A 56030-nucleotide genomic window follows, 5' to 3' on the forward strand; every position below is an offset into this window, starting at 1 on the left:
TTATTCCGGCATAGCTCAGTTGGTAGAGCACCTGACTGTTAATCAGGTTGTCGACGGTTCGAGCCCGCCTGCCGGAGTCGGGTTAACCTGGTTAGCCAGTTAGTATGCCGGCTTAGCTCAGCTGGTAGAGCATCGGTATCGTAAACCGAGGGTCGGGGATTCGAATTCCTCAGCCGGCATCAGAACAGTCGTTAGTCGTTGAGACTAGCGGCTTTTTTTGTGCATCCAGAAAATAACGAGACGGTTTTGGAAGTCGGTCGAATATCCGCAAAGGCAGCTGACAACATGCCATGGATCAAAAGTAGGCAGGACAATAGGATGTCGGCTGAAGGCCTTAAGGAACATACCGCAGTCTAGATACAGTGAGTCATTTGTGCGAGGGTGATGATTACTCGGAAGATAGCAGGATGTTGTGGCTGAGTTAAGCTGGTCAGTTGCAGTGATAGGCCGTATTAAAACTTCTATAATATAGAGCCAAAATGAACAATGATAACGCAGTTGATGACGAATTAAATGGGTGCTAGCCATGATCGTATCGGTATGACACGAATTATGCGATGGTGTAATGGAAACGTTTTCACAAAACACAGATATTGGTATAGCCATTACTAAATAATTGGTATAGATGACTAAAACGCCTATTCTACGGCACAGACAAGATTAAAAATAAAATTGATTTTTATCATTTCTCTATTGTGGTATACCTCTCTAAGTGCTATTCTATATTTAACGAATGAAAAGAAATTGGGAGATGTCATTATGAAGAATGTATTGTTAGTATCTGGCAAAGGAAACTGTGGGCACTTGTTTTTAGGAGAAGCTAAGCGGATTGCGGAAACTCGTAAAGTACCATTGAAGTTCAGTGCTGTTAGCAGCGACGATGTGACGACTGAGTTGGTCGCTGAACAGGATTTGGTTCTGTTAGTCCCACAAGATGGGGAAGCTCTGCACATCAGCTCCGTTGCTCCAGTTGTTGAGATTCCTAACGATATTTATGGCTGGTTGAACGGGGAAGCATTGGTTAAGTTTGCTTGCCGTCAATTGGACCAAAAGGCCGTTGTGGCTTAAGCTAGTTCGGAAGTAGCTGTCAGAATTACTTTCATTCGACTGAATTAAGCATTGACAACCTCTCCCTAAAATTAGATTGTGCGATTCGACTATCTTAAGGTCGAATCGCTTTTTTAATATTATTCATAAAAAAATTAATAATGAGAGTTGCCCCGAAATGAATAAAAAATAAGAAGATTGCATGAGATAGCTAATAATTCCATCATTGTTTTTTCGCGTGATACCGGGGGATGGAGACGCTTTTATGAAGGAAACCGTTGCGTAACAGGACTTCATGCAGTATAATAACTACTATGTTTTATTAGAGAGTTATGAGACATCAGCGCCGTTGAAATTACTACTGGCGACTGCGAAAGATAAAAATATTCATTTTGAGAAAAGCACTGGAGGTATTATAGTTTTGAATAACAAACCAGAATCAACCAGCCAAGATCGGACCTTCTTCGGTCAACCGCGTGGGTTATCGACTCTGTTCTTTACAGAAATGTGGGAACGGTTCAGTTACTACGGCATGCGGGCCATCCTGATCTACTACATGTACTACTCTGTTACAAAGGGTGGTTTAGGATTTAGCCAAGCAACTGCCGCTTCCGTTATGTCCATTTACGGGTCCATGGTTTACTTGTCCTCAGTTCTTGGGGGGTACATGAGTGACCGTGTTTGGGGAAGTCGTAAGACCGTCTTCATTGGTGGTGTCTTGATCATGTTCGGGCACATTGCGTTGTCCGTACCTGCTGGGTCAATGGCCTTGTTCATCTCCATTCTGTTAATCGTCTTGGGGACTGGGCTATTGAAGCCTAACGTTTCTGAAATGGTCGGTGGCCTTTATGATGAAGGTGACACGCGTCGTGATTCCGGATTCACCATCTTCGTGTTCGGGATTAACTTAGGTTCCTTAGTCGCACCATTGATCGTTGGTTGGTTAGGTTTGAAGTACAACTTCCACTTAGGGTTCTCCTTAGCCGCTATCGGGATGTTCTTGGGTCTGGTTCAATACTGGATCGGTGGTAAGAAGTACCTGAGCAAGGACAGTTTATACCCAACTGATCCGCTGGAACCTGGTGACATGAAGAAGCTGACCGTACGTTCAAGCATTGGTTTAGTGGCCTTTGCCTTAGTACTGGTTCTGATGTACCTTCTGGGTTCATTAAACTTAAATAACTTCGTGCTGTTACTTTCCGTAATTGCTATCGCTGCACCAGTTGTTTACTTCGTCATCTTCTTAACGAGTAAAAAGGTCACGCCAACTGAACGGAAGCACGTTTGGGCTTACTTGGGTCTCTTCATTGCCGCAATGATCTTCTGGGCAATTGAAGAACAAGGGTCATCCGTGTTGGCACTGTTCGCTGCTAACCAGACGAACAACCACTTCTTGGGCGTTCATATTTTGCCATCTTGGTACCAAATGTTGAACCCACTGTTCATCTTGATCTACACGCCATTCTTCGCCGCAATGTGGAACCGTTGGGGTAAGAAGCAACCAAGTTCACCTGCTAAGTTCGCAACTGGTATGTTATTCGCCGGGGCATCTTACCTGATCATGGTTATCCCAGTCGTCTTATTTGGGACGAGCGCTAAGGTTAGCCCACTGTGGTTAGTTGGTAGCTGGGCAGTTGTTGAAATTGCCGAATTACTGATTTCACCAATTGGACTGTCCGTAACGACGAAGCTGGCACCAAAGGCCTTCCAATCACAGATGATGAGTATGTGGTTCTTAGCCGATGCTGCTGGTCAAGCTGTCAACGCGCAGATTGTTAAGTTATACACGCCAGAAAACGAAGCGGCCTACTTTATGGGTGTCGCTATCGTGGCTATCGTAGCCGGGTTGATTATGTTTGCCTTGGTCAAGCCAATCAAGAATTTGATGGCTGGTATCAAATAAATCACGTTTTAAGTCGAAAAGTGCTACTCTGGTTAAACGGAGTGGCATTTTTTATTACCCTAAATAAAGGAGAGATTACCGATGGTTAAGGTCGCACTGATCAGCGATTTACATTTTGACGTTAACAAACAGCCTGTGGCGGACGTTTTAGCCCAACAGGCAGCTTATTTACGTCAGCAAAATGTGGGTGTCTATCTGATTGCTGGGGACATCACCAATCATTTTGACGCATCGTTGGCCTATGTGACGGCAATGCAGCACGACTTGGCGCCCGCCAAAGTGCGATTCATTGCTGGCAACCATGACATGCTCCATGACGTGACGTATGCGGCCCTAGAATCGCCGTTAGCGCCGACTTATCTCCATGCGGGGTATTTAGACGTGGCGGGGACGGACTGGCGGATAATCGGCAATAATGGCTGGTATGACTATCAGTTTGCCGATAACCTTAAGGGCCGCAACTTTTTAGCGTGGAAACGGGCATTTTGGATCGATGGCAGCATTAGTCAGCCGTCAAGTGATCAGGAACGCATGGACCATGTGTTGGCGGTGGTCGAAGCGCAATTGCAGGCGGCTCAAATTGCGAAGAAACGGGTTTTATTCATGACCCACTTTGTGCCGCGGCGTGATTATATTCGCTACACGGACGATGATCGTTTCTGGAATATGGCCAATGCAATGATGGGGAGTCCGCGGCTGGGCGACTTGTTGGCTCGTTACCAGGTGGAAATCGTACAGTTTGGGCATGTTCACCGCCATTTTGCACCCCAACAATTTGGGCCGACCTGGTACTATAACCAGACTTTGGGCTACCATAATCGGCGGATCAATGAGTGGCGAGGGACGAATTTTATGGCGGAATGGCGCGAAAGATTAAGAATTATTGACCTAAAATAAAAAAACTGCTAAAAAAGGCTTGACGGTTTATGCAGAATTTTGTATGATAATGAAGTTGATTCGTTACGGCGATTCACATTTTGGTGGGGTAGCGAAGTCTGGCTAAACGCGGCGGACTGTAAATCCGCTCCTTCGGGTTCGGTGGTTCGAATCCACTCCCCACCATTTTTATTATTGGGCTATAGCCAAGTGGTAAGGCAACGGGTTTTGATCCCGTGATGCACTGGTTCGAACCCAGTTAGCCCAACTAAGAACCAGTCACGGTGTGTGACTGGTTTTTTTATGCGCTCAAAAGGAGATTTTAGGGCCATTTGGTCAAAGCTAGTGGTTGGTGCGGACGTTGTGATGGGAACCATAACGTCTTGATGAGCACCGCCCAAGCATCGTTTGGCATGCGGTTATGTATTCGCTACCAAATCGGCGCGGTCAAAAAATTGACAATTCAAGGGAACTTCGCTAAAGTCAACTTAATAATTGCTCCAGACCATTTGTGTATTTGACGTAGAAAGTGGGGTTCTATGAATGGCAACATGCGTGCAACCTGAGGACCTGTTTGCCCTGCGGCCACTGGCACAGCCAGTGAGTGATGGGCAACGGGTGTACTACTTGGAAAGTCAACTAGACCAACAAAAGAATTTGAGCCAGGCCACAATCGATAGCGTGAATCTGGTAGACGGCAGTGATCACCGACAGTGGAGTCCGAGTGATGTCAGTGTTAATGAACTGGCCTTGAGCCCCGACAAACAGCGTTTAGCCTTTACCGGTGTGGTGGGGGACCACGCCCAGCTTTTTCTAGTGCCCTTAGATGGCGGTGCTCCCGAACAGATTACCCGCGGTGATGCGGACGTGACCACGCCCGTTTGGACCACGGATGGTCACTATCTTTACTTTCAAACGACGACTGGGGCCACGAAACCCAGCAAGCAGCCAACCGTGCAAGTGATTGACCGGTTGCAATATCAAGCGAATGGACAGGGGGTGCTGCCAACTGGGCTGACCTACCAGGCGATTCGTTATGAGTGGACGACCCATGATCAAGTTGTCGTGCTGGAACGCGAGCATCCCTTTCATATCACCGATGCCAACCAGCAAGGTCTGGTCTTTGATTGTGACCGGATGCCGGATGACGAACACGATTTCAGCGCCGGCGTCTTTTGGCACCCGTTTGACGGGTCCGTTGAGCGCCTGCTGAATCAGGCCGTTGCCAGTGGCTCGTTTGGCGCTGGTAAACTATCACCGGACGGACAGCGCATCTTGATGTGGGGCCAGGATAATCATATTCCCAATGTTTCTCAGTCCCATGCGTGGGTCGCTGAGATTGCAACGGGGAACCTGGTCGATCTGACCGCCCCACGTGATGTGGAGGTCGGCGACATGCTGGCGATTGACAGTCAGCAACGACTTTCGGGGCAATGGGTCGCCTGGTTGGATAATCAGACCGTTGTGTTACTTGAAAATGAGCATGGCCGGTTAAATCTGATCAGTCAAAATTTGGCAACGGATACCGTGACACCATTATTGACTGGCGACCGTGCCATCTGTGATTTCAGTGTAGTCGATGAACAGACCATCGTCTTTACGGAGTCGACCATGACCAGTGTGAGCCGGTTAAAGGCCCTTGACGTGGTCAGCAGCGACGAACAAGAGTTGGTGAACCCCAATGCGACGTATGAGGCTAAGCACGCCTTGGTGGCCGGTCAGCGCTTCACGTTCAAGGGGGCTGGCGACTGGGACATTGAAGGCTGGTATTTCCCTCCAGTAACGCCAGCGGCTAAGCACCCTGCCGTTCTGTACGTTCATGGGGGACCACAAGTTGACTTTGGTTATGGATTCTATCACGAGCTCCAGTACCTTGCAGGACAAGGCTATGGGGTCATTACAATCAATCCGCGTGGGGGAAACAGTTACGGTCAGGCCTTTGAAGAAGCCGTTATCGGCCACTATGGCGAGGGGGACTTTGAGGACCTGATGCTGGGAACCGATGCCGCACTCAAATTGGACCCAACAATCGATTCAGCGCAACTCTGTGTGACGGGGGGCTCCTACGGTGGTTTTATGACCAACTGGATTGAGACCCATACCTCACGATTCGCCGCCGCGGTGACCCAACGATCGATTTCAAACTGGATCAGCTTCTACGGGACCAGCGATATCGGCTACTTCTTTACACCATGGGAACTGAAACAAGACATGCGCGATATCAGTGCGCTTTGGCATTTCTCACCGCTAGCCTACGTCCAACAGGCAACGACCCCCATTTTGATTTTGCACGGTGAAGAAGACTTGCGTTGCCCAACGACACAGGGTAAGGAATTCTTCGTGGGCTTAAAGGAAGCCGGCGTGGAGACGCAATTGGTCCTGTTCCCTCAGTCGAATCACGAATTGTCACGGTCGGGATTGCCTAACTTACGGATTGAACGGTTGAAGCGGATCAACCAGTGGTTTAAGGCTCATTTACCGGTGAAAAATTAATTGTATGAGATCTGTAAAGATTATATTGTTTACGTAAGCAAGAACATCTGTTCGGCTTGCTATGCTATACTGATTAAACGCAACACTTTAGAGCGATAGTGAAGTTGAACCGATAGGAAAGGAATGTGCAGTCGGCTAGCGAATGATCAAGTATTCGCCGGCTAGCATAGGGTGTTGATTATGAAAATTGGATTTATTGGTGTTGGTGGGATGGCCCAGGCAATTATTGCGGGCTTATTGACGGCAAAAACATTTGCGCCGGCCGATGTGACGGTTCATAGTCATCGGCAAGCGAGTTATCAGCCCTACGCAGCGGCTCACGGTTTAGTCGCTGCGGACAGTAATGTCGCGGTGGCTGAAGCGAGCGACTTGGTTGTCTTAGCCGTGACGCCTAACGTGGCTGCGGATGTTTTACGAGAGACTGCCGATGTCCTGGCAACTGGTGAGAAGACCTTGATCTCAATCGTGGCCGGGCTATCACTAGATGAAATGGCCGGCATTGTGGGTGGAAATGTTCCAATCTTACGGACATTACCCAACGTTAACGTCGAGGTTCAAGCGGGGATGACCGCGGTAGCTGCGAATGATAAGCTAACAGGTGACGAGTTGACCGCAGCACTGCGGGTCTTCAACACGATTGGGTCCACCACGGACTTAGCCGAAGATCAATTTGGTGTCTTCAGTGCGCTAGCTGGGAGTTCACCAGCATACATTGATTTCTTTATTGATAGTCTCAGTCGGGCTGGCGTGAAATATGGGTTAACCAAGGCCCAAGCGACGCAGATTGCGGCCCAAGCAACTTTGGGATCGGCTAAGATGGTTCTTGAGAGCGACAAGATTCCATTTGCCTTGATCGACCAAGTGGCTTCACCAGGTGGGAGTACTGTGGCTGGTTTGCTTGCGATGGAGGAAGCTGGACTCATGACGGCCGTTGTGAAGGGCATCGATGCCACGATTAAACGTGACGCTGGTGAACCTGCATAAAAATGGCCGCGTCAGTTGCCTTTTTGGTCTATACCGATTATAATGAGGGTGTTGACTTAGAAGCTGCATCTTGATGAGGAGGAGACTCATGAGTATTGTCTTAAAGCACGCTAAAATTTACACCGGGGATGAGGTTATCCCTGACGGTTACATCCGATTCGACCGTCAAATTGAAGCGGTAGGCCCCGTGGCTGATTTTCAACCACGACCTGCCGATGAAATTCACGTGGTAACGGGCCGGACCATCGTCCCTGGGTTTATCGATGTTCATAGCCATGGGGGCTACGGATATGATAGTATGGATGGGGATGCTGATCAGATTGATAAGATGGTCAATCTGATGTCACTAGAAGGCATCACGTCAATTTTTCCAACGACGATGACGCAGTCGAATGATGCCATTTCCCATGCGATGCAGGGAATTGCGGTCGCTGCAGAACGGAATCCCTTGATCCAAGGCATTCACTTGGAAGGGCCGTTCATTGCGACAATCTTTAAGGGCGCTCAACCAGAGAAGTATATCAAGGACCCAGATGTTAAGCTGTTGGACCATTGGAACCAACTCTCCGGTAAGCGGGTTAAGTTAATTACGTATGCGCCGGAAGATGACGGCGCCAAGGCCTTTGAAGGCTATTGTTTAGCCAATAACATCGTCCCATCTGTCGGCCACTCCAATGCAACGCGGGAACAGTTGCTAGAAAGTCGGGCAACCCACGTGACGCACCTGTACAATGCGCAACGGGGCTTACGCCACCGCGAACCAGGGGTGACGGGGCACGCGATGCTGGAAGACAACTTGTACTGCGAATTGATTTGTGACGGATTCCACATCGTGCCAGATATGATCAAGTTGGCTTACGAGCAAAAGGGTCCGCACCGACTGGAACTGGTCACAGATTCCATGCGGGCTAAGGGGATGCCTGAAGGCGTCAGCGAACTTGGTGGTCAAAAGGTGATTGTTAAGGATCGGCAAGCACGACTAGAGAGCGGCAATTTGGCCGGTTCCGTGTTACGCTATGACGAGGCCTTTAGAAACGTCATCGACTTTACGGGTTGTGACGTTAACGATGCCGTGCAAATGAGTGCGGTCAACCAAGCTGAAGAATTTGGCTTGACCCAAAAAGGTAAACTGGTTGTGGGTCGCGATGCCGACTTAAACTTGTTGACTCGTGATCTACACGTGGAAACGACCTACAGTGTGGGTCGGAACATGCAGGAATTAGTGAAGTAGAAAATTAGAAGTTATTTTGAGAAGGGACGTTGGGTGCTGTGAGCTCACCGATTTATATTCAAATTCATAATGACATTAAACGCGCAATTGAGGCTGGAAAGTGGGCGGTTGGCGACCGAATTCCGTCCGAACGAGAACTGTCGCGAGATTTTGATGTGAGTCGGATGACGTTGCGGCAAGCCATTCAAACCTTAGTTGACGAAGGGATTCTAGAACGTCAAGTCGGGTCTGGGACTTATGTTGCCAACCAGAAGGTCCAAGAAAAGATGTCTGGGGTTACTAGCTTTACCGAATTGATGTTGAATCAAGGTAAGGTGCCAACCAGTAAGACCATTTCGTATCACGTGATGAGTCCTTCTTTGAGTGAGGCCGAAAAGCTGAAATTGAAGGAAGACGACCAGGTCTTACGAATGGAACGGATTCGTTATGGCGATGATGTGCCGATTTGTTTTGAAGTGGCCACCGTGCCGGAAAGCTTAGTCGATGGGTTGAGCAAGAAGGAAGTTACGAGCTCACTCTACCGGGCATTGGAAGATAAAAAGAAGTTAACGCCAGGCAAGGCCCAACAAACGGTTTCCGCCATGTCTGCTTCCGAACGGATCGCCGAATACTTAAATATTAAGCGGGGCGATGCCATTTTACGGTTGCGGCAGGTGACAGCGTTACAGGATGGGACGCCGTTTGAATACGTCCGGACCCAATACGTTGGGGAACGTTTTGAGTTCTATCTGGAAAAATAGCTAAAAAGTGCCTCACACGTGGAATCAAGGATTCCAGCTGTGGGGCACTTCTTGTAAACGTGGTGATAAAGATGTTTCATATTCGATTTGCACAACCGGGTGATGACTTTGCGGCCGTTGCCCAGCTTTACTTAACAACTTGGCGAGAAACGTATCGGCCATGGTTGCCGGCTACCTGGTTAGCCAAAATGACAACGGCGGCCTGGCATCCTGAACGGAATTGGCGCCAGACACTACTAGCGTTTGAAGGTGAACAACTTGTTGGCGTGTGCGCCTTTGGTCCCGCCCGTGACACAAATTTCACCGGGTGGGGTGAGCTCAGGTCGATCTACCTCTTAGCCAGTGTTCAGCATCAGGGTCTGGGACGTGATTTGGTCACGCAGGCGCGAGCCACGTTACAGCAGACAGGGTTTCACAAAGTCATGCTGTGGGTCTTGGCCGAAAATACGCCGGCTCAGCAGTTTTATCAGCGGCTGGGGTTCCGGGAAACAACGATTCGAAAGACACAGGGAATCATCCACGAGATCGCGTACGTTTGGCCTGCTGACGGACGAGCCGCAGGTAGTGGGGAATAACCGCGATGCGTTTGAGGCGCTTGGGCTCCTTCACAGTCCGGTAGAACCATTCTAAATGGTGGTCTTGCCAAAATTGGGGTGCCCGATCGACGGCGCCAGCGAGGACGTCGAAACTACCGCCGACACCCATCCACAAGCCCTTCGTGACGTGACGATGAGCCCGAATGAATTCTTCTTGTTTGGGAAAGCCCAACGCGGCGAAGACCATGTCTGGTTGGGTCCGTTGGATATCACGGACGACTTCAATGTCGTCTTGGAAGTAGCCGTCATGGAGACCAACGATGTTGAGCCCGGGATACTGCTGCGGGAGCAATGTCCGTAACTGGTCGATCACGGCTGGCTTGGCACCGACGAAATAGGCAGAACGGTGTTGGTCACTTCCCCATTTGAGGAGGGCCTGTAAGGTATCAAATCCTGTGATTCGTTCGGGGAGTGGTTGTTTTAAGATTTTAGCGCCGTCGAGAATACCAATGCCATCGGGCGTGATGAAGTCGGCGTCCTGTAGCAAGGCGTGGTAGTCCTCATGGCTGTGCGCGTACATGACGATCTCGGGGTTAGCGGTGACAACGAATGTTGAGTGGCCTTGTGTGATTCGTTCCTGCAAGACGGTCGTGAATTTGGCCGCCGTTGTCTTAACGAAGGGGATGCCCAGGACCGTAACGGTCGGAAATGTGGATTGCATAGGTGACTCCTTTCGAGATAGTCACGCAGACTAATTAAGCCAGCGCGACTGTGTGAATAATCTATGACGCTCTACGCGTTTCATGCTAAAATAAGTCTATTGGTATCCATTTCACGGTTGATTAAACCAACGATAGCGGCTAGCAATAGCCCCGTTATAAGGACACCAAACGTTTAGTAACTGATTGGAAATACTAACTTTTTTAGAACATATTTGAAAACCAGCTAAGGGAGTAACTCATTATGACTAATTTGTATCCTGATGACAGTTTCACTCTGCACACGGATGCGTACCAGATCAATATGATTCAAACCTATTTTGAAGAAAAAATTGCGGACAAGCACGCCGTATTTGAAGTGTTTTTCCGGGACATGCCGTTTCACAACGGTTATGCCGTTTTTGCTGGCTTGGAGCACATTGTTCATTATATCCAAAATCTTCATTTTTCCCAAACCGATATTGAATATTTACGAGAAGCTGAAGATTATTCGGAAGATTTCTTAGATTACTTAGCCAATTTTAAATTCCGGGGCTCGATTCGTTCCGCGGTTGAAGGGGAACTGGTCTACGCGCACGAACCCCTCTTACAGGTTGAAGGTCCGTTAGCCGACTGTCAACTGGTTGAAACGGCCATTTTAAACATTATTAACTATCAAACGTTGATTGCCACCAAGGCCGCTCGGATTCGCTCCGTTGCCGGGGATGACGCTCTCATGGAATTTGGAACACGGCGGGCACAGGAATTTGATGCCGCTATCTGGGGAACCAGAGCTGCTTACATCGGTGGGTTCGATGCCACCTCGAATGTCCGTGCCGGAAAGGTCTTTGGGATTCCTATCAGTGGGACCCATGCCCATGCGCTGGTTCAGGCCTATGGCGATGATTACCAAGCCTTCAAGGCTTACGCGGAAACTCACCACGATTGTGTGTTCCTAGTTGATACCTACGATACCTTGCGTAGTGGGGTGCCGAATGCCATTAAGGTGGCCAAGGAACTTGGCGATAAGATCAACTTCCAAGGGGTCCGCATCGATTCTGGTGATATGGCCTACCTGTCCAAACGGGTACGGCAAAAGCTGGATGAAGCTGGCTTCCCGAACGCTAAGATTTATGCGTCAAACGACTTGGATGAAAAGACGATTCAAAGTCTGAAGATGCAGGACGCCAAGATCGATGTTTGGGGAATCGGGACTAAGCTGATCACGGCCTTTGACCAACCCGCTTTGGGGGCCGTCTACAAGATGGTCGCCATTGAAAATAATGCGGGTAAGATGCAAGGCACGATTAAGCTGTCGAACAATGCCGAAAAGGTGACGACACCAGGCAAGAAACAAGTTTGGCGGATTACTAAGAAGGCGGATGGCAAGACCGAAGGGGACTACGTGACGTTGATCGATGAAGATCCCCGCAATGAGGAGTCCATCTTCATGTTCCATCCGAGCTATACTTACATCAATAAGACGGTCAATGACTTTAATGCCCGACCAATCTTACAATCTATCTTTGAAGAGGGTCAGCTAGTCTACAAGCTGCCAACTCTCTCCGCCGTACGGGATCGTGCGCGGGGGGCGTTAGCCAATCTGTGGCCAGAATACAAGCGGGACTTGAATCCACAGAAGTATCCGGTCGATCTGTCACAAGATTGCTGGGACCACAAGATGGCCATCATCAAGGATATTCACGCTTACGTGCAAAAGATGCCCGAATAGTCGAGCAAAAATATTAGGGGGCAGGTAACATGCGTGCGATGCAAAAAGAGATTATTGAAGCTTTAAGGGTGCAACCATCCATTGATCCCGCGACTGAAGTTCGGCGCAGCGTCGACTTTCTCAAGGATTATTTAAAGCACTATGACTTTATGAAGACGTTAGTATTAGGGATTTCTGGTGGCCAGGATTCCACGTTGAGTGGGATTCTGTGTGAAAAGGCCGTGACCGAGCTGCGACAGGAGACTGGCGACAGTGAGTACCGGTTCATCGCCGTTCGCTTGCCTTACGGTGAACAGGCCGATGAAGACGATGCTATGATGGCGATTGACTTCATGGGCGCTGACGAGGTCGAACGCGTCAACATTCAACCCGCAACGGATGCCATGATGGCAGCTGTGAGCGCCAACGATGAGACCGTGAGTGATTTCAACAAAGGTAATATCAAGGCTCGTCAGCGCATGATTGCGCAGTACGCCATTGCGGGTGCCCGTAACGGGGCCGTTGTGGGCACTGACCATGCGGCTGAAGCAGTTACTGGTTTCTATACCAAATATGGGGATGGCGCCACGGATATTTGCCCAATTTGGCGGTTAGATAAGCGTCAAGGTGCGGCAATGCTGTCCCTACTGGGTGCGCCAGAACACCTATACAAGAAGGTCCCAACGGCTGATCTAGAAGATGACCGGCCAGCTTTGCCCGATGAGGCGGCCTTAGGTGTCCGTTACGATGACATCGATGACTACTTAGAGGGTAAAACAGTTAGTGATCACGCTGCGGAAGTCATTGAAGGTTGGTACCGTAAGACCGCGCACAAGCGGCACTTACCGGTCAACGTTTACGATACTTTCTGGCGCGAATAAGTTTTGGAGGAAGCAACTATGCAGAAAAATCATGTACGAAAGAATAAAACACAAAAGAATAATATGACCGGTTACATCCAGATTCTCTCTGGCGTCTTACAGGGAACAGAAGAGGGTGCTGGTCAAATGAATGCCGACTTTGAAACGTTACGGCAGGCTATCGACGATGAAAAAGTCAGCGAACTTTCTCAAGTCGACTTACAAAAGATTGCGGACAACTTCCAACGGGGCACGGATGCTTATGAAGCTAATTTAAATAAGCTCGAACAAGCCGATGCACCGGTTCGTGTCCTGGGTAAGCACAAGTCATTAGTGGCTGCTTACCGGACTTACGTCGAAGCTTGTCAATCCATGACCGACAGCATCGATGTTGAACACCAAGCCGTTGACCAAACGGTATTCGATACGGCGGAAAAGACGCAAGAAAACGCAATGGAAAAAGTGACCGCTAACACGCAGCGGATTATGAACAGTCCGATGTAATCGTGATCATCGTTCCAATAAGAAGCTGTGCAACTAGTCCCCATTGGTACTGGTCGCGCAGCTTCTTTTGCCCCTAGATGGGCTGTGAAAAAATCAGACCAGACCTCAGCGTACCGCCAACGGTTGCGGTACCTATCATGGTATAATGCACGTATGAGTTAAACCTAATTGGTTGGTGAGACTGGCTAAACGTGCTGACAAGGTGGGCGTTAGAACCAGTAGTTAAAATCATCGTTTAGTCGGTCATTACGAATCAATCACCAGCAATAAATTTGATAATGGAGGGGTTGCATGGCAACACAGAGCGAAACGAAAATGAGTGACTTAGCACAACCAGTTCATCAAAGCCTAAGCCAGTACCGTGTTCAGCAGATTCAGGCCGTGTTGACCCTGTTGGATGAAGGAAATACGGTGCCATTTATTGCCCGGTATCGTAAGGAACGTACCGGGTCACTAGATGAAGTTGCCATTCGAGATATCGAGGATGAAGCCCATCGCCTAACGAAGCTGAATCAGCGGCGAGCAGAGGTCCTCAAAATCATTCAGGAACAAGGCAAATTGACACCAGCACTCCAGCAAAACTTGGCGCACGCCACGGTGCTACAGCAGGTGGAGGACCTTTACTTACCCTATAAGCAGAAGCGACGGACCAAGGCCACAATTGCCCGGGAAAAGGGTCTGGCACCGCTCGCTAATTGGTTGCTCCATTTTCCAGCGACCGGTTTGACGGCTAAGGCACAGACCTTTGTCGACCCAGCCAAGGAGTTGCCCGATGTGGCGGCTGTTTGGGACGGTGTTCACGAAATTCTTGCCGAAACGTTCAGTGAGCAGGCGGCCTTTCGTGAGTGGATTCGGCATTACACGTGGCAACACGGTGAGCTGACTAGTAAGCTAAAGCGGGGTGCGGCTGATAACGATGAGCAGCAAGTCTATGCGACCTACTATGATTTTCAGCAGGCGTTGAAGCAATTGCCACCTTACCGCGTCTTGGCATTGAACCGTGGTGAACGTGAAAAAATCTTGACCGTTAGCCTGACCGTTGATACGGCATCGATCCTACAATATGGGCATTTTCGACTAGTGGGTCAGCACAAGGGCCCAGCTGTTGCCAAGATTGAAGCCGCCTTTGCCGATGCTTACAAACGATTCCTGGGTCCAGCAATTGAACGAGAATTGCGGCGGCAACTGACGGATAAGGCCAGTGACCACGCCATTCAGGTCTTCGGGAATAACCTGTATCATCTGCTGATGCAGGCACCCTTGAAGGGCAAAGTCGTGATGGGCTTTGATCCCGCCTACCGAACGGGTTGTAAGCTGGCTATTATGGACCCGAATGGTCGTTTCCTGGCCAAGCAGGTCATCTACCCGCACAAGCCAGCCAATGCCCAGAAACGGGCCGCGGCGGCGCCAGAATTTAAACAATTGCTCGAAAAATACCACGTTGAAATGATTGCAATCGGCAACGGGACCGCTAGTCGGGAATCCGAGGAGTTTGTCAGTGATATTTTGAAGACGCTGGATCATCCCGTCTATTACGTACTGGTCAATGAAGCCGGTGCCTCGGTCTATTCGGCCAGTGCGAATGCCCGTGCCGAGTTTGCCGATTTTCACGTTGAAGAACGGTCCGCCGTCAGCATTGGTCGGCGGTTGCAGGACCCTCTCGCTGAGTTGATCAAGATCGACCCCAAAGCCGTGGGTGTCGGGCAATACCAACACGACGTCCCCGAAAAGGCACTGGACGAGCAACTAGACCGCGTTGTTGAGACGGCGGTCAATCAAGTTGGGGTCAATGTGAACACGGCCAGTCCAGAGTTGCTCACACATATTTCTGGTTTGACGGCGACGACCGCTCAGAATATCGTGACCTATCGGAATGAAAATGGGGCGTTCAATAGCCGCAAAGACTTGCAGCAGGTGCCGCGCTTAGGGCCCAAAGCGTATCAACAGGCCGTGGGTTTCTTACGCATCATTGGTGGGACCGAGCCATTGGATAATACGGACATTCATCCGGAAAGTTATCCAGCGGCCCGGCAGCTCTTAAAGACGTTGGATGAGCAGCAGGGCATCGGAACGCCGAAATTACAGCAACAACTCGCTCAACTCAACCAGCAACAGTGGGCGGAACGGCTACAGGTGGGGACCGCAACTTTGGCTGATATTCTGGATGGTCTGAAGAAACCTGGTCGTGACCTACGAGAGACCATGCCAGCGCCGTTATTACGGCAGGATGTCTTGACCATGGCCGACGTGAAGCCGGGGATGGAACTACAAGGAACCGTCCGTAACGTGGTCGACTTCGGGGCCTTTGTGGATATTGGCGTGAAACAGGATGGCCTGGTCCACATTTCGCAATTGGCCGACCATTACGTTAGTGACCCCAGCACGGTCGTGACCATCGGTGATGTCGTGACGGTTTGGGTGCTGAGTGTCGACGAGAATCGGCAACGCATTCAACTGACGATGCGAGCTGACCACCATGACTGATCAAGAGTTGCAGCGGCTCGTTGAAAAAATCTCGCAGGAGAGTTTCGGCGTGCCATTTCGCCACCAAGCTACATTTAACGCGCGACTCCGGACCACGGGTGGCCGGTATCGACTCACGGATCACAATATCGATATCAACCCGAAAATGTTGACGGAACACGATCTGGCAACATTAGTGGGGGTCATTAAACATGAACTGTGTCACTACCACTTACACATGGCGGGCCAGTCCGGTCAGCACAAAACGGCGGCATTTAAAAGGTTACTAAAACGTGTTGGCGGTTTGCGGTATGCGCCGGCACCGGTGAAAGCCAAGTCCCGGGTCCACCAGTGGCAACTCTACGTCTGTACACATTGCCATCAGCAGTATTACCGGGCGCGGCGAATCGACGTTTCTAAAATGGTGTGTGGTCGTTGTCACGGTCGCCTGCAATGGCAGAAGACCGTGATCGCAACGACGCGACCAGCAACGACTAGGAGGTAAATAGGATGGGTAAAACAATCATTCGGGTCCCAGCGACCTCAGCAAACTTGGGACCAGGTATCGATTCGATTGGGGCGGCGTTACATCTATATTTGACCGTGATCATCGAAGAAAAGACGGAAGAATGGCGGGTCAACCACGCTTTAGGCACCGAAATTCCCCGTGATGAGAACAACCTGATGGTGCAAACGGCATTGAAGATCAAGCCGGACTTGAAGCCGCACCAATTGACGGTCATGTCGGATATTCCAGTGTCTCGGGGGCTAGGGAGCTCCACGAGTGCCGTGATCGCCGGTATCAAGATTGCTAACGAATTAGGTGAGCTGAATCTAAGCATTCCAGAGCAGCTAAACTGGGCTGTGAAATTAGGCGGTGAGCTGGACAACGTTGCCCCCGCATTGATGGGGCAGGCAGCCGTCGCCACAGTCGATGGTGACCAAGCGAATGCCATCAAGTTACCTTTGCCCGACCTGCGGGTGCTCGTCTTCATTCCGGGACAGACATTGTTGGCGCAAAAGAGTCGTGAAGCACTGCCCAAGAAGGTTTCATTGGCAACGGCGGTTCATGCCAGCAGCGTGGCCAATGTTTTGGTCGCAGCGTTGATGACTAAGGATTGGGACTTGGCTTCGCAAATGATCGAACGTGATGAATTTCATGAACAAGCGCGGTCACAGCTGGTTCCTGAACTGAATCTGATTCGGGATGCGGCGCATGAGCTAGGTATTACCGGCACCTATTTGAGTGGTGCCGGTCCAACCGTCGTGACGTTTGGAACTTCTGCGCAACTGACCTTATTACGGGCCAAGCTAGCAAATGCTGATTTACCGGGCAGTTTGCGGATTTTGGAGCTTGATCAGGACGGTGCGACTGTCCTTACAGATGCATAAATTTAAATTATTTTGAATTAACTTGCAAAAAATATTGTCAGGTGACGAATCATTTGTTATACTATTTCTTGTGAGTTAATGCGGCCATGGCGGAATTGGCAGACGCGCAAGATTAAGGATCTTGTCCGGGTAATCCGGGTGGAAGTTCGAATCTTCTTGGCCGCATCAGAATTTACCGTAAGCACTGATCAGAATTGTTGATCAGTGCTTTTTCTATTTGCAGAAAATACTGGGGAGCAAGTAGACGTGCTATTCTGATGGAATCATGATAGGTTAACTGTGGTTTTGATTATCGCTTACTATTGATTACTAGCAGCTTTTAGGAATAGTGAAATTAAGGAGATAACAGTATCATGAAAAGTATCGCGGATTATTTGTCTCTGAATTACGTGGTCGCTACGAAATGTCTGTTTGACAAGACGTTGGTCCAAGAATCAAAAAAAGCAAATCGGCCGATGGGCTGACTTGCTTTTTTATGATTGTAAACCTTGAATATAACTTTTAGCTTTGGCACTGTCGAACTTAGCAAAGGTTTTACCTTGAAGCGTATATGCATAAGATTCTGCGACATTTCCAAGTGGGGCATAGAACTTTTTGCTACCAACGTTAACGGTAATTCTGAAACCATCGGCGTCATGGTTAAAATTGTCATGAGTCATAAATACATGGCCCAGAGAGACTTTTAGTTTGTAAAGATAAGTTTTACCTACTCGTGTCTTAGTTGTGCCAAATCCGGCTAATGGCTTGGACAAATAATAGGTATAGTTAGAGGTGCCACGCGTAAATTTCTTGATTTTTACCGACTGAGAAATTTTACTGTAATTTGCATTACTGCCAGACTTGTAGCTAGTCGTGTAGTAATTCAAGTAGTTGTCTGACGTTACAGTAATAAACGGATTATTTGCGCAATCCGTGTCAAAATAAGATTGAAGACCCTTTTCCTGTAAGTCAATCAAATTACGAACACCATTATTTGCAAATGCTGTGTTTTTAGTGTACTTGGTGAGTGGCGTACCATTGGTCGTTGAAATGGCACTTCCTGGGAGCTTGGTACCAAGTCCTTTAAACACTTTACTTTGATTCTTTTTACTTAAGCGTGAATTGTAGACGGTAAATGTTCCCTTTTGAAACACAGTGCCTGAAACAACTGACCCTTTACCAAGTGTCACAGTTTTACTGGCACCATTCGAGGCCTTTACTGCGCTAGTCGTGTAAAACACGTCCGTTGCTGGTGCGTTAGGCAACGTATCGTTCTGACCGTCTAGAGTGAGTGCTGTAAGGTTAGACATGCCAACTTTATCAAACTCTCTGTCCACCTTTTTACTCGTGGTTGTGGGTTTATTATCTGTCTTTTGCGTAGCAGTTAGATATTTTGTAGCGCTTGAACTCAGTGCGGACGCCTTAGTTGTGGTAAATCCAATCCCTGAAATTGCCCCAAGCAGCATGAGACTGGCAATACCTTTACGCTTCAACTTTAACAATCGTGTTACCTCCTAATATGTGTGACTTGCAGTCATTGTAACGTAAACCGCGAAGTATTAATACAGACTTAGTTAATTGGTAAGGGGCAGCATTAGTCACCCATGGTACTTCATTTGTAAAATCACCCGTCTTTCTGAAAATGATTACCACCTAAATTAAACAATCTTGCCAACTAATTTTCGCTTAAATGACAAACAGATAACAATTTCGTCTAGCAATCGTTTTCAGGCAAAATGGGTCTTCAAAAAGCTTTAGGAAGAGAGTAAGATTGTTTCTTAAAGCCGGGACGGTCAACTTTTTTAGCTAAAACTTTTCCAGCAAAATTACTGACTTTTGTCGTCCCAGGTGTTAAAGTAGTTATCTTGTGTCAAATTAATTGGCAAAAATTTTAAAGGAGGTCGGCGCATGAGCGACTTAACCAAGGGTAATTCCCTCAAACTTATTTTCTTCTTCACGATTCCATTATTAATTGGTAATTTATTCCAGCAATTATACAACGTATCCGATACCGTTGTTGTGGGACAAACCCTTGGTGTTAAGGCGCTTGCGTCCGTTGGTGCAACCGGCTCCATAAACTTCCTAATCATTGGTTTTGCCCAAGGGCTAACTGCCGGGTTAGCCATCATCACGGCCACCCGTTTTGGGGCGCGTGATTACCGGGGCGTCCGGCGGTCATTCGCCGCGAGCATTGTCATTGCCATTATCATGACAATTGTCTTGACGGCACTGTCCTTGACCTTCGTTGATCCCATCTTAAAATTAATGCAAACCCCAGCGTCCATTTATCCTAACGCGCGAATCTTCATCCGGACCATTTTTGCCGGGATCTTCGCCTCAATGGCATTTAACCTGTTATCTAACATCATCCGGGCACTCGGCGACTCACGGACACCACTGATTTTCTTGATCATTGGGACCATCGTGAACGTCTTCTTGGAACTGCTCTTCATCCTCGTCTTTCACATGGGAGTTGCCGGTGCCGGTTGGGCAACCGTAATTTCTCAAGTTGTCGCTTCATTACTCTGTGTGATCTACATTGTTCGTTCAATTCCGTTACTTCACATCTCACGGGAAGACTTTAAGATTGACACCAAGGAATTGTGGGCTCATTTCTCAACCGGGATGCCCATGGGCTTTCAGTTGTCGATCATTGCCATTGGGACGATGGTCATGCAGGCCGCTTTGAACTCCTTAGGGACCGATTCCGTGGCCGCATCAACGGCCGCTTCCAAGGTCGATCAACTGTGTTCACTGCCAATGTCATCCTTCGGGGTCACCATGGCCACTTTTGCCGCCCAAAACTTTGGTGCCGGTAAGTACTCCCGAATCTTAGAAGGGGTCAAAAAGACGCTGTGGTTGTCCGGAACGTTTGCCGTTTCCGCTGGCGCACTGGTCATCTTCTTGGGGCGGCCAATCGTCACCCTGATCATTGGGGATGCCGACGAACACGTCATCCAGCTTTCCCAAACGTACTTTAACATTGTCGGGAGCACTTACCTGTTGTTGAGCGTCCTGTTCATCATTCGGAACACCCTCCAAGGGTTAGGCCGGCGAGTGTTGCCAACGTTAGCTGGAGTGGGTGAGTTGACCATGCGGGTCTTCGCGGCACTGTTTATGGTGGGGGCCTTCGGGTATGCCGGAGCCGTTTCCGCTGAACCCTTAGCTTGGTTGGGTTCCTGCGCGATTCTGGTGCCATCATGGTTATCAGCTGTGCGGCAATTGAAGAACTTGCAGCGTTCCGAAGACGTTGCGGCAGGTAAGACGGAAAAAAAAGTGGTGGAATCTGTACCAGTTACGTCCGCAAAACAACCAGTTCCTGCGCAAAATTAGAGTCTTATCGTCAAGCGTGCTAAACTAAGGTGTGGTCAGAAATGACCATGCCTTTTTTCTTTGGGCCGGCACCATAACCTGAATCGAGGAGTGCTTTAAGCGATGACAATTAAAAATTTTATTTTTGATATTGATGGCACGTTATTGGACACGGAAGCCATGTACATTAAGGCGTTACAGGAAGTTTTGCACGAACGGGGGATGAACTGGCCCTATCCAGAATTGGCCAAAACCTTTGGGATTCCCAGCCGTGACGCATTGATTCGGTTAGGCATCAAAGATATTGACGGCGTCTTGGCCGAATGGACGCCCAAGACTGAAGAGAAACCGTATCAGGACACCGTTGCGGTCTACGCCGGGGTCAAGGACGCTCTGGGCAAGTTGCGGGATGCTGGGGCCAATTTGGCGGTCATGACGTCTAAGCGCCAGTTTGAATTTGACCGGGATGTTGTGGGCCACGGCCTCGCACCTTACTTTAGCCAGTCCATTGTTGCTGAGGACATTGCTCATGGGAAGCCAGCACCGGATGGGATTTTACTGGCGATGAAACGGCTAAATGCAACGCCAGAGACGACCGTCTACGTCGGCGATACGGTCTATGACGCGGATGCCTCTAAGGCCGCCCACGTGACCTTTGGGTTTGCTGGTTGGAATGGCAAACGGCCCACGGATTTCACGGCCGATGTCTCGTTCATGACGCCACAAGCGATGTTGACACTGCTAAAAGCGTAATCTGACAGGAAAAATGAGAAGCGTTCCCCCTAAAGTATCCCGGACTGGGGTAGCTGGAAACGCTTTTTTATGCTATATTTAAAGCGGACTAAATTTTACGAAAGGCCGCCATGGAGCGGTCAACGAAGGGGTGGCAGCATGCTTGCCATAATCGTTACAAGTCACGGGGAATTTGCCCGTGGAATTTTACAGAGTGCCGAAATGATATTTGGAAAGGCGCAACGCGTACTCGCCGTTACATTGGCGGCAAACGAGAGCGTCGAAGATCTGGCCAATCACTATCAAGCGGCCATTGAAAGTATGGAACCAATTACAGAATTACTTTTCTTAGTCGACTTGTGGGGCGGCTCACCTTTTAATGCGGCCAGTCGTCTCGTTGCCCAGAACCCAGATAATTATGGATTGGTTGCTGGACTTAATTTGCCGATGCTGATCGAAGCGTTATCGATTCAAAACCAGCCGTTAGCTGATGTGATTCCACATCTGGAACGCACGGCCCGGGGCGGGGTTCGTCACTTGGATTTACGGGCAGATACGGGAGATGATGATTTACTATGACAATGGCAATTCAACTCGCACGCGTGGACAGTCGGTTGCTCCACGGTCAGGTTGCGACGGTTTGGACTAAAAATGTGCGGCCAAACCGGATCTTGGTCGTCTCAGACAGTGTTGCCCAAGATAAGATTCGGAAAATGTTGATTACACAGGCTGCGCCGGCGGAGGCCAAGGCTAATGTGATTACACTAGCGAAAATGGTTCAGATTTATCGCGATGCCCGGTTTGACGGGTTCCGGCCATTAATTTTGACCGAAACGTTACCCGAAATGGCCGAATTAGTCGCCGAGGGCGTTGATCTGAAGGGCGTTGGCGTTAACGTGGGAAACGTCGCTTACACGGTGAAGAAGACCATGTTAACGGACAGTGTGGCTGCCGGCAAGGAAGATATTGCCGCCGCTAAGCAGCTTGAAGCCGCTGGCGTGCACGTCTACACGCAGACGGTGCCTAACGACCGACAACAGTCATTCTTAACATTAGCAAGTAAAAAGGGTTTGTCGTAACACCTCACTCGGTGGTCACCCCCACTCGAGCGGGGTGTTTTTGCGGCGTGTGAGGCGGATAAATCTAGTGATGATTGTAAGCTCACTTACATAACTGACAGAACTAAATTTGCCGCACTGCGGCTGCCAGGGATTCCGCCTGCTGTGGGGACGCTTCAGCCTGGAAGAACACCAGTCTTTTCGCTCGCTTTTAAGTCGCGAAAAACACGCGTCTTAAAAGTCGCCCATGGAGTAGGCTAGCAAAGAATGCCAGCCTACTCCATTATCACGGCCGGCTACATCCCTGTCCTCCTCCGGCTCAGGTTGTGTTCTATCAGAACAACTATTAAAAGGATTGCGGACTCAACATCTTTGGTGCAACTGATAACGATTTTACGCTCATCTTCCTAGTTGACAAAAAGTCGCTGTGTAAGCCGAGAGGTCGTCAGATATGGGCTCAGGCGCGTCGTTCTGCTTAGGTGGTGGCGATTTTCCACCGGCTTAGCAGAAGACCAACCTTGTAGACTCGCGGTTTTCGAGGCTTCAAGTTGTGTCCGCACCGTTCCAGCCCATATCTGGCGGCCGGTAAGGCGAAGGATGGACTGAGTTGCCTAATTTTAACGATAATATCTTTGTTATACTGGGCTTAAACAGTATTTGGATGCTTTCAACCTTTAATAAATAATTCAAAAGAGAGGAGATGGCAACGTGAGCAGTATTTGGGGCGTTTTAATTGTGGCCTTTTTAGCCGGTGTCGAAGGCGTTGTGGATGAATGGGAATTTCATCAGCCCATCGTGGCCTGTACGCTAGTCGGTTTGGCGACCGGTAACTTGGTCAGCGGGATTGCGCTGGGGGCCGCGTTGCAGTTGGTGACGCTAGGCTGGATGAACATTGGCGCGGCTGTGGCGCCTGATCCGGCGTTAGCGGCGGTCGTTGCGGCCTGGTGGGTCAGTGGTCCCGCACATTTACCCGCAGCCGCAGGCGTTATTTTAGCCATTCCCTTGGCATTGGTCGGTCAAGGCCTGACCAGAGGCTTACGTAAACTGATTATTCCACTTGTGGCACAGGCCGACGTGGCCGCGGCTCAGGGAAATTTACATCGCATTACCTGGCTACACTGGAGCAGTGTGGCCCTGCAAGGCTTGCGGGTCATGATTCCCACGGCGCTGTTCATGCTGCTACCGGCAGCTTGGATTCAGCAGGGCTACTACGCTATACCAGAAGTCTTGCGTGGTGGTCTGCGGGTTTCTGCCGGTTTGCTGGTCGTGGTCAGTTTCGCCATCGTCATTAACATGATGGCAACGCGCCAGTTGTGGCCATTCTTCTTCATCGGTTTTGCGTTGGCCACGGACGGTCACCTCAGCCTCGTCGCGCTGGGCATGATCGGTGTAGGATTAGCTATTTTGTACATTAAGCTTCAGTCCAAGGACACGCCGCGCAACGGCGGTTCGGGTCCATCATCGGCTGCTGAGGATGAGTTGGACCGAGAGTTAGATGACTTATAAGAAGGGGGTCAGTGAAGTGGAAAATGAACAAAAATTGCGAACGCTGACCCTGAGTGATCAGTTGCTGGTCTTCAGCCATTCCGGTTTGGAACAGGCGGCCTGGAACTATCCGCGACTACAGAATTTGGGTTTTTGCTACCTGATGGTGCCGGCCATTCGCCGACTCTATCCGGAAAAAGCAGCGCGAATTCAAGCGGCACAACGGCATCTGGAACTTTTTAACACCATGCCATACATGCAGTCCTTAATTACCGGGGTCACCTTGTCCCTAGAGGAAGACCATGCCAACGGTAAAGGGGTCAGTGATAACGACATTCGGGCGCTCAAGGTCAGCATGATGGGGTCACTCGCTGGTGTGGCTGATCCCGTTTGGTGGGGGACATTGCGGCCGATTTTGAGTGCTTTTGCTGCTAGTTTGGCATTGAGTGGCTTTGGCATCGTGGGTCCCTTAGTGTTTTTCATCGGTTGGAATGTGGCGCGGCTAAGCTTTCGCTGGGCCACACAACGCTGGGGATATTTGCAGGGATTAAAGGTCGTGACGTTCCTGAGTAGCGGCGTTCTGCAGAAATTAACGCTTGGCGCTTCCATCGTCGGGATGTTTGTCATGGGTGCCATCGTCCCACGGTGGACGCGGTTTAAATTCGCACCGATCATTGCGTCCAGTCAACATGCTAGCCTATCCTTACAAGCCATGCTTGATCAACTGCTGCCGGGCCTATTACCGCTGGTCTTGACGCTAGTGTGCGTCTGGTTACTGCGGCACCATGTGAAGCCCCTCTGGTTATTACTAGGGGTGTTTATCTTGGGTCTCGGTGGTTATTGGCTGGGGTTACTCCGGTAAGGTGCGGAGAATAATCGTATTTAAAATAGCATCATCAAAAAATGCTACCCAGCAATTCTGCCGGATAGCATTTTTAAATGGTGTTCGTTTTAGCCAAACGTGACCTGGTCGCGGCCATGTTGTTTGGAATAGTAGAGGTTGTCATCGGCCCGCTTGTACACGGCAACCTGACTGTCGTCGGAGCCTAGCATCTGGGTAACGCCGACGGAAATGCTGATGTCGATGTCATTGTCGTTGTGATGGAAGCGGGATTCCCGAACCGTTTTTGCAATACCCGTGATGGCTTCCCGCGCCTCGTCAGCCGTATAGCCCGCAAAGACGATCGTAAATTCTTCGCCACCAGTCCGATAGAGGACTAGGTCTGGGTCGATCTTTTGGAGCTGCTCGGAGATGAGCTGGGCGGCATGGCTCAACACATAGTCGCCAGTCAGATGACCATACGTGTCGTTGACGTGCTTAAAGTGGTCGATGTCAAACAACATAAGTGTCAACGGTTGGTTGTGCGTTCGACTCTTGTCGAAGACATCATTGAGTTCATTTTTAAAGGCAAAGTAGTTCTTGACGTGGGTCAGCTCATCGTAATTAGTCGTGTACGTGAGTTGGGCTAACGTGTTGGCACTAGCCATTAGAGAATCGACGTAGACGTACATGACGGCGAGAATGACCAGACTGGAGAGCAGTTCCCAGAGAATTGTACTGCGCTCGAGATTAAAGCGCATACCAACGATGCCCCATAGGACGGCCGAATAAATAAAAGTACTGATGGTGTATGACGCATAATTTAACCACCGATTCTTTTTGTGGCGCCGGACGACCTTCATGGAATAGAAGAAAGACATGTAGAAGACCGCGAAAATCCACGCCAATCCAATGTCCAGGGTCTGGTTGAGTACCATGAAGAAGAGAATGGCGAGTAGCATTTTCCAGACGTGAATCTCTAGCATCAGAAAGTAACTGACGAAGACGATTGAAAAGATCTGAAAGTTCGTAAACACCCAGCTATTGGTCGTGGCGCCAACTCGTAGCTGGACGACGATTAGAAAAATCACCATATAAATAATCCCGACGTTCGAGCGAATCTTATCGACATCCGGTCGGCGGCCCTGACGTTTGAGCAGAGAGATGATCTGATTCGTGATGAACCAGTAGAGCGTTAAGACGCCGAGAAGAAAAAACAGACTCGTTAAAGTCGGGGTAACAAACCATTGTGACCAAGTCATTGTAATAACGCCATCCTATCTGTTGGGAATATTTTTTGGTGCTGATGAGCCATGAGCAATTTAGTTGTTTTGTTTTAGTAAGTAAAACGTATTAATTAGTTCATTAATTATATATTAACGCTTAAAAAGAAAAGTGGGTACTAAATATTTGGTAAAAATGTGCAAGTTTGAGAATAAACGAATACCGCGGCAACCGGTCACATTACCGGTTGCCGCGGCTTTTGCGGACAAGGGGATGAGATTAACCAAACGTGACCTGATCACGGCCGTGACGTTTGGAATAGTACAGGTTCTGGTCGGCACGCTTATAGATATCGACCTGCCCTTCATCGTTACCCTTCATCTGGGTGACGCCAACTGAAATACTGATGTCGATATCGTTGTCATTGTGATGGAATTCGGCATCCCGCACGTTGTCGGCAATCGCTGCAACGTGCTCACGGGCTTGATCTGCCGTGTAGTTGTTGAAGAGAATCGTGAACTCTTCGCCCCCGGTTCGGTAAAGCACCAGGGCGGGGTCAATCGTCTTGAGCTGGGCGGCAATTAGCTGGGCAACGTGACTCAAGACGTAGTCACCCGTCAAGTGACCATACGTGTCATTGACGTGCTTAAAGTGGTCAATGTCAAATAACATCAGGGTTAACGGTTGGCCCTTAACCTTTGCATGATCAAAGGTACTACTGAATTCATTTTTAAAGGCGAAGTAATTTTTAACGTGGGTCAACTCATCATAATTCGTGGTGTAGGTCAGCTCGGCCAACGTGTTGGCGCCAGACATGAGCGAGTTGACGTAGATGTACATGATGGTCAATAAGAAGTAACTGAAGAGAATTTCCCAAACCAATGTCCACGCGGGGAGATCGAAACGAAAGCCAACTAAGATCCACAATGCCGTGGAAAAGAGCAGTGTGGCGAGGGTGTAATCGATGTAGGCTAGCCAGCCGGCATTGCGATGCTGCCGCACGAGCTTCATCGTGTAAAAGAACCCGAGGTAGATAGCGGCATAGGCCCACGAGAGGGAGAAGAAGATGGTGCCGTTAACGGTCATGAAGATCAGAATACCTAATAACAGTTGCCAGAAACGAATCTCCAGCATCAAAAAGTAACTGACAAAAACCATCGCAAAAATCAAGAAGTTCGAGAAGACCCAACTATTGTGGGTCCCGTGAACGCTGATTTGGACAGCGACCACCATTAGAATCATGTAGATGACCCCGACATTTGCACGAAGCTTTTCAATATTGGGGTGCTTTCCCCGTTTCTTCAGCGCGTGGATGAGCTGATTCGTGACGAACCAGTAGAGCGTTAAAACGCCGAGAAGAAAGAACAGGCTCGTGAAAGCAGGGGTAACAAACCAGTGAGACCAAGTCATTGTTTAACGCCTTCCAATCTAATTACTTATGGGGTGAACTAATATGATGAGACGTCAAACGACGGCGAGACAAAATTGCACTCCGAGTAAGTAAATTATATTAATTAATATCACAATTACATGTTAACTCATAAGATGAGAAAAAGTCATTAAATCTTAGTAAGTTTAGAAAAATAGGGGGTCTGGGACAAAAGTCCCAGACCCGTTGCGCGCTCCGAACGTATACGGCGGAAACGTGCGACAAAAGGCAGTCAACTCCGCTTAACCCCGATAGACGAACAATCCAAAACCGGGATTATTCGTCTATCGACGTTAATGCTCATTGACTAACCGCCTTTTTCCCCACTCTTGCTACTTTACACTAAGCTAGGTTTGCCGTACAAATACCCCTGATGCAACGTAATGCCAAATTGCTTGGCGAGAGCTTGATCATGACTATCTTCGACACCCTCAAGAATGAGCTGTAGACGATACTCATGAGCAATTTTCGCCCAAAATGCCAGACTCGTTGGAATTTTGTCGGCGTCACCGTTCATCCGGAGATTTTGCATGGCGAACTTAATCTGATCGACGAACGGCAAGAGGTGAACAATGTTGTTGTACGTGTTCGATCCCGTGCCGACGTCATCGAGAACTAGGCCAATCCCATACTGGTGCAGGGCGATGCTAAAACCTTTCACCTCTTCAAGAGTAGGCGCTTCGGTGAGCTCAATGGTTAGGGCCGCCGGATTTATCCGCTTCTTTAAGGCGATGATAGTTCCCAAGGTGAGGGGATCGCGTAGCTGTTGATTATTCAAGTTAAAAGCCAAAACTTGGTTGGTGACCGCCGTGTGTAACGAGGCCGCCGTCTGTTCTAGGAGCTTTGCCTGTTCCTCGACCGAAATCTCGGTAAAGTTTTTAGGCAAGACCCAGGTATCATTCTGTTGCTTACGCAGAAGTACTTCGTAGCCAAAAACTTGATGATCATCTTGGTTGATTTGTGGCTGAACAAAGAAACGATACATACCGGTCGACTCCTTAAAAATTTTGTTAATCATCTGATTACCTACTATTTTAGCGCAAAACTTTGAAAGCGCAACGTCATATATCGTTTAATGTGGTCAGCTAGTCAGGCTGCAACTAAATTAGGGTGGAGACTGTTTGAATTGTTCGTCATTTTAACGAACTTACTAAAAGTTAACGATAAGCAATGAGCGCGGACCTGATATTACCAGGCCAGCACTAGTCTTGTCAATCAAAAAATGCATCGTCCGGGAAACCAACGGTGTATTTTGAAGCCGCTTTTGGATAAGAGCCACATGATGGTGACCAGAAATCCAGCTCGCCAACTAGTTTGCAGTGGGACGCGTTCCCAGCAGCTTCTTGAGTTCCAGCTCAACCGTACTGGTTACAGCATTCTCATCGGGGCTTCAACATAGCATAAGTGATCAAAACCAGTGGATAACCAGAATTTGAGCCCGGCATAATTTTTGGTGGCGACCATCAACGTGAAGGTCGCCATCTGAGGATAACGGCTGGCTAGAGCGTCAATAGTGGCTTGGCCCAGGTGTTGCCGCTGAAATTGTTGGCCAATAGATAGATGTAAGATGTACAGATTGGTTGGTGTTTCTTCAAGACCCAGACATGGCCGACTACTTGATTAGCGGCGTGGATGCTGAGGCAGTGTGTCTTTTCAACCGGAATGCCAGGAATCTTAGAGGTGATGTCGTCAAATGAGGACAGGGGATTCCGGCCTTCGATGGTCGCAAAGTACGGCTTGATTTTGGTGTACAGGGCTTGAAGCTGCGACTGTTCTGCAGCGGTCACTTGGGAAAGTAGGGGTGCCATAGTAAGAGATTCTTTCTTATTAACTTGGACATGTCTTGAAGATAGGCGTTTCGCCAGCAGCTGGCAATCAAAAAAGGCACGCCATCAGTCGATAGCGTACCTTCATGAATTAAGGTTAGTAGCCGTAGCCACCATTATTATTGTTATCAGTTGTCCCATTACCATTGTCGGTTGCGCCGGTCGTGGACGTATCAGCATCCGTCGTGAACTTCGTCGTGTCGGTTAAGTCCAGCGTCTTACGAATGTGATTGGAGACTTTCTTGAGTTCGGTCGTGGTTGGCACTTGATAGGAGAGACCGTCGATCATCGCATCTTGTCCCTGAAGCGTTTCGGAACTGATGTGGTGAGAGGCGTCGCCGTACTTGGCCCGGATCTGCATCAGGTCATCAAAGGTCAGGTCGGTCTTTAGGTTACCATTCAATGACTTTAGAATCGTCTGGTAACGGGTGATCGATGACAGACCAGCCGCCTTCACGACCAATTTTTGAAGAACTTGACGTTGCCGTTTTTGCCGGCCGTAATCGCCCTTAGGATCGTCGTAACGCATCCGGGAGTAAGAAAGTGCCTGATTCCCGTTCAAATGGGTCTTAACGCCTTTTTTAACATTGGCTGACTTGTACGTGAACGTTAATGGTGGGACGACATCGACCCCGCCGACCGAGTCGACCATCTTCTCTAGGCCACCCATGTTGATAATGGCGTAGAAGTCGATGGGGATGTCCAACAGATTTTCAACGGTTTTAACCGCTGTGCTGGCACCACCAATCGTGTAGGCCGCGTTGATCTTTTGAATCGACGAGTTCGCACCGGAACCCACGGTCACCCGCGTATCCCGCGGAATACTAGTCAGGTAAGCCGTCTTCTTCTGCGGATTGATGGTGGCAACCATGATGGTATCCGTTCGGCCGACATCGGAACGACCCAACGCACCGGTATCAGTTCCCAAAAGGAGAATTGAGAACGGTTTGTTCTTCTTAAGCACGGAGGAGACGTTTCGGCTCTTCGCAATGTTTGAAGATTGATAAGTAGCGCTAAACGTCTTCTTGGCAGACGTCCAAGCTTGATGGCCGTATGCAAGTCCCCCGGTCAGGAGAATCATGAGGGCGATGATGATCGTCCACATGATGGGCCGGTGGGGGTGAACGGTGGGTGCTTTGTAGTGTGAGTGTTGATCGGCGCGACGATCGAAGACTTGTTCAAAGTCCTCAGGAGACCGTTGCCGTTTACTTCCATTATCTTTTGGCATATTATTCCTCATCCTCGTTAAAATCTTTAACCCATTATAAGCCACGGAGGTGACTATTCTGGGTGACGACCAAGTGACCTTTACCAGATTTTAAATTCCCCTGGAATCCTATCTGTTGATTCAATTTACTAATTAGACCATAAAATTCGGCGTACGTAAACGGACGCCCGGGCGGTTCAGGCCCCAACTAGCGAGAATTATACCAGATTTCCTTAGAAATATTAAGTTGTCAAGTCAACTTAAACGGTGTTAATTCGGTAACTGTAACCGCTTGCTAAAGGGCCTAGCCGCCGTCCTATGCTATAATACGAAGAGTTGCTTAAGAAACTCTAATTTTTTGTTACGATTCGTGGGGAGGGTCGCGGATGGCCATATTTATTCGAAGTGTGTCCGGTGTTTTAATTATCTTAGTTATGATTGCACTGGGCTACGTGTTGTCCCGTCGCGGCTGGTTTGACGACCAAGCGCCAAAGTTAATTGCGCGTTTGGTGACGCAGATTGCCTTACCCGCGTACATGATCGATACGATTACTTCCAAATTTTCGGCGGCAACGCTGAAGCAGACGTTACCAGATCTCCGGTTCCCAGTGGTCTCCATGCTAATTATGTTTGGGTTGTCGATTGTGGCCTTTCACCTTTTCCGGATCAAACCGGGGCACCGTGGTTTATTTGAGTCCATGTTTCTAAATTCCAACACGGTCTTTGTCGGCCTACCCGTCAACGAAGCCTTGTTTGGACCGAAGAGCCTACCATTCGTACTGGTCTATTACATGGCCAACACGACCTTTTTCTGGACGTTAGGGGTTTATCTGATTCAACGTGACGGTCAGGGAACCGCAAAGTTCGACCTGAAAGAGACGTTGAAGAAGATTTTCTCACCGCCGTTGTTGGGGTTTATCGTTGGGGTGCTCCTGGTACTTCTGAATATTCAACTGCCAAGTTGGATCATGAAGGACTTTCAGTATGTCGGCGGGCTGACGATTCCACTGTCGATGATCTTTATTGGGACGGCGATTGCCGGGGCCGGACTGCAAAATGTCCGCTTTAACCGTGACAGTCTGGGAATCCTCTTGGGCCGCTTTATCGTGGCCCCCGTGTTGATGGGGCTACTGGTGATTCCAACGGGGATGCCGTTGATTATGAAACAAGTCTTTATTTTGCAAGCAGCGATGCCCGTAATGACTAACGCACCAGTTGTGGCGAAACTTTACCACGCCGATGCGGATTACGCGGCCATCATGGTAACCGAAACGACCCTCCTAAGTTTAGTGGTGATTCCGATTTTGATGGTCATCGTCCAGCACGTTGCCTAACTATGATCGTTTACTTATAAGGAGGAACATTTTTTCGTTTTGAGAAAAACAATGCTGTATATCGCGTTTTCAACGTTAATGTTTAGTTCTATGGAAATTGCATTAAAGTCCGCTGGTGGGGCGTTTAACCCGATTCAGCTGAACTTGATCCGTTTCTTTATTGGGGGCGTTATCTTGCTCCCAATCGCGCTCCGAGCCTTACATAAGCAAAGCCACCGGTTAACGCGTTCCGATTGGGCGTTGTTCTTCCTGACCGGGTTGGTGTGTGTCATTATCAGTATGACGTTGTATCAACTGGCGATTACCGTCGATGAAGCTTCAACGGTGGCCGTGTTGTTCAGCTGTAACCCCGTCTTTGCACTGATCTTTTCTTACTTCATCTTACACGAACGGTTAGGTCGAGCGAACTTGATCGCCGTTATCGTGTCGATCATTGGGCTGGTGGTCATTGTGAACCCCGCCCACTTAACCAATCCAGTCGGCTTAGTGTTAGCCATTGGGTCTGCCTTGACGTTTGGCCTGTACAGCATCGTGTCGCGGTGGGGGTCTGTGCGTCATCACTTTAACGGGATTGTCATGACCTGCTTTACCTTCTTGGCCGGGTCATTTGAGCTGTTGGTCATCATGTTGTTGACGCACGTGCCAGCCATTGCCGGTGGGATGCGTCAGGTGAGCTGGATGCAACAGTTTGCGGCAATGCCAATTCTGAAAAATGTGAGCCTACAGTACTTCTGGATTCTCTTCTTCATCGGGGTCTGTGTGACCGGTGGTGGGTTTGCCTTTTACTTCTTGGCCATGGAACGTTCCGACGTTTCTACGGCCTCACTGGTGTTCTTCATTAAGCCAGGGTTAGCGCCCATCTTAGCCGCCGTGTTGATTCACGAACGGATTTTGACAACGACCATTATCGGGATCGTTATCATCCTGATTGGGTCGGTCATCACCTTCATGGGGAACCGGGTCAAGGCACGGGAATCTGCATTGGCAGAGGAAGATGCCAGCGACTTTCAAGACGACGATGCACCAGTTTCCGTTGCGGAACAGGCTGCTGCTAAATTAGCGGCCCGCCACACGGAATCGTCATCGACGGATTAAACGAATAAATTAAGCAAGCGTTGTGGACTGAGGCGAAAGCTGTGGTCGATGACGCTTTTTGTTTGGGTAGGCTGGTTTTAACGATGACTGGCGTGCAGCGTTTAGATGGATTACTAATATTCCAACATATTAGGGTGAAACTTGGCGGACGTTGGCAGCAACGAAGATAACAACTATAGCAGTCGATTATATGTTGAGCAGTAAACGTTGCAAGTCTATGTGCAGATAACATTGGAATGGCAATGATCAATCAGAGCCGGAGGCGGCCAGGAATGTAGCCAGCCGTGGAAATAGTGGTAGCTTGCAGCTACCACTATGGGCGACTTTTAAGACGTGTGGTCTTCACGGCTTAAAAGCGAGCGAGAGGACCGTTTCTCAGTCCGAAGCGTCCCCACAGCAGGCGGAATCCCTGGCAGCCGCAGTGCGGTATGCTGATACCACAGTAATAATCTAGTGAAAGAGCACACAAATTTCAAGGCCGCACACAAAACGTATGGTATCATTGTGGGTGAGAATTGATGAGAGAAAGGGAGCATGGTCAATGGCAACGCTGGTCATTTTACGGCACGGAGAGAGTGTCGCCAACCGGGATAATATTTTTACAGGGTGGAGTGATGTTCCCCTGACGGCCAAGGGTCGTGAGCAGGCGGTCGCCGCTGGAAAGTTGGTCGCAGAGACTGGAATTCAGTTTGCAGCGCTTCACACGTCGATGCTGCAGCGGGCCATCGTAACGTCAGACATTGTTTTGGAGGCCATCGATCAGCTATACATTCCGGAGTACAAGTCTTGGCGGCTAAACGAGCGGCATTACGGTGCCCTGCGCGGGAAAAATAAAGCAGCGGTCCAAGCGGAAGTGGGCGAGCGCCAAGTCAAAATTTGGCGACGGAGCTTTGAGACCGTGCCGCCGTTATTGGACCACGTGACGCAGGACCGCCGTTATGATCAATTTGGCCCACACGTTGAGCCCCGCGGGGAGAGCCTAGAAATGGCGTACCACCGGTTGATGCCTTACTGGGAAGACCAGGTTGCCCCCCGATTATTGAATGGGGATAACCAGTTAATTGTTGCTCACGGGAGCACGTTGCGGGCACTGATCAAGTACCTCGACCAGGTCGCGGATGCCGATATCAGTCAGGTTGAGGTGGCAAATGGTGAGCCGATTCAGTATGATTTCGATGATCGGTTGAACGTGTTAAAGAAGACAGTCCTGTAAGGGACAAAACGTCATCTATTTTCGGACTAAATGAGTTGATAACTGGTCATAATGGCTAAAGAATTCGAAATTTCACGCACCAGAGGTTAACAAAATAATAAGATATTTAGGTCGGTTAGGACAATTGGGGATAAAAGATTGTTTTTAACCGGCCTTTTTGTATAATCAGGGTAAAGCTAGTGGGAAACACTATGGGGGAGCGAGAAAATTGAATACTAGAAATTTGGGGCACTGGGCCGTGCTATTGGCCGTCATCTTGGGGATTGGCGGTGTGGTCTATGGCATGCATTCAATCGATTCTAAGGATGAGCAAGAGGTTACCAAGGCCAATAAAGCCAACGCCAAGCAAACGAAACAAGAGATTGCTTATGATGCATTAAAGAGTCGGCAACAACGGACACATCTGAAAACTAGTTTTGATAAGAAACAAGTGACGGTAGCACCACAATTTACGGCGAAGTTAACCCAGGAATTAAAAGCGAAGAAGTTCTCCGGATCGGCCTTGGTCGTTAAGAACGATCACGTGGTCTATCAACGGTCGTTTGGGAAGGCTAACGCCAAGAAGAAGCGTGCCAACAAGGTCACGTCACAGTTCTTGATCAACTCGTTACAGAAGTCATTGACTGGGATGCTGGTCATGCAGGCCGTTCAAGAGGGAAAATTACAGCTGACGGACCGGCTGAGTCAATATTATCCTAGCATTCGGCACAGCGGCCGGATCACATTACGGCAGATGTTGAACATGGAGGCTGGGCTGACCGGTGAGATGGCGCCGACAACCACGTTAAATGAAGCTGGGGTTTATAAGTATGCCGAGCAAACGGCAAAGATCAATCCGAAACGCATCAACACATTTGACTATCAACCCATTAGCTATGTCCTGTTAGCGGGCATCTTACATCAGGTGACGCACGAGTCGTATTACAAGCTGTTTTATCAACACTTAGTGACGCCGCTGAACTTGAATCATACGAGTTTTGCCCAACTGAGGTCACAGACCAAGGGGATGACGGTCGGCTATAGTGGCACGACGCCAGGCGATTTTTCAACGCCGAAGTTGCCGTCGATGCGTGACATGGAAGCCCAAATTGCGACCGGAAATGTCACGATGAGTACTGGCGATATGTTCCGTGCTGAACGGGCCATCATTCAGGGCAAGTTACTCACGTCGAAGGCCGGGGCCAACGTCTTACATGAGGCCACCAACAAGAACGCCTACTATGCTGGCGGGATGTACCATCTCGATCGCATCGGTTATTACGGCCACGGGGTCGGCGATTTCTACGAGGGCACCTTCGTCATGAGCCGTGATGGCAAGACCGGCGTTGTCTTCCTATCGAACAACTTCTACAAGAAGTCGATGTGGCCGGATTGGTCGACGGAAGATTTAGCCATTTCCACATTTAAACACGTTTTAGCAGCACCAAAATTAAATTAGATAAAGTGGCGGTTAGGGATGTGATGGCTCTGACCGCTTTTTTGCGCCAACGTTTGATCAAACGTTCCTAAGAAAAATGACTAAACAGCATGAAAATTACGCCAGTTTTCTGAAACCTATACAAAAAATGAGAAAATTGGGGTACAATGAGAGAATAGTTAGGAGAGTGACGTCATTGAGTAAAGAAATCACGGCGGATCAAACCGCCCGTTATCAACAAGCATTAGCTACTGACCCCACCGCGAAGGTCTTAGAACGCGCCGTCAGCCATCAAGGAATCTTAGCAACCTCTGCCGATTACGCTTCTGAAACCGACATGACTCCCGTCTTCTCCATTGATTTGGACACCGGGAAAGTTGCGAACCAAAAACAAAGTGGTCGTTGCTGGATGTTTGCCGCATTGAACACGATGCGTCATCACTTAGCAGACCTCTTTAATTTAAGTGACTTTGAATTGTCTCAAAACTATACTAACTTCTGGGACAAATTTGAAAAAGCCAACTACTTCTACGAAAACGTGCTGGCCACCGCTGACCAACCAACGTCTAGCCGGAAGGTTGCCTTCTTAATGGCCACCCCGCAACAAGACGGTGGTCAATGGGACATGTTGTGTGCCATCATCCAGAAGTACGGGATCGTTCCTAAGTCCGTTATGCCTGAAACTTACAACAGCTCAAAGTCTAGCGAACTGAACAGTACGTTGAACTTGAAGCTACGTAAGGACGCCGTTACTTTACGGAAATTGGTTGCGGACAAGGCTAGTGATGCTGATATCGCGGCTGCCAAGGACAAGATGCTCGGCGAAGTTTACCGCTTACTGAGCTTCTCATTAGGCCAACCCGTCAGTGAATTTGACTTTGAATACCGCGACGATGACAAGAACTACCACATCGACAAGGGCTTAACGCCAAAGTCATTCTTCGACAAGTACGTCGACTGGGACTTGACCGACTACGTTTCCATCATCAACGCGCCAACTGCTGACAAGCCATACAACCACACCTACACGGTCGAAATGCTGGGTAACGTGGTCAACGGCCGTCAAGTGAAGCACTTGAACGTCACAATGGCCGACTTCAAGCAATTAGCCATCAAGCAATTACAAGCTGGCCAATCCGTTTGGTTCGGTTGTGATGTTGGTCAATCCTCAGAACGGCAAAAGGGGATCATGGACACCAAGTTCTATGACAAGGATGCCCTCTTCAACATCGACTTCTCCACGACCAAGGCAGAACGCCTGGACTACGGGGAAAGTATGATGACCCACGCCATGGTCTTGACCGGTGTCGATTTAGTCGACGGTCAACCTACCAAGTGGAAAGTTGAAAACTCTTGGGGTGAAAAGGTCGGCACGAAGGGTTACTTCGTGATGAGCGACGCTTGGATGGACGAATACTGCTACCAAGTTGTTGTGAACAAGCAATTTTTGCCTGACGACTTAAAGCAGATCCAAGAAACCGAAGAACCAACTGTTTTGGCCCCTTGGGATCCAATGGGTGCCTTAGCTTAATAACGACAAAAATCTTACTGACTGCGTAAAAGCGGTCGGTAAGATTTTTTTGTTTGGGATGAATTTGGAGATAGCAAATGGCCTGGGATAAAAGTCTCTGGCCCTTTTTGTGTTCCAAACGTATATGGTCGAAACGGGCGACAAAAGGCAATCAACGCCGCTTAATCCCGATAGACAAACAATCCAAAATCAGGATTAGTCGTCTATCGACGTTAAGGCTCATTGACTAATTGCATTTTGTCCGACGCTCAGTTTATTTGAATTTCTTGGCCTGTTCACTCCACGCCTCCAGCTGCGTAAAGACGAGTTCGATGTCGGCGGCAGGGGTGTCACCGAGAACCTGGTCCCAGAGCCCCTGTTTGACCTGCCGAATCGTCTTGCAGGCGGCCATTCCCTTGGGGGTGATACTGATCCAGGTATTGCGATGGTCAGCGTCGTCGGGGGTCCTTGTCGTGTAGCCGGCGTTCTCGAGCCGAGTCATTTCGCGACTCACCAGGCCTTTGTTGATGGCGAGTTCGGTCGTGATCTGTTTGGCCGTCACCCGGTCATGGTCGCTGATGAAGAGGAGAAAGTTAGCATTACTAGCATTGATTTCTGGGAGAGTCAGTTGATGATTCATAGCCGTCTGAAAGCGACGGTGCAGGGCGCCAATGAATTTTCCGATTTTTACGATGTCCAAGGCAACGGCCTCCTTTTAGGGTTTAGTATAGCATACCATATGGTTGACAAATAAACTAAAATCGACTATTCTGTAATAGTTGCTTTAGCAACTATATGGAGGATTTTAAATGAATTTAAAACAACGGTTACTTTTTAGTTTATTAATGTGTACTGGGATGGCCACTAGTATGAGTTGGTTGGGGATGGCCAAGAATCTCGGCCTCACGAGTACGATGTGGCGGTTATTCCTGGTGTCAGTTCTGCCGACAATTGCCTTCGCTTTTGTCCTTAACTTTGTGGTCGTTGGTAATCTAGCAAACTTATTGATTAAATTGCGGACGCGGCGGATGGCCGATGAAGCGGCGATTCGCTTAAAGGCTAATGCCATTCGGGGTTGGACGATGCTGCTGACGATGTGCTTTACCATGAGCACCCGGGCATTGTTGATGAACGGAACGCTCTTCCACATGACGGTGAGTCAGTTCGTGCTCAGCTTCTTTGGCACGTTGACCATGGCTTACTTTATCCGGGAAATTTTTGTGATGCCGGTGGTCCGCAACCTTGTCTTCCGAATCATGCCGCTTAAGCGATCAGCTGTTAAATAAAAATACTGGTAAAGGTGAAGGCGATTAATCCTCACCGTAATAAAAAAGCATTATCTCATGATCTAAAAATTAGGGTCGGTGAGATAATGCTTTTTGTTAGCTAAATTTTACAATTAGTCGCGAGCGTTCAACACTTCGGGACCATTTTGACGACCAACGATGACCGTGTTGACGGTGTCCAAGAACAGACCGTGTTCCACAACACCCACGATGCCGTTTAAGGTGTCAGCTAATTCGTGGGGATGGTCGATGCGACCTAGGTGCAGGTCGATGATGTAGTTTTTAGAGTCGGTCAAGACGTGCGTGCCGTCTTCCTTCATCCGAAAGGCCGGTTTGAAGCCCATCTTGTCTAATTTTTCTAAGACGTGTGAGGAGCCAAAAGGAATGACTTCCAGTGGCAAGGGGAACTTACCTAAATGGTGAACCAGCTTGCTTTCGTCAACGATCCAGAGGTTCTTCTTGGAGTTGATGGCAACGATCTTTTCCCAGAGGTGAGCGCCACCGCCACCCTTGATGCCTTGGAAGTTGTCGTCGACTTCATCGGCACCGTCGATAGTTAAGTCGAGGTGGTCAACTTCGTCTAATTGCTTAATGGTAATGCCCAAGTCGCGGGCTTGTTTGGCAGAACGGTCAGAGGTAGCGACCCCCACGATGCTGAGGCCTTCGTTCTTGACCCGTTCTCCGAGTGCGTCGATCATGTAACGAACGGTCGACCCAGTACCGATTCCTAAAATCATCCCGTCTTCAACGTACTTGACGGCTTCTTGGCCAACAAGGGCCTTTAATGCGTTTTGATCCATTATCACTACTCCTCTTCTGAATGGTTGATGTGTAAGGCAACTGGCTGAACGGCCGCCGCGCCACTAACTGGCAATTGATGTGCAGCTAAGAGGTCGGGGGCCGGGTGTTGCGTGAAGTACCGTTTGGCGTACGGATCAAGAACCTTAACGGTAACGTTCGCGGCAGTAGCCAATTCCGTAAAACGTTTTATCAAGTCTGCGGCACGTTCGGTTGCGGGCTGAGAGGGGCGAACGAAAATCTGTTCAAGGACCCAACTCGTTGTGCTTAAACGTAAGTAATGTAGGCTTGCCAGCAACTGCTCATCTTGAGTAATGGTCAGTTGGCCGGGTTCTTCCGTGATCGTCATGGCGGTTACTCCTTTCGTGACCAGTTACACCTTAGATTCTGGTCTATCACGCGGCGCTTGTCAACTCCTTTTCTCGAACGCCTTATCGGTCGGCAGATTTAGGCCGGAAATGGTGCGGACCAAGTTTGAAGCCTCGAAGAACACGAGTCTTCAAGCTCGGTCTCCCACTAAGACAGCAGGAAAAGCACCAACTGACTAAGTAGATCGATGCGCCTGAGACCATATCTGCCGGTCTCTCGGCTTACATAGCTATCTAATGATGTAATGGCGATAAAAGTTAAGAACTAAAGCATTGTTTCCGATTAAACTGATAGCGTAAGATATTTATGGATTTATTTGTAGTTGATGAGTCCAAGCTAAGCCGGAGGAGGACAGGGACGGAGCCAGCTGTGAGAATTGTGTTGGTTAGCGTTCCTTGCTAGCCTACACAATGGGCGATTTTGAAGCCACGCTTTTTTCGTGGCTTCAAAACGAGCGAGAAGCCCGTTCTTTGGCTGAAGCGTCCCCACAGCAGGCGGAATCCCTGGCAGCCGTAGTGCGGAAATTTTCACGCGATTCAAAGAAACTTCGTCTGGGGAACACGCTTTTGCTGGTAATCTAGTCGTATCTTGCTTATCCTAGTAACAGAGTAAGTTGCGACGTAAAAATCGATGAGGGAGTGTTTAATTATGCAACGGGGATTTGAAATTGTTAGTAAATATGCGGATAAAGGAATCAAATTGCCTTACCGGACCACTCAACAGGCGGCGGGATATGACTTTGAATGTGCTGAGGACTTTACATTACCGTCTATTTGGCGGCATGGCTTGCTACACGCGTTCAAGCCTTTGCGGCATAGAGAACAGTTAACGACGGCCGAATTGACCGCCGGCAACCACGACCTCAAGCCGTGGCTGGTTCCAACCGGAATCAAGGCATACATGCGGCCCGGAGAAGTTCTGATGTTGGCTAACCGGTCAAGCAATCCGTTGAAACATAACTTGATTTTGCCCAATGGGGTCGGGATTATCGACGCTGACTACTACAACAATGAAAAAAACGAAGGCGAAATTTTCGTCCAACTGGTCAACGTTGGTCTCCAAGATGTGGTCATCAAAAAGGGCCAGCGAATTGCCCAAGGCTTGTTCATGCCTTACCTGTTAGCCGACGGTGAACAGATTCCAGAACAGCGGCGGACCGGTGGATTTGGCTCATCCGACAGAAACTAATTTTTTTAGAATATCCCAACAGACTAGTGGGGGAAACCACCCGTGGTATGCTAAAATAGGGGTACTGAAATTAAGAGATAAGGGGAATGCACGTGGCTAAACAGAAAACGAACTTTGTTTGTCAAAATTGTGATTATAGTTCGCCACGTTACTTGGGCCGTTGCCCAAACTGTGGCGAGTGGAATACGATGGTCGAAGAGGTTGTCGTTCCGGAGTCGGCCAAGCCACAATCAACGCGAATCAAGCCTTCTGGTGAGCACTCTAAGCCACAGCTGATGAGTGAGATCAAGCACTCAACCGAATCTCGTGTGAAGACGCAGATGGAAGAACTCAACCGGGTCTTAGGTGGGGGAATCGTCCCCGGCTCACTGATCCTGATTGGTGGGGACCCCGGAATCGGGAAATCCACGCTGTTGCTGCAAGTGTCTGGGCAACTCAGCCAGACTGGTGGCAAGGTCTTGTATGTTTCTGGTGAAGAAAGTGCGTCACAGATCAAGATGCGGGCGGACCGCTTAGTGGTTAACAGTGATCATCTTTATCTCTATCCAGAGACTGACATGGCCAGCATTCGGGAAAATATTGAAGAGATGCAGCCGGATTACGTGGTCATTGACTCCGTTCAAACCATGCAGGCACCTGGCATTGAATCCGCCATTGGCTCGGTTTCTCAGATTCGGGCGGTCACCGGCGAACTGATGCAGATTGCGAAGACCAACGGCATCACGATTTTTGTCGTGGGTCATGTGACCAAGGGTGGAGCCATCGCTGGCCCTAAGATCCTGGAGCACATGGTGGATACGGTCTTGTACTTCGAAGGCGACATGCACTACAGTTACCGAATCTTGCGGGCAGTGAAGAACCGGTTTGGCTCAACTAATGAATTGGGGATCTTTGAGATGCGCGATGGCGGCCTTTATGAGGTAGCCAACCCATCTGAAATGTTCCTCGAAGAACGGCTCAAGGACGCTACCGGATCATCCATTGTGGTTTCAATGGAAGGGACGCGGCCAATTTTAGTAGAAGTGCAAGCGTTGATCACGCCATCGGTCTTTGGTAACGCGCAACGGACGTCGAGTGGGTTGGATCGCAACCGGGTCTCCCTGCTGATGGCCGTGCTGGAAAAGCGGGCCAATTTGATGCTACAAAATCAGGATGCCTTTTTAAAGGCGGCTGGTGGGGTCAAACTCGACGAGCCGGCCATTGATTTGGCCATCGCTATGAGTATTGCTTCTAGCTACCGCGACACCGCGACGAATGCTACGGACTGCTTCGTGGGTGAAGTCGGCTTGACCGGTGAAATTCGCCGGGTCAGTCGGGTCGAACAACGGGTCGGTGAAGCTAAGAAGCTTGGGTTTAAACGAATTTTTGTTCCTAAGAATAACCTGCAGGGGTGGACGCCACCGAAGGGCATTGAAGTCATCGGCGTCTCCACGTTACGGCAGACTTTAAAATTAGCGCTGGACGTTTAAGTCGGGCACTTTGAAGGGAGGTGAATTTATGCGTAAACGGACAGTTATTTTAGTCATATTTGCCATCTTAGGTGGAATCATGGGTGCCGTGTACCTCACGCGTCTCTGGCTCGTGATGGGAATCTCCAATCATCTCGTCAACAACCTAATTGTCAATGTCTTGCTTGGTGCTATTATTTTCCTTATTTTGGGTATGCTCTTTGCGGGAGTCTTGATTCGATTGATTAATCAGGTCGAGGCTTACTTGAACAAGCAGAACCCAATGACTTTGATTTTTGGCAGTTTACTTACGATTGTCGGCTTAGCGTTGGCCCTTTTGATTTCGCAATTTCTTTTCCGCGTGCCTTCATTCTTCATCAGTAACGTGATTCCACTGATCCTGATGATCCTGTTTGGGTACTTTGGGTTCCGCAGTGGGACACGACTCAGCAAGATTCGGGCTGAGGAGTGGCGAAAGCTGTTCCAACCCCGGGCGAAGAAGACCGAGGAAGAGGCCGATAAAAAGGTTCTGGATAAGCAAACGGAACCGAATTTCCATCACTATAAGATTTTGGATACGAACATTTTAATCGATGGGCGGATCTATGATCTGGCGAAGACCGGGTTCCTGGAAGGGACATTGTTAGTTCCTAACTTTGTGCTGTACGAACTGCAGTATATTGCAGACTCCAGCGATTCCATCAAACGGGTGCGGGGCCGGCGGGGCTTGGATATTCTAAACAAACTCCAAAACGAACACATCATGCCAATCGAAATGTATGAGGGGGACTTCGAGGATATTCCCGAGGTCGATAGCAAGTTGATTGCGCTCGCCAAACAAAACGGCGGGGTCATCGTGACTAACGACTATAACCTGAATAAAGTGATTCAGTTCCAAAATGTGCAGGTGTTGAACATTAACTCGTTAGCCAACGCCTTGAAACCACGAGTTATCCCGGGTGAAAACCTCCACGTCATGGTGGTTAAGAACGGGACCGAACGGCAACAAGGGGTGGCTTACTTGGATGATGGAACGATGGTCGTCGTTGAAGATGGCCGCTACTTCATCAACAAGCAGCTCGATGTTGTGGTTACCAGCGCAATTCAAACGGATGCTGGGCGAATGATCTTCGCTAAGCCCTTGCACTCCAGCAAGAACATCGAAGAACAGGCCGATGCCGGGAAATCTGGCACAGGCAAAACAAGCACTGGCTCCAAGAACACCAAACGTTCTCGGTAAGAGTCAAAAATTGGTACCGTAGCGGGAAGTTACGGCGCCAATTTCCGTTTTCTGGGAAGGATTGAGGCCCACACCTTTATTTTTCCGCGATGGCATTGTACACTTAAGGCACTGTGTCATGAAAACATGGCAGTATTTAAATAAAACGTGAAATAAATCTAGAAAGAGGCGCAAACGTTTTGGCGAAAAATTCAATTCGGGTTCGGTACGCACCGAGCCCAACCGGTCATTTACACATTGGTAATGCCCGGACGGCCATTTTCAACTATTTATTTGCCCGTCACAACAAGGGTAAGTTCATCATTCGGATCGAGGATACTGATACGAAGCGGAACATCGCTGACGGTGAACGGAGCCAATTAGAAAACTTAAAGTGGCTCGGCTTGGACTGGGATGAAGGTCCCGATGTCGGTGGGGATTACGGTCCTTACCGTCAGTCCGAACGGCGCGACATTTACACGCCACTCATCCAACAACTGTTAGATGAAGGCAAGGCTTACGAATCATACCGGACGGAAGACGAATTAACTGCCGACCGGGAAGCGCAAAAAGCTCGTAAGGAAATGCCACACTACGAATATGAATACGCTGGTATGGACGAAGAAGAAAAACAAGCTGCCATTGACGCCGCTAAGGCTAAGGGCTTGAAGCCGGTTATTCGTTTCCGCGTACCCAAGGACGAAATCTTCGAATGGGACGACATGGTTAAGGGACACGTGTCCTTCAACTCCGATACCATTGGTGGGGACTTCGTTATCGCCAAGCGCGATGGCATGCCAACCTACAACTTTGCCGTTGTGGTTGACGACCACAAGATGGCAATCAGCCACGTCTTCCGTGGGGATGACCACGTTGCCAACACGCCAAAGCAATTGATGATCTACCAAGCATTCGGCTGGGAAGCACCAAAGTTCGGCCACATGAGCTTGATCATCAGCAAGGACACCGGTAAGAAGCTGTCCAAGCGTGACGAATCCGTCTTACAATTCATCGAACAATATCGTGACTTGGGTTACCTGCCAGAAGCCATGTTCAACTTCATTCTGTTGTTGGGCTGGTCACCAGTGGGCGAAGACGAAATCTTCAACCGGAAGCAATTCATCAAGATGTACGACGAAACGCGCCTGAGTTCTTCACCTGCAACGTTTGACAGCGATAAGTTGGAATGGTTGAACAACCGTTACGTCAAGGATGCCGACGACAGTACCATCATGGACTTGGCCTTGAAGCAATTGATCAAGGCGGGGAACATTCCTGCTAACCCTGACACGTCAACGATTGAATGGTCACGTCAACTCATCAACCTTTACAAGCGGCAAATGAGTTACATGGCCCAAATCAATGACATGGCTTCCGTCTTCTTCCAGGAACCAGAACAGGTTTCTGGTGATGCCTTAGCTGAAATCAGCAATGACACGGCACCAATCGTGTTGAAGGAATTCGCTGAACAGATTGAAAAGCTGGACCTCTTTGACTCCGTAGAAATCTTCCACGTGATCAAGGCCGTTCAAGCCAAGACCGGTATCAAGGGTCGTCAACTTTGGATGCCAATCCGAATTGCCGTAACCCACGAAATGCACGGTCCAGAATTACCAGAATCCATTGAATTAGTTGGTCGCAAGACGGCCTTACAACACATTCACCAGACGTTAGCCCAACTCGAAGGCTAGTGTTTTGGTAAAGAAGCCGAATATGAGCGGATAAGCTGCTCATTCGGCTTCTTTGTTTTCTCCGGGATATGCTACAATGGAGCTAACTCATTTGGTTCTGTGGCTTGGTGGAAATTGGTCGCACTGCGGCTGCCAGGGATTCCGCCTGCTGTGGGGACGTTTCAGCCTGGAAGACCACCAGTCTTCTCACTCGCTTTGAAGCCACACAAAAATCGTGTGGCTTCAAAGTCGCCCATGGTGTAAGTCGGGAAAATTCTCCCGACTAACGCCATTATCACGGCTGGCTACATCCCTGACTGCCTCCGGCTATGACTGTTCGTTCATGCGGCAGATGTTGATAATCAGATAGTGTAGCTGCCGATTTTTGGCATTGCTGTTCTGCCGGTTTCAGGTCTGCTACCATTGAACGACAGTGTGAGCCGAGAGGTCGGCAGATATGGGCTCAGGCGCGTCGTTCTGCTTAGTCGGCGTTTTTGGCCGGCTTAGCAGAAGACCAACCTTGGAGACTCGGCACTTTTGAGGCTTCAAGTTGTGTCCGCACCAATCCAGCCCATATCTGCCGACCGGTAAGGCGCAGGCTAACCGCTACAGAATCAAAATAAAAAAGTGACGCGAAAGGAGCCTTGGGATGCTCAAAGTATTTAACACACTGACTCGGCAAAAAGAGACTTTCGAGCCAATTACCCCCGGTGTGGTCAACATGTACGTGTGTGGCCCAACCGTTTATAATTACATTCACATTGGTAACGCGCGGAGTGCCATTGCGTTTGACACGATTCGTCGCTACTTCGAATACCGCGGTTACCAAGTCAAATATGTTTCTAACTTTACTGATGTCGACGATAAGATGATTAATGAGGCGCACCGGTTAGGGATTACGGTGCCTGAATTGGGGGACCGCTTTATTGCGGCCTTCAAGGAGGATACGGCGGCGTTAAACATTGAGCCAGCTACGGTCAATCCACGGGCAACGGACCACATCAATGAGATTATTTCCTTTGTGCAAGATTTGATTGACAAGGGGTACGCCTATCCGGTTGATGGGGACGTCTATTACCGGGCTCATAAGTTTGCCCACTATGGTGAATTGGCGCACATGAACCTAGATGACTTGGAAGAGGGCGCTTCACAGCATACCAATGACGAGGAGACCGCTCGCAAGGAAGATCCCGTCGACTTTGCGCTCTGGAAGGGCGCTAAGCCCGGTGAAATCTCCTGGCCATCTCCTTGGGGTGCCGGTCGCCCCGGGTGGCACATCGAGTGTTCCGTCATGTCGACCCATTACCTCGGCGATACCTTTGACATTCATGGGGGCGGCGAAGACCTGATCTTCCCGCATCATCAAAATGAAATCGCTCAGAGTGAAGCTAAGACGGGGAAAACCTTTGTTCACTACTGGTTACACAATGGTTTTGTGACCATCGGCGATGACAATGAAAAGATGAGCAAGTCACTGGGCAACTTTGTGACGGTCCATGACATTTTAAAGACCGTTGACGCCCAAACGCTACGCTTCTTCATGGCAACGACCCAGTATCGGCGACCAATTCAATACAGCCAACGAAACTTGGACACGGCTGCCCGGAACCTCGAGCGGCTACAGACGGCCTATGACAACATGGGCTACCGCTTAAAGGACGCCGAAGAGGGTAACGACCCGAAGACGGAACAGGAAACGCGGCAAATCGTGGCTGATTATATTGATGCCATGGATGACGATTTCAACGTTCAAAACGGGGCCTCTGAAGTCTACGACCTGGCGCGGTTAGGCAACGTTTATGCTGAACGCCCAGTGGTCTTCAAGGGCACACTGGAATTCATGCGGAAAACGTTGACGGACTTACTGAGCGTCTTTGGTATCAAGTTAGCGGCCGCCGGTGAATTGGACGACGACCACATTGAGGCGTTGATTCAAGAACGAATCGAAGCCCGGAACAACCGGAACTTTGAACGCAGCGATGAAATTCGCGAACAACTTAAAAACCAAGGAATCATTTTGGAAGATACGCCCCAAGGGACGCGTTGGAGAAAGGGAAATTAATGACAACTGAAGTAGCAGATTATCGACAATTGAACGGGGTCGCACTGGCCTACATGGGTGACGCGGCATACGAGGTCATCATTCGCCGGCATTTGATCGCAGAAGGCCTGGCCAAGCCCAACCATTTACAAAAGACGGCAACGCACTACGTTTCGGCCAAGGCCCAAGCGGCGTTGATTAACTTGATGGAACAGGACAAGCTCCTGAGTGAGGACGAATGGACGATGTTCAAACGCGGGCGGAATGCCAAGAGCTATACCCACGCCAAGAACACGGACGTCGTGACTTACCGAATCTCAACCGGGTTTGAAGCACTCATGGGCTACTTGGCCCTGAGTGGCAAGCAAGACCGAGTAGACGAATTGGGACAATGGTGCATTCAACAAGTGGAAGCGGGGCGAACTGAATAATGAAACCAGAACAATCAGAAAAAGATATCAGCAGTGACTTTGTCATTGGCCGGCACCCAGCCGTAGCGGCTTTACGGAGCCAACAGACCATCAACAAGGTGTTCTTACAGAGCGGGTTAAAGGCCGAAGCACTCGACGAGATTCGTCAGTTGGCAAAGAAACGCCATTTGGTCATTTCCGAAGTTCCTAAGCAAAAGCTGGACCTCTTAACGGATCACCAAAATCATCAAGGAGTGGCCTTAGGGGTTGCGGCCTTTGAGTACGCCACTATTGATGACTTATTCGCCAAAGCCGAAGCTGCCGGCGAAGCACCATTCTTCTTAATTTTGGATGGCGTTGAAGATCCCCATAACCTGGGGTCGATCTTACGGACGGCCGATGCCAGTGGTGTTCACGGGATCATCATTCCCAAGCGGCGCGCAGTTGGTCTGACCTCCGTGGTTGCTAAGACGTCGACTGGGGCCATCGAAACGGTGCCGGTTGCTCGGGTCACGAACATGGTCAACACGGTCAAGGAGCTGAAGGACCGCGGCTTGTGGATCTTTGGGACCGACATGGACGGGACCGACTACCGCGACTGGGACGCTAAGGGCGCCAGCGCACTGATCATCGGTAACGAAGGCAAGGGCATTTCGCGCCTGCTGAAGGAAACGGTCGACGTGACGTTGACGATTCCAATGGTTGGTCACGTGCAAAGCCTAAACGCCAGCGTTGCGGCCGGATTGTTGATGTACCAAGGCTTCAGTTCTCGTCACCCCGTGCAACACTAAGTCAAAAAGAAATGAGCGAGGGATAATGAAAGAAGACATTTTAATTGTCGATGCCTATAACATGATCGGCAACTGGCCCAAACTCAATCGGTTGAAATTAGCAGACCGGTTACCAGAAGCACGGGATGAGCTGCTGAGTATGTTGGCCAACTATCGTAAGCTTCGCGATGCATCGATCACCGTGGTGTTTGATGCCATGTACGTTCCTGGCATTTCGAAGAGCTATAAGCAATTCGACTTAGAGGTCGTTTGGACGAACCGCGACGAAACGGCGGATAGCTACATTGAAAAATTGGCCAAGGAGCGGCAGACCCGGTTCACTCAAGTCACGGTCGCCACTAGTGACCAGGCTGAACAGTGGACCATCTTCTCCGAAGGTGCCCTCCGAATCCCAGCAGGTGAACTCCTCAGAGACATCGAACGGGCCCAAAACGAGGTCAAACAGACGGCCCGCGAGTTCGCGGACAAGGGCATGGTGCGTAAATCACCATGGAATGATCAGCAGCTCTATAAGCTAGAGAAGTTGCGCGACCAAATGATGGCGAAACCAGCGAAGAAGAAAAAGTAGCTAACAGCGTTATCAAATGTGGACAAGCGAGTGATTAACTTTATGACCAGGTAGTTTTTGAATATTCACGGTAGACCGCTGGGCAGTACTTGTTTATCGTGCGGGGGTCAAACCGTGGTGAACGTATTTTGTTACTTTTAATGTCGCGGTTGACTGCAATGTGAGCCGAGAGGTCGACAGATATGGGCTCAGGCGCGTCGTTCTGCTTAGTCGGCGGTGGTCTTCCGGCGACTTAGCAGAAGACCAACCTTGTAGACTCGGGTTTTTCGAGGCTTCAAGTTGTGTCCGCACCGTTCCAGTCCATATCTGTCGGCCGGTAAGGCGCAGGTCAGCACAACGTTGCCAATCATTGAAGCAAAATATAAATTTTAAAATGAACGTTCGTTCGCTCGGCGAAAGGGCGGCCTTCCCGTAGACTGGAAATTACCAGACGAAGGGGAGGCTTTTTCATTGACTGAGTTAAGCGATACCGCACTATTAGAGTTGATTCACCAAGGGACGGATTCACCCGCGTTGGGCGTTTTGTTTGAACGTTATCGCCCGGTCCTGTACCGGATGCAGCACCGCTATTTTATTCCCGGTCACGATGCCGACGATTGGGAACAAGAGGCGCTATTGGTTTTCTGTACCGTCATTGAAAATTTTAAATTTAGTCGTTCCTTAAGCTTTGGTGCCTTTTACCGGTTGAATTTAGCCCACCGCGTCTACGATTTGATTCGCAAAAGTCATGCGTTAAAGCGTCAAGCGGGGCAACTTCCACTTTCGATCGAAGAACACGGTGCCTACTTCGCCGATACTTTAGTCGATGAGCATTGGCTCGTACGGGAACAACTGGAGGTCAAGGAAACCTTGCTACAATTGCAAGGTGAGCTGTCAGCAATCGAGCGCATCGTGTTTACGGGACTGGTCCAGGGCAGTAGTTTAGGGGCCATCAGTCAGCAACAGACCTTACCGTTAAACCAGGTGATTTCCGCGGCGCACAGAAGTCAGATCAAGCTGCGTCGACTATTAGCCGAATGATTGACGGGCGGGGCAAACGATGGTAAGCTATTGCAGTATGAGTTGAAAACGATTTGATCAAAGGTGGTGGCAAAATGGCTCAACGGAAAATTGCCCTGGCTTGTTCGGTTTGCGGGTCACGGAATTACACCATCACAGCAAGTGCAACCCGCACGAAAAGGCTAGAGGTTATGAAGTTTTGTAAGTACTGCGGTAAGCACACGTTACACCGCGAAACCCGTTAATTTGACTAATCACAACGACAAACACTAATTTTAGGGAGGCAACACCATGCGTTTATTCCGTTTTTTTAAGTCAGTCGGACAGGAAATGAAACAAGTTTCTTGGCCAGGCCCTAAGCAGACCCGGCACGATACTGGGACTGTCGTCGGTATCTCAGTTCTGTTCGCAATCTTCTTTGCGGTTGTGGACTGGGTGGTTCAGTTTGGCCTGAAGTTCCTCGCTTAGTGGAATTGTCGGTAGTCAAATGTGACTAAATATGCTATATTAGTAGGTAACAGGGAACTTCGTGTACGCGGAGTTTTTTTATTTTGCTCGAAAAGTCAATGAAATTAAAGGAGTGCACCAAAATGGTTGAGTCAGCTGAAAAGCAATGGTACGTTCTTCACACCTACGCAGGTTACGAGAACAAGGTTATGGCAAACTTGGATTCCCGGGCCGAATCAATGGGGATGCAAGACAACATCTTCCGGGTCGTCGTTCCCGAAGAAGAGGAACACGAAGTTAAGAACGGTAAAGATAAGGTCACGATGGAAAAGACTTTCCCTGGCTACGTCTTGGTTGAAATGGTCATGAGTGACCAAGCTTGGTACATTGTGCGGAACACACCTGGTGTTACTGGGTTCTTGGGTTCTCATGGTCAAGGGAGTAAGCCAACACCATTGTTACCTGATGAAGTTGAACGCATCTTACGGCGGGTCGGGATTTCTGCTCGGCATGCCGACCTGGATGTCGCTCCTGGCGATTCCGTCACGATCGTCGATGGTGCCTTCAGTGGCTTAGTTGGTAAGATTACGGAAGTCGACGACGAAAAGATGAAGTTGAAGGTCAACATTGACATGTTCGGTCGGGAAACCAGTACTGAACTGAACTTCGACCAAGTCGACCCAATTTTAGGTTAATTTGAAAAGAACTTGTTGCAGTTAGTAAAGTGTGGTATGATTCTCAGGTATGCGTGATGCATATGTACAAAGTGGGAGGGGCAAACTAACAGCCCCACTTACCACACACGGACTCAAGGAGGTATTGTCTCGTGGCTAAAAAAGTAGCTAATGTCGTTAAATTACAGATTCCTGCGGGTAAAGCAACCCCAGCTCCCCCAGTTGGACCAGCTTTAGGTCAAGCAGGTATCAACATCATGGGCTTCACTAAGGAATTCAACGCTCGTACCGCTGACCAAGCTGGTATGATCATTCCTGTTGTGATCAGTGTCTATGAAGATCGTTCCTTTGATTTCATCACCAAGACCCCTCCAGCAGCTGTTCTGTTGAAGAAGGCCGCTGGTGTTGAAAGTGGTTCTGGCGAACCTAACACGAAAAAGGTTGCTACGGTAACCAAGGATCAAGTTAAGCAAATCGCTGAAACTAAAATGCAAGATCTAAACGCAGCTGATGTTGAAGCAGCTATGCGCATGATTGAAGGTACTGCCCGGAGCATGGGCTTCACGGTCGAAGGTTAAGCTCAGTTTTCGGATAGTCGGACACTTCACGAAAATGAAATGTGTCAAGTGGGAGGTTTATCCGTTACAACCACATTTGCAAGGAGGAATACACAAAAATGGCTCACAAACGAGGTAAGAATTATCAAGACGCTGCCAAAATGGTCGAGGCTGACAAGGTCTACGGCATGGGCGACGCGATTGATTTAGTTAAGAAGATGGATTTCGCTAAGTTCGACGCAACTGTTGAAGTTGCTTTCAAGCTTAACGTTGACACAAAGCAAGCGGACCAACAACTCCGTGGCGCATTAGTATTACCAAATGGTACCGGTAAGGAAACCACGGTAATCGTATTCGCTAAGGGTGACCAAGCTAAGGCTGCACAAGCTGCCGGTGCTGACGTTGTTGGCGAACAAGACTTAGTAGAACGCATCCAAGACGGCTGGTTGGACTTTGACGTTGCTATTGCAACGCCAGACATGATGGCCCAAGTTGGTCGTTTAGGCCGTGTCTTAGGACCTAAGGGCTTAATGCCTAACCCTAAGACGGGGACTGTTACGATGAACGTCGAAAAGGCTGTTTCCGATGCTAAGAACGGGCAAGTTACTTACCGGACTGACCGGGACGGTAACGTTGCTGTTCCATTTGGTAAGGTTTCCTTTGATGCTGACAAGCTTGCCGGCAACTTGAAGACCATTGCCGAAACGATTGTTCGTATCCGCCCAGCCGCTGTGCGTGGGACTTACGTTCAACACGTTTCAATCGCATCAACGTTCGGCCCTAGTGTCGACGTTGACTTGGCTTCTTTATTAGCCTAAGTAAAATGTGATTTAAAAAAATCCCTTGCAATACGTTGACAGTGATGTCGAAGTATTGTATGCTATTGAAGTTGTATTTAATAGATCTACCTAAGACTCAGGTGGCCTAATGGTCTTAATTTCCTGCCGAGGAAGAAGTTTACTTAAACTTTGGACTCCTTATGTCTTGGTGGCATAGGGATTTTTTTATCCCACCAAACTACTCCGGGAGGTGAATTAATTTGAGTGAACAAGCTATCGCAATTAAGGCAAAAAAGGTTGATGAGGTTGTTGAAAAATTCAACAACGCCACCAGTGCTATCGTTGTTGACTACCGTGGTTTAACTGTTGAAGAAGCAACTGAATTACGGAAGCAATTACGTGAAGCCGGCGTTCATATGAGCGTTATCAAGAACAAGATTTTGGTTCGGGCTGCTGAAAAGGCTGGTTACAGTGATCTTAACGATCTCTTTGCAGGCCCTACTGCTGTTGCTTTCTCTGACGAGGATGCAATTGCCCCAGCTAAAGTTTTGAAGAAGTTTGCTGACGGTGTTGATGACCTTGAAATCAAGGGTGGTTTCATCGAAGACAAGATTGTCTCCGTTGACGAAATCAATGCTTATGCAAGCTTGCCAAGTCGTGAAGATCTTCTTTCTATGCTGGCTAATGTATTACAAGCACCAGTACGGAACGTGGCTTACGCGGTTAAGGCTATTGCTGAAAAGGGTGACGAAGGCGACGCAGCCTAAGTTCCTGATTCAAATTTGAAACATAAAATATAAAACCCAATTATTGGAGGAAAATAACATGGCTTTTGATAAAGATGCTATCATCGCTTCTCTTAAAGAAGCATCCATTACTGACCTTAACGACTTAGTTAAGGGTATCGAAGACGAATTCGGCGTATCCGCTGCTGCCCCAGTTGCTGCAGCCGGTGCTGCTGGTGGCGACGCTGCTGCCAAGGATTCATTCGACGTTGAATTAACTGAATCTGGTGACGCCAAGGTTAAGGCCATCAAGGCTGTCCGTGAAATCACTGGTTTAGGTTTGAAGGACGCTAAGGGTCTTGTTGACAACGTACCATCTGTCATCAAGGAAGGCGTTTCTGAAGACGAAGCTAACGACATCAAGGAAAAGCTTGAAGCCGTTGGTGGTGTGGTTACGCTTAAGTAGTCACCTTCACTTACGAAATGAAAAACCGTTGCCTGTGGGTGACGGTTTTTTTGTGCGACAAAATTCAGCTCGGGGTGCCACACCACGGACTGTTAGGCGAAAAAACGGGTATTCTTTAAATTTTCGTCTTAATCTAGCACGAATGGATAGTAATTTAGCCGAAAAATGATTAAGCTAGGTGAGAAGTTAATCACGAACGGAGTGAAGAAATGGCCGGAACAATTTTAATTGTTGAAGACGACGAAGCGTTGCTGTCTTCGCTGACAACGGAGCTACAATTTGAGGACTACACCGTATTGAACGCTATGGATGGGAAAACGGCGCTGGAAATTTACGAGTCGAATCGCGGACAGCTCGACCTGGTGCTGTTAGATTGGATGTTACCGGAACTTGACGGTCTGGGCGTTTTACGGCGGATTCGTAAGCATGACGACTTACCCGTCATCATGATGACTGCCCGCGATTATGTTGGTGACAAAGTAGCTGGTCTCGACACTGGGGCGGACGACTATATTACGAAACCATTTGAAATCGAAGAACTCCTAGCGCGGATTCGCGTCATTTTACGGCATCAGAACCGCCAGGCCATCGTGGACAGTCAGTTGCACGTGGCAGATGTGACGTTGGACACCCGGGCACGCCAGGTTCTGCGCAACGGCAAGCTGGTTCAGCTCACGCAGCGCGAGTATGAGCTCTTACTCTGCTTGATGAAAAATGCTGGCCAAACGATGACCCGGGATGAACTATTGGATGCAGTCTGGGGCGTTGACTTCGAAGGACAACCGAACGTGGTGGACGTCTATATTCGCTACTTGCGTCATAAACTGAACGAAGAACAGGCGCCGCACCTGATTCATACCGTTCGTGGTGTTGGTTACGTTCTTTCCGCCGAATACAGTGGGTGATGCGCATGGTGAAAAGTAAACGGCAAATCACGACCGCCCAGGAGATTCAGCGGCGCTTTGTGTGGATGCTGGTCATCGTGACCCTGGTCATGGGCATGGCAATTGTTAGCACGGTCGGTTATCAGCTGGTGAAGCAGAGCGAGCAATCTTCAGTCGAATTGATGGCGAGCTTGAAACGGTCGATCATTGACGACAAGCCAGATTGGCAGCGTTGGCGAAAGAATAGTTCAATCAATACCAAGAATACCTTCGTGCGGGTCTACAACAGTAAGATCGGTGAGGCTCCGGCAACTTTTTACTCACCGAATACGAGTCAATTTATCAAAGCCAGACATTATCGGATGCCGATTTTCTCGGCAGTCGCCTATACGCCTAGGTATGGGTTTACCTATTATCGGTCCGGGGAACGGTTAGGAATTCAATCAGAGATCTGGCTGAGCCTATCGCCAATCACAACGGTCTTGCTATCGGTGGTTGGCGTAGTCCTCGTGATTATGCTACTGACGATTATTTTGGGCTGGGCGTACGTGCGGCTCACGGCTAAACATATTACGGAACCATTAGCAAGCCTCAACGTGGCGGCCCGTGAGCAGTCCCAGACACAGACGATTAAGGCGGCGCTGCCCGTGCCCAATCAGCCGAGTGAGGTCACAGAACTAGCTAAGAGTTTCAACGACCTGCTGGCGGCAATCAACGAGCACGCTGTTCAGGAGCGAGAGTTCATTTCCAATGCCGCTCACGAATTGCGGACGCCGATTGCGGCCATTCGGGGCCACGTGCGGTTGATTGAGCGGCGGGGGGCCGAACACCCTGAAATCATCCCCAAGTCCGTGCAGTTCATTGACGAGGAATCGACGCGGATGCAAAAGCTAGTCAACAGCCTGCTGACGCTGTCACGAGCCGACCGGGGAACGCTAACGCTTGATTATTTCGACGTGGCAGAAGCGATTAACGAAACGGTTGAGGAAGAACGCGCCGTTTTGCAGCAGCCAATTCGGGTTACTGGTGTAGATTCGGCCATCGTCTTTGGAAATGCCGAAAGTGTCCAGCAGATACTGACGGCCCTGATCGACAATGCGGGCAAATATGCACCAGCAGACCAACCCATCACGGTGGCCTTGAAGGTAACCCATGAGCGTGTTGAACTCCGGGTTCAGGACCTGGGATTAGGTGTGGCGGACGCAGACAAACCGCACATCTTTGAACGGTTCTACCGCGTAGACTCTGCTCGCACCCGCCAAATTGGGGGTACAGGCCTGGGCCTGGCCATTGTCGCCCAGCTCGTTAAGCTTAATCACGCCACAATCAAGGTGGTCGATAACCAGCCACAGGGGAGTCAGTTTGTGCTGACCTTCGAGGAGCAAACGGCGGTTGATGGCGAACGCGACTGACAGTCTATTAGAACCTGGTCTTGGCAGTCGCAGTGCGGCCAAATTCAGCAAGGCTGATCTTGACGCGTTCACTAAAGGTTGAAAGATGACTTGTCTGCTTCATTCCAGTATTGGCACGAGTTGATACCGCTAAATTAATGTACATTGGCCGCACTGCGGCTGCCAGGGATTCCGCCTGCTGTGGGGACGCTTCAGCCTGGAAGAACACCAGTCTTCTCGC

At 49.2% G+C, this 56030-nt stretch carries 55 protein-coding genes, 5 tRNA genes and 1 other annotated feature; of the genes, 49 read left to right on the forward strand and 11 right to left on the reverse strand.

The features are described from left to right. Window positions 1–4: 4 nt before the first annotated feature. The 12 genes from JUF10_RS12380 to JUF10_RS12435 all read left to right on the forward strand — a co-directional run bounded on the left by JUF10_RS12380 (window position 5) and on the right by JUF10_RS12435 (window position 9849). Window positions 5–77, forward strand: a tRNA-Asn gene (locus tag JUF10_RS12380). Between the two features lie 29 nt (window positions 78–106). Beyond that, a tRNA-Thr gene (locus tag JUF10_RS12385) sits at window positions 107–179 on the forward strand. A gap of 580 nt (window positions 180–759) precedes the next feature. Continuing rightward, a complete protein-coding gene (locus JUF10_RS12390) occupies window positions 760–1068 on the forward strand; it encodes a PTS sugar transporter subunit IIB (RefSeq protein ID WP_203642799.1) in 309 nt (102 codons plus the stop codon). Between the two features lie 400 nt (window positions 1069–1468). Next, on the forward strand, window positions 1469–2950 hold the full coding sequence (locus JUF10_RS12395) for a peptide MFS transporter (protein ID WP_203642801.1): 1482 nt from the start codon (window positions 1469–1471) through the stop codon (window positions 2948–2950). A gap of 81 nt (window positions 2951–3031) precedes the next feature. Continuing rightward, a complete protein-coding gene (locus tag JUF10_RS12400) occupies window positions 3032–3847 on the forward strand; it encodes a metallophosphoesterase (RefSeq protein WP_203642803.1) in 816 nt (271 codons plus the stop codon). 82 nt (window positions 3848–3929) lie between these two features. Next, window positions 3930–4012: transfer RNA gene (locus JUF10_RS12405), tRNA-Tyr, on the forward strand. A 10-nt stretch (window positions 4013–4022) separates the two neighbouring features. Next, a tRNA-Gln gene (locus tag JUF10_RS12410) sits at window positions 4023–4094 on the forward strand. Between the two features lie 275 nt (window positions 4095–4369). Next, window positions 4370–6319, forward strand: a complete 1950-nt coding sequence (locus JUF10_RS12415) for a S9 family peptidase (protein ID WP_203642805.1) — start codon at window positions 4370–4372, stop codon at window positions 6317–6319. 180 nt (window positions 6320–6499) lie between these two features. Further along, the gene (proC, locus tag JUF10_RS12420) at window positions 6500–7303 is read left to right on the forward strand and encodes a pyrroline-5-carboxylate reductase (protein WP_203642807.1); all 804 of its coding nucleotides are present in this window, start codon (window positions 6500–6502) and stop codon (window positions 7301–7303) included. An 88-nt stretch (window positions 7304–7391) separates the two neighbouring features. Further along, complete coding sequence (gene nagA, locus JUF10_RS12425) at window positions 7392–8534, forward strand: N-acetylglucosamine-6-phosphate deacetylase (RefSeq protein ID WP_203642809.1); 1143 nt, start codon at window positions 7392–7394, stop codon at window positions 8532–8534. Between the two features lie 38 nt (window positions 8535–8572). Then, window positions 8573–9274 carry a GntR family transcriptional regulator gene (locus JUF10_RS12430; RefSeq protein ID WP_048736252.1) on the forward strand — a complete coding sequence of 234 codons (702 nt, stop codon included), beginning with the start codon at window positions 8573–8575 and terminating at the stop codon, window positions 9272–9274. A gap of 71 nt (window positions 9275–9345) precedes the next feature. Beyond that, a complete protein-coding gene (locus JUF10_RS12435; protein ID WP_203642811.1) occupies window positions 9346–9849 on the forward strand; it encodes a GNAT family N-acetyltransferase in 504 nt (167 codons plus the stop codon). Here the strand turns inward: JUF10_RS12435 and JUF10_RS12440 are convergent. Continuing rightward, entirely contained in the window at window positions 9788–10531 is a 744-nt protein-coding gene (locus JUF10_RS12440; protein ID WP_203642813.1) for a WecB/TagA/CpsF family glycosyltransferase, read from the reverse strand. The two genes, JUF10_RS12435 and JUF10_RS12440, sit on opposite strands and share 62 nt — an antisense overlap. Before the next feature lie 242 nt (window positions 10532–10773). Between JUF10_RS12440 and JUF10_RS12445 the strand changes: the two genes are divergently transcribed. The 7 genes from JUF10_RS12445 (at window position 10774) to JUF10_RS12475 (ending at window position 17603) form a co-directional block, all read left to right on the forward strand. Further along, entirely contained in the window at window positions 10774–12240 is a 1467-nt protein-coding gene (locus JUF10_RS12445; protein ID WP_203642814.1) for a nicotinate phosphoribosyltransferase, read from the forward strand. Between the two features lie 29 nt (window positions 12241–12269). After that, window positions 12270–13100: an NAD(+) synthase gene (gene nadE, locus JUF10_RS12450; RefSeq protein WP_203642818.1), complete on the forward strand. Its 831-nt coding sequence runs from the start codon at window positions 12270–12272 to the stop codon at window positions 13098–13100. Window positions 13101–13118: 18 nt separating this feature from the next. Beyond that, window positions 13119–13583 carry a hypothetical protein gene (locus JUF10_RS12455; RefSeq protein ID WP_203642820.1) on the forward strand — a complete coding sequence of 155 codons (465 nt, stop codon included), beginning with the start codon at window positions 13119–13121 and terminating at the stop codon, window positions 13581–13583. A 291-nt stretch (window positions 13584–13874) separates the two neighbouring features. Next, a complete protein-coding gene (locus tag JUF10_RS12460) occupies window positions 13875–16067 on the forward strand; it encodes a Tex family protein (protein WP_203642822.1) in 2193 nt (730 codons plus the stop codon). Next, the gene (locus JUF10_RS12465) at window positions 16060–16551 is read left to right on the forward strand and encodes a SprT family protein (protein ID WP_203642824.1); all 492 of its coding nucleotides are present in this window, start codon (window positions 16060–16062) and stop codon (window positions 16549–16551) included. Before JUF10_RS12460 ends, JUF10_RS12465 begins: the two co-directional genes overlap by 8 nt. Before the next feature lie 5 nt (window positions 16552–16556). Continuing rightward, a complete protein-coding gene (gene thrB / locus JUF10_RS12470; RefSeq protein WP_203642826.1) occupies window positions 16557–17438 on the forward strand; it encodes a homoserine kinase in 882 nt (293 codons plus the stop codon). An 80-nt stretch (window positions 17439–17518) separates the two neighbouring features. After that, window positions 17519–17603 (forward strand) — tRNA-Leu (locus JUF10_RS12475). A gap of 308 nt (window positions 17604–17911) precedes the next feature. Here the strand turns inward: JUF10_RS12475 and JUF10_RS12480 are convergent. After that, the gene (locus JUF10_RS12480; protein WP_203642828.1) at window positions 17912–18919 is read right to left on the reverse strand and encodes a hypothetical protein; all 1008 of its coding nucleotides are present in this window, start codon (window positions 18917–18919) and stop codon (window positions 17912–17914) included. Window positions 18920–19325: 406 nt separating this feature from the next. On the opposite strand from JUF10_RS12480, the gene JUF10_RS12485 reads away from it, so the two are divergent. The 6 genes from JUF10_RS12485 (at window position 19326) to JUF10_RS12510 (ending at window position 24866) form a co-directional block, all read left to right on the forward strand. After that, window positions 19326–20750 (forward strand): MATE family efflux transporter, encoded by a 1425-nt coding sequence (locus JUF10_RS12485; RefSeq protein WP_203642830.1) that lies wholly within the window; start codon window positions 19326–19328, stop codon window positions 20748–20750. Between the two features lie 102 nt (window positions 20751–20852). After that, the gene (locus JUF10_RS12490; RefSeq protein WP_236008234.1) at window positions 20853–21482 is read left to right on the forward strand and encodes an HAD family hydrolase; all 630 of its coding nucleotides are present in this window, start codon (window positions 20853–20855) and stop codon (window positions 21480–21482) included. 138 nt (window positions 21483–21620) lie between these two features. Continuing rightward, window positions 21621–22040 (forward strand): PTS sugar transporter subunit IIA, encoded by a 420-nt coding sequence (locus JUF10_RS12495; protein ID WP_203642832.1) that lies wholly within the window; start codon window positions 21621–21623, stop codon window positions 22038–22040. Continuing rightward, window positions 22037–22540, forward strand: a complete 504-nt coding sequence (locus JUF10_RS12500) for a PTS sugar transporter subunit IIB (protein WP_203642834.1) — start codon at window positions 22037–22039, stop codon at window positions 22538–22540. The genes JUF10_RS12495 and JUF10_RS12500 overlap by 4 nt, the downstream gene beginning before the upstream one ends. A gap of 687 nt (window positions 22541–23227) precedes the next feature. Beyond that, window positions 23228–24025, forward strand: coding sequence for a mannose/fructose/sorbose family PTS transporter subunit IIC (locus JUF10_RS12505; protein WP_203642836.1), 798 nt, complete (start codon window positions 23228–23230; stop codon window positions 24023–24025). 16 nt (window positions 24026–24041) lie between these two features. Next, window positions 24042–24866 (forward strand): PTS system mannose/fructose/sorbose family transporter subunit IID, encoded by an 825-nt coding sequence (locus JUF10_RS12510; protein ID WP_308440216.1) that lies wholly within the window; start codon window positions 24042–24044, stop codon window positions 24864–24866. An 89-nt stretch (window positions 24867–24955) separates the two neighbouring features. Here the strand turns inward: JUF10_RS12510 and JUF10_RS12515 are convergent, their stop codons facing one another. The 5 genes from JUF10_RS12515 to JUF10_RS12535 form a co-directional block, all read right to left on the reverse strand. Next, entirely contained in the window at window positions 24956–26086 is a 1131-nt protein-coding gene (locus tag JUF10_RS12515) for a GGDEF domain-containing protein (RefSeq protein WP_203642839.1), read from the reverse strand. A 241-nt stretch (window positions 26087–26327) separates the two neighbouring features. Next, entirely contained in the window at window positions 26328–27458 is a 1131-nt protein-coding gene (locus JUF10_RS12520) for a GGDEF domain-containing protein (protein WP_203642843.1), read from the reverse strand. Between the two features lie 356 nt (window positions 27459–27814). Beyond that, window positions 27815–28462: an EAL domain-containing protein gene (locus JUF10_RS12525; protein ID WP_203642890.1), complete on the reverse strand. Its 648-nt coding sequence runs from the start codon at window positions 28460–28462 to the stop codon at window positions 27815–27817. A gap of 514 nt (window positions 28463–28976) precedes the next feature. Continuing rightward, window positions 28977–29285, reverse strand: a complete 309-nt coding sequence (locus JUF10_RS12530) for a hypothetical protein (RefSeq protein WP_203642844.1) — start codon at window positions 29283–29285, stop codon at window positions 28977–28979. Between the two features lie 115 nt (window positions 29286–29400). After that, window positions 29401–30531, reverse strand: coding sequence for an LCP family glycopolymer transferase (locus JUF10_RS12535; protein ID WP_203642845.1), 1131 nt, complete (start codon window positions 30529–30531; stop codon window positions 29401–29403). 365 nt (window positions 30532–30896) lie between these two features. On the opposite strand from JUF10_RS12535, the gene JUF10_RS12540 reads away from it, so the two are divergent. From JUF10_RS12540 to JUF10_RS12560, 5 genes are all read left to right on the forward strand, one after another. Then, on the forward strand, window positions 30897–31844 hold the full coding sequence (locus tag JUF10_RS12540) for an AEC family transporter (RefSeq protein ID WP_203642846.1): 948 nt from the start codon (window positions 30897–30899) through the stop codon (window positions 31842–31844). A gap of 39 nt (window positions 31845–31883) precedes the next feature. Further along, the gene (locus tag JUF10_RS12545; protein ID WP_203642847.1) at window positions 31884–32939 is read left to right on the forward strand and encodes a DMT family transporter; all 1056 of its coding nucleotides are present in this window, start codon (window positions 31884–31886) and stop codon (window positions 32937–32939) included. Window positions 32940–33480: 541 nt separating this feature from the next. Beyond that, window positions 33481–34152 carry a 2,3-bisphosphoglycerate-dependent phosphoglycerate mutase gene (locus JUF10_RS12550; protein ID WP_203642848.1) on the forward strand — a complete coding sequence of 224 codons (672 nt, stop codon included), beginning with the start codon at window positions 33481–33483 and terminating at the stop codon, window positions 34150–34152. A 208-nt stretch (window positions 34153–34360) separates the two neighbouring features. Then, complete coding sequence (locus JUF10_RS12555) at window positions 34361–35590, forward strand: serine hydrolase domain-containing protein (protein WP_203642849.1); 1230 nt, start codon at window positions 34361–34363, stop codon at window positions 35588–35590. Between the two features lie 175 nt (window positions 35591–35765). After that, on the forward strand, window positions 35766–37100 hold the full coding sequence (locus JUF10_RS12560) for a C1 family peptidase (protein WP_203642850.1): 1335 nt from the start codon (window positions 35766–35768) through the stop codon (window positions 37098–37100). Between the two features lie 253 nt (window positions 37101–37353). Here JUF10_RS12560 and JUF10_RS12565 read toward each other — a convergent pair whose 3' ends face one another. Then, a complete protein-coding gene (locus JUF10_RS12565; RefSeq protein ID WP_203642851.1) occupies window positions 37354–37779 on the reverse strand; it encodes a MarR family winged helix-turn-helix transcriptional regulator in 426 nt (141 codons plus the stop codon). A gap of 109 nt (window positions 37780–37888) precedes the next feature. Between JUF10_RS12565 and JUF10_RS12570 the strand changes: the two genes are divergently transcribed. Further along, entirely contained in the window at window positions 37889–38365 is a 477-nt protein-coding gene (locus JUF10_RS12570; RefSeq protein ID WP_203642852.1) for a DUF2798 domain-containing protein, read from the forward strand. Between the two features lie 113 nt (window positions 38366–38478). Here the strand turns inward: JUF10_RS12570 and rpiA are convergent, their stop codons facing one another. Together rpiA and JUF10_RS12580 are read right to left on the reverse strand one after the other, a co-directional pair. Next, window positions 38479–39165: a ribose-5-phosphate isomerase RpiA gene (gene rpiA, locus JUF10_RS12575; RefSeq protein WP_203642854.1), complete on the reverse strand. Its 687-nt coding sequence runs from the start codon at window positions 39163–39165 to the stop codon at window positions 38479–38481. A 5-nt stretch (window positions 39166–39170) separates the two neighbouring features. Then, complete coding sequence (locus tag JUF10_RS12580; protein ID WP_203642861.1) at window positions 39171–39512, reverse strand: acetyltransferase; 342 nt, start codon at window positions 39510–39512, stop codon at window positions 39171–39173. A 668-nt stretch (window positions 39513–40180) separates the two neighbouring features. Here JUF10_RS12580 and JUF10_RS12585 point away from each other — a divergent pair. From JUF10_RS12585 to JUF10_RS12670, 18 genes are all read left to right on the forward strand, one after another. Beyond that, complete coding sequence (locus JUF10_RS12585) at window positions 40181–40720, forward strand: dCTP deaminase/dUTPase family protein (RefSeq protein ID WP_203642863.1); 540 nt, start codon at window positions 40181–40183, stop codon at window positions 40718–40720. A 92-nt stretch (window positions 40721–40812) separates the two neighbouring features. Continuing rightward, entirely contained in the window at window positions 40813–42189 is a 1377-nt protein-coding gene (radA, locus tag JUF10_RS12590) for a DNA repair protein RadA (RefSeq protein ID WP_203642865.1), read from the forward strand. 28 nt (window positions 42190–42217) lie between these two features. Next, on the forward strand, window positions 42218–43408 hold the full coding sequence (locus JUF10_RS12595) for a PIN/TRAM domain-containing protein (RefSeq protein ID WP_203642867.1): 1191 nt from the start codon (window positions 42218–42220) through the stop codon (window positions 43406–43408). Window positions 43409–43587: 179 nt separating this feature from the next. Continuing rightward, window positions 43588–45078, forward strand: a complete 1491-nt coding sequence (gene gltX / locus JUF10_RS12600) for a glutamate--tRNA ligase (protein ID WP_203642869.1) — start codon at window positions 43588–43590, stop codon at window positions 45076–45078. A 628-nt stretch (window positions 45079–45706) separates the two neighbouring features. Continuing rightward, complete coding sequence (gene cysS, locus JUF10_RS12605; RefSeq protein WP_203642871.1) at window positions 45707–47119, forward strand: cysteine--tRNA ligase; 1413 nt, start codon at window positions 45707–45709, stop codon at window positions 47117–47119. Then, window positions 47119–47529, forward strand: coding sequence for a Mini-ribonuclease 3 (locus JUF10_RS12610; protein WP_203642873.1), 411 nt, complete (start codon window positions 47119–47121; stop codon window positions 47527–47529). The genes cysS and JUF10_RS12610 overlap by 1 nt, the downstream gene beginning before the upstream one ends. Next, the gene (rlmB, locus tag JUF10_RS12615; RefSeq protein ID WP_203642876.1) at window positions 47529–48299 is read left to right on the forward strand and encodes a 23S rRNA (guanosine(2251)-2'-O)-methyltransferase RlmB; all 771 of its coding nucleotides are present in this window, start codon (window positions 47529–47531) and stop codon (window positions 48297–48299) included. The genes JUF10_RS12610 and rlmB overlap by 1 nt, the downstream gene beginning before the upstream one ends. Window positions 48300–48324: 25 nt before the next feature. Further along, window positions 48325–48867, forward strand: coding sequence for an NYN domain-containing protein (locus JUF10_RS12620; protein ID WP_048732455.1), 543 nt, complete (start codon window positions 48325–48327; stop codon window positions 48865–48867). Window positions 48868–49317: 450 nt separating this feature from the next. Then, the gene (locus JUF10_RS12625; RefSeq protein WP_203642883.1) at window positions 49318–49887 is read left to right on the forward strand and encodes an RNA polymerase sigma factor; all 570 of its coding nucleotides are present in this window, start codon (window positions 49318–49320) and stop codon (window positions 49885–49887) included. Window positions 49888–49961: 74 nt separating this feature from the next. Beyond that, window positions 49962–50111, forward strand: a complete 150-nt coding sequence (gene rpmG / locus JUF10_RS12630; RefSeq protein ID WP_082153174.1) for a 50S ribosomal protein L33 — start codon at window positions 49962–49964, stop codon at window positions 50109–50111. A 46-nt stretch (window positions 50112–50157) separates the two neighbouring features. Then, window positions 50158–50334 carry a preprotein translocase subunit SecE gene (secE, locus tag JUF10_RS12635; protein ID WP_125688442.1) on the forward strand — a complete coding sequence of 59 codons (177 nt, stop codon included), beginning with the start codon at window positions 50158–50160 and terminating at the stop codon, window positions 50332–50334. Window positions 50335–50456: 122 nt separating this feature from the next. Then, on the forward strand, window positions 50457–51008 hold the full coding sequence (nusG, locus tag JUF10_RS12640; protein ID WP_203642884.1) for a transcription termination/antitermination protein NusG: 552 nt from the start codon (window positions 50457–50459) through the stop codon (window positions 51006–51008). A gap of 131 nt (window positions 51009–51139) precedes the next feature. Continuing rightward, window positions 51140–51565 carry a 50S ribosomal protein L11 gene (gene rplK / locus JUF10_RS12645; protein ID WP_057732912.1) on the forward strand — a complete coding sequence of 142 codons (426 nt, stop codon included), beginning with the start codon at window positions 51140–51142 and terminating at the stop codon, window positions 51563–51565. 98 nt (window positions 51566–51663) lie between these two features. Beyond that, a complete protein-coding gene (rplA, locus tag JUF10_RS12650) occupies window positions 51664–52362 on the forward strand; it encodes a 50S ribosomal protein L1 (RefSeq protein WP_048732451.1) in 699 nt (232 codons plus the stop codon). A gap of 71 nt (window positions 52363–52433) precedes the next feature. Further along, window positions 52434–52558, forward strand: a sequence feature (ribosomal protein L10 leader region). Between the two features lie 25 nt (window positions 52559–52583). Next, window positions 52584–53090, forward strand: coding sequence for a 50S ribosomal protein L10 (gene rplJ, locus JUF10_RS12655; RefSeq protein WP_048732450.1), 507 nt, complete (start codon window positions 52584–52586; stop codon window positions 53088–53090). A 58-nt stretch (window positions 53091–53148) separates the two neighbouring features. Further along, entirely contained in the window at window positions 53149–53514 is a 366-nt protein-coding gene (gene rplL, locus JUF10_RS12660; protein ID WP_125688436.1) for a 50S ribosomal protein L7/L12, read from the forward strand. A 209-nt stretch (window positions 53515–53723) separates the two neighbouring features. Continuing rightward, window positions 53724–54419 (forward strand): response regulator transcription factor, encoded by a 696-nt coding sequence (locus JUF10_RS12665; protein WP_203642885.1) that lies wholly within the window; start codon window positions 53724–53726, stop codon window positions 54417–54419. A 5-nt stretch (window positions 54420–54424) separates the two neighbouring features. Beyond that, window positions 54425–55810 (forward strand): sensor histidine kinase, encoded by a 1386-nt coding sequence (locus JUF10_RS12670; RefSeq protein WP_236008236.1) that lies wholly within the window; start codon window positions 54425–54427, stop codon window positions 55808–55810. Window positions 55811–55817: 7 nt separating this feature from the next. On the opposite strand, the gene JUF10_RS12675 is transcribed toward JUF10_RS12670, so the two are convergent. Then, window positions 55818–56030, reverse strand: a 213-nt coding sequence (locus JUF10_RS12675) for a hypothetical protein (protein ID WP_203642887.1), incomplete at its 5' end; no start/stop codon positions are given.

The sequence above is a fragment of the Levilactobacillus andaensis genome (assembly GCF_016861695.1).
GTDB lineage: Bacteria > Bacillota > Bacilli > Lactobacillales > Lactobacillaceae > Levilactobacillus > Levilactobacillus andaensis.

Excerpts from the sequence above, each read along its gene's own strand:
- JUF10_RS12390 (WP_203642799.1), top strand. The coding sequence starts at position 760 with ATGAAGAATGTATTGTTAGTATCTGGCAAAGGAAACTGTGGGCACTTG.
- JUF10_RS12400 (WP_203642803.1), top strand. The coding sequence starts at position 3,032 with ATGGTTAAGGTCGCACTGATCAGCGATTTACATTTTGACGTTAACAAA.
- JUF10_RS12415 (WP_203642805.1), top strand. The coding sequence starts at position 4,370 with ATGGCAACATGCGTGCAACCTGAGGACCTGTTTGCCCTGCGGCCACTG.
- proC (WP_203642807.1), top strand. The coding sequence starts at position 6,500 with ATGAAAATTGGATTTATTGGTGTTGGTGGGATGGCCCAGGCAATTATT.
- nagA (WP_203642809.1), top strand. The coding sequence starts at position 7,392 with ATGAGTATTGTCTTAAAGCACGCTAAAATTTACACCGGGGATGAGGTT.
- JUF10_RS12435 (WP_203642811.1), top strand. The coding sequence starts at position 9,346 with ATGTTTCATATTCGATTTGCACAACCGGGTGATGACTTTGCGGCCGTT.
- JUF10_RS12440 (WP_203642813.1), bottom strand. The coding sequence starts at position 10,531 with ATGCAATCCACATTTCCGACCGTTACGGTCCTGGGCATCCCCTTCGTT.
- JUF10_RS12445 (WP_203642814.1), top strand. The coding sequence starts at position 10,774 with ATGACTAATTTGTATCCTGATGACAGTTTCACTCTGCACACGGATGCG.
- nadE (WP_203642818.1), top strand. The coding sequence starts at position 12,270 with ATGCGTGCGATGCAAAAAGAGATTATTGAAGCTTTAAGGGTGCAACCA.
- JUF10_RS12455 (WP_203642820.1), top strand. The coding sequence starts at position 13,119 with ATGCAGAAAAATCATGTACGAAAGAATAAAACACAAAAGAATAATATG.
- JUF10_RS12460 (WP_203642822.1), top strand. The coding sequence starts at position 13,875 with ATGGCAACACAGAGCGAAACGAAAATGAGTGACTTAGCACAACCAGTT.
- JUF10_RS12465 (WP_203642824.1), top strand. The coding sequence starts at position 16,060 with ATGACTGATCAAGAGTTGCAGCGGCTCGTTGAAAAAATCTCGCAGGAG.
- thrB (WP_203642826.1), top strand. The coding sequence starts at position 16,557 with ATGGGTAAAACAATCATTCGGGTCCCAGCGACCTCAGCAAACTTGGGA.
- JUF10_RS12485 (WP_203642830.1), top strand. The coding sequence starts at position 19,326 with ATGAGCGACTTAACCAAGGGTAATTCCCTCAAACTTATTTTCTTCTTC.
- JUF10_RS12490 (WP_236008234.1), top strand. The coding sequence starts at position 20,853 with ATGACAATTAAAAATTTTATTTTTGATATTGATGGCACGTTATTGGAC.
- JUF10_RS12495 (WP_203642832.1), top strand. The coding sequence starts at position 21,621 with ATGCTTGCCATAATCGTTACAAGTCACGGGGAATTTGCCCGTGGAATT.
- JUF10_RS12500 (WP_203642834.1), top strand. The coding sequence starts at position 22,037 with ATGACAATGGCAATTCAACTCGCACGCGTGGACAGTCGGTTGCTCCAC.
- JUF10_RS12515 (WP_203642839.1), bottom strand. The coding sequence starts at position 26,086 with ATGACTTGGTCACAATGGTTTGTTACCCCGACTTTAACGAGTCTGTTT.
- JUF10_RS12520 (WP_203642843.1), bottom strand. The coding sequence starts at position 27,458 with ATGACTTGGTCTCACTGGTTTGTTACCCCTGCTTTCACGAGCCTGTTC.
- JUF10_RS12525 (WP_203642890.1), bottom strand. The coding sequence starts at position 28,462 with ATGTATCGTTTCTTTGTTCAGCCACAAATCAACCAAGATGATCATCAA.
- JUF10_RS12530 (WP_203642844.1), bottom strand. The coding sequence starts at position 29,285 with ATGGCACCCCTACTTTCCCAAGTGACCGCTGCAGAACAGTCGCAGCTT.
- JUF10_RS12535 (WP_203642845.1), bottom strand. The coding sequence starts at position 30,531 with ATGCCAAAAGATAATGGAAGTAAACGGCAACGGTCTCCTGAGGACTTT.
- JUF10_RS12540 (WP_203642846.1), top strand. The coding sequence starts at position 30,897 with ATGGCCATATTTATTCGAAGTGTGTCCGGTGTTTTAATTATCTTAGTT.
- JUF10_RS12550 (WP_203642848.1), top strand. The coding sequence starts at position 33,481 with ATGGCAACGCTGGTCATTTTACGGCACGGAGAGAGTGTCGCCAACCGG.
- JUF10_RS12570 (WP_203642852.1), top strand. The coding sequence starts at position 37,889 with ATGAATTTAAAACAACGGTTACTTTTTAGTTTATTAATGTGTACTGGG.
- rpiA (WP_203642854.1), bottom strand. The coding sequence starts at position 39,165 with ATGGATCAAAACGCATTAAAGGCCCTTGTTGGCCAAGAAGCCGTCAAG.
- JUF10_RS12580 (WP_203642861.1), bottom strand. The coding sequence starts at position 39,512 with ATGACGATCACGGAAGAACCCGGCCAACTGACCATTACTCAAGATGAG.
- JUF10_RS12585 (WP_203642863.1), top strand. The coding sequence starts at position 40,181 with ATGCAACGGGGATTTGAAATTGTTAGTAAATATGCGGATAAAGGAATC.
- JUF10_RS12595 (WP_203642867.1), top strand. The coding sequence starts at position 42,218 with ATGCGTAAACGGACAGTTATTTTAGTCATATTTGCCATCTTAGGTGGA.
- cysS (WP_203642871.1), top strand. The coding sequence starts at position 45,707 with ATGCTCAAAGTATTTAACACACTGACTCGGCAAAAAGAGACTTTCGAG.
- JUF10_RS12610 (WP_203642873.1), top strand. The coding sequence starts at position 47,119 with ATGACAACTGAAGTAGCAGATTATCGACAATTGAACGGGGTCGCACTG.
- rlmB (WP_203642876.1), top strand. The coding sequence starts at position 47,529 with ATGAAACCAGAACAATCAGAAAAAGATATCAGCAGTGACTTTGTCATT.
- JUF10_RS12620 (WP_048732455.1), top strand. The coding sequence starts at position 48,325 with ATGAAAGAAGACATTTTAATTGTCGATGCCTATAACATGATCGGCAAC.
- rpmG (WP_082153174.1), top strand. The coding sequence starts at position 49,962 with ATGGCTCAACGGAAAATTGCCCTGGCTTGTTCGGTTTGCGGGTCACGG.
- secE (WP_125688442.1), top strand. The coding sequence starts at position 50,158 with ATGCGTTTATTCCGTTTTTTTAAGTCAGTCGGACAGGAAATGAAACAA.
- nusG (WP_203642884.1), top strand. The coding sequence starts at position 50,457 with ATGGTTGAGTCAGCTGAAAAGCAATGGTACGTTCTTCACACCTACGCA.
- rplA (WP_048732451.1), top strand. The coding sequence starts at position 51,664 with ATGGCTCACAAACGAGGTAAGAATTATCAAGACGCTGCCAAAATGGTC.
- rplL (WP_125688436.1), top strand. The coding sequence starts at position 53,149 with ATGGCTTTTGATAAAGATGCTATCATCGCTTCTCTTAAAGAAGCATCC.
- JUF10_RS12665 (WP_203642885.1), top strand. The coding sequence starts at position 53,724 with ATGGCCGGAACAATTTTAATTGTTGAAGACGACGAAGCGTTGCTGTCT.
- JUF10_RS12670 (WP_236008236.1), top strand. The coding sequence starts at position 54,425 with ATGGTGAAAAGTAAACGGCAAATCACGACCGCCCAGGAGATTCAGCGG.